The sequence below is a fragment of the Pseudomonas fluorescens genome (assembly GCF_902498195.1).
In the GTDB taxonomy this organism is placed as follows: domain Bacteria; phylum Pseudomonadota; class Gammaproteobacteria; order Pseudomonadales; family Pseudomonadaceae; genus Aquipseudomonas; species Aquipseudomonas fluorescens_BU.
In genome coordinates, this window is record NZ_CABVIY010000002.1 from 513023 (window position 1) to 570693 (window position 57671).

Here is a 57671-nt window from a genome sequence, read left to right on the forward strand (position 1 = left end):
CGGCCAACCCGGGTTTTGCGGCTGACCCGTTACGCAAGGTTTGCAGCTGGGCCATTTGCTGGTGAGCCAGCAGGTCGGTCATGCCCGACGACAAGGGCAGAGCACGGGGGGTGTACTGGAACACCATGCCACTGGCGGGCAGGCCGGCGGGAACGAGGGCTTGTTGCGCCAGCCACGTCTCCATGTCACTGCGCTGGGCGAAGGCTTTGAGTGCCACCGACCGGCTCGGCAAGTACAACAGCTGTTCAGCCGATGCGCTGTCGCCGACGCTGATGACCCAGGCTTCGGGAAGTTTCACTCGAACGTTGTTGCTGAGGACCAACTCCAGTTGTTCGCAGTTCACCGTTTGGTTATCCAGGCGTGCACCTGTCGTGGGCGCGTCCATCAGCAACCGCAGCGGTTGCACTTGTCTGGCGGTCAGCGTGCGTTGAGCGAAGGCCCGTTGAGCCGTCGCTTCCAGATGGTCGAGGTACAGCTGTTTGGCCCGCTCACGGCGAGACACCGGCGTGCCGGGAGCGCGAGCGTCCCAGTAGGCATTCCAGCGTTCGGTGATCGATTGCTCCACCCTCAGCGCCTTGAGTTGCGCGAGCAGTTGCAACGGTGTGAGGGTGAAAAGAGGATGGGTCGAGGCCAACCCTACGACCCGACAGCGCTGGTCCAACGTGCTCTCCAGCTCAGGGTGCTGGAAGACAAAGCCCAGGGCATTGGTCAGCAGGATGAACCGTTCACCCTGCTCATTCGTGGCGGAAAACTGCAGGCCCACTGCCGGACCCTCCAGATTCAGCCGTTGTTTCAACAAGCGCTCAAGCGTATCGCGGGTGGCCGGTACGCCGGCAAACAGTTCGCGCAAGCCCTCGCTGCTTTCGCGCCAACGGGCCGTGGCGCTGAGCATCAAGCTATCGTCGTGGTTTTTCGGCAGGGGCGGGGGAGTGAGGATGTCGGTGTCGGCGGGGAGGGGGAGGTCGAATAACAGCTTATCGGTCATGGCGTCATGGCTCGGTAAGGGGAGCGGAGAGTCCACTCCTTGAGCGCGCCATTTAAGGGAGGTTCAGCGGGGCATTGGCACTACATAGTTATCGCGACGACCGCTCGGCACTCTTCATCAAACTGTCATGGAACTGTGGCAGCGCGCTTGAACAAAGTTCATCAGACTCGCGCTCTACTGGGGTTCTGCGTTTTGGTGTTTTTCATGCGTGCTTTGTTTTTGTCGGCGGCCATTTTTCTCGCCGCGTTGTTCAGCCTGCCGTCAGTGGCGGCGTCTCGTTGTGATGTAAATGTCCCGACTGAACAGGTCGATCTGGCGCAGGTGAGCCTGGCGTACCAGAGCATTGGCCGTGCCTCGGACCCGGCGTTGCTGCTGGTGATGGGGTTGGGCGGGCAGTTGATTCACTGGCCGGACGAGGTGGTAGTCGCGCTGTGCCAGCAAGGGTTTCGGGTGATTCGCTATGACAATCGCGACGTCGGCCTGTCGACCTGGCGACAAGCGCCCGCCGAGGCCAACCTGACCTTCGAAGTGCTGCGCTACAAGCTGGGTTTACCGGTGTCGGCCCCGTATTCGCTGACCGACATGGCAGACGACGGCCTGGGGCTGATGGATGCCTTGCACATCGAACAATTCCACGTGTTGGGGGCGAGCATGGGCGGCATGATCGCGCAGCACATGGCGGCGATGGCACCGCAACGGGTCGAGAGCCTGACGCTGATCATGACCTCCTCCGGGGCCGAAGGCTTGCCGGCGCCGAGCGCGGCCCTGGTTCAATTGCTTGCCCGCCGTGGCGCGCCGAATCGTGAGGTGGCGCTGGAACAACAGGCCGATCTGCTCGCCGCTCTGGGCAGCCCGAGCGTGAGCGATGATCGTCAGGCGCTGCTGGATCAGGCGGCCCTGTCCTACGACCGGGCGTTCAATCCCGAGGGCGTCAAGCGCCAGATCATGGCCATCCTGGCCGAGCCGAGCCGTGTGGCGTTGCTCAATCAGCTGCGGGTACCGGCGCTGGTGGTGCATGGCACGGCCGATCCGCTGTTGCCGGTGATGCATGGCGTGCACCTGGCGGCGCATTTGCGCGGCAGCCAGTTGAAGCTGATTCCGGGGTTGGCCCATCGCTTCCAGGAGGCGTTCAAGGCACCGTTGCTGGCGGCGGTGTTGCCGTACTTGCGCGAACACCGGGAAGACACTTCGCACTGGGCGCAGATCGAGCCGGTGGCCGAGCACAATCTCCTCTAACCCCTGATTTCCCTGTGGGAGCGGGCTTGCTCGCGAAGGCGGCGTTTCAGTGAAAAAAACCTCGCCTGACACACCGCCTTCGCGAGCAAGCCCGCTCCCACACTGGATCTGCTGCATGCTTGAGCCTGTCGGGTGTATCGTTTGGTTTTTTCGCGCCAGCGAGGTGAAAGATGAGTGCCCCCTTGAAAATCGATTTCGTCAGCGACGTGTCCTGCCCCTGGTGCGTTGTCGGTCTGTACGGCCTGACACGGGCCCTGGAGATACTGCGCGACGAAGTCCGCACCGAGATCCGTTTCCAGCCATTCGAGCTGAACCCGAAGATGGGCCCTGAAGGGCAGAACATCACCGAGCACATCACCGAAAAATACGGCTCGACCCCGGAGCAGTCGCAAAAGAACCGCGAGATGATCCGCGCCCGCGGCGCCGAAGTCGGCTTTGCCTTTCGTACCGATGGCAACAGCCGCATCTACAACACCTTCGATGCCCACCGTTTGCTGCACTGGGCGGGTCTGGAAGGGCTGCAATTGCCATTGAAGGAAGCGTTGTTCAAGGCGTATTTCACGGACGGCGGCAACCCCTCCGACCGCGCTCAGTTGGCGCAGGTCGCCGAAAGCGTCGGGCTGGACCGGCAGCGGGCCGAGGCAATCCTGGCGTCGGATGAATTTGCCGAAGAGGTTCGACGCGAGGAACAGCTGTGGCTGACGCGTGGAGTCAGCTCGGTGCCGACCGTCGTGTTCAACGGCCAATACGCCGTGACGGGCGGGCAACCGGTAGAGAGCTTTGTCGGGGCGATTCGCCAGATCATCAGTGAAGCGAAGGGCGGCACGGTTAGCTGACCGTTTAGAGATCCTGTGGGAGCGGGCTTGCTCGCGAAGGCGGCGTTTCAGTGAAAAAAATCTCGCCTGACTCACCGCCTTCGCGAGCAAGCCCGCTCCCACAGGGAAGGCATGTTCAGGCGTGGATACGCACCCAGATCGAAACGAGCACCGTCGCCGCCATCAACCACGCCCCGGCTGCCACCGCCAGTGAAGCCTCCAGCCGCATTCGGTCGACCATCACATACAAGGTCGCCAGGTAGATGAAGTAAGGAATGATCGACCACATGCCGAACACGATGGTGGTCTTCAGGTCATCGACCGAACGCCCTTTGCCGACGATGTAATGGGCGATCAGCGCGAAGGTCGGAAACAGCGGCACCAGGCCGGCGATGTAGTAATTTTTGGTCTTGGCCAGGGCGGCGAGGATCACCACCACCGCCGCGCCCAGGGTTGCTTTGAGAATCAGGTCCACACACATCTCGCTTAATGGCTCAGGCCGTACTTTTTCACTTTGTCGAACAGCGTGGTCTTGGCCATGCCCAGCTCCTGGCTGGCCTGGGTCAGGTTGCCGCCGCTGCGCTGCAAGGCATCGCTCAACAGGTTGCGTTCGAAGGCTTCCACCGCTTCGGCGAAGGCCAGGCCTTGAGTGCTGCCGCCGGCGCCGGGCTTTTTGAACGCCGGCAGGCCGAGGGCGAAGCGTTCGGCGACGTTGCGCAGTTCGCGCACGTTGCCGGGCCAGTCGTGGCTCATCAGGTTCGACAGGGTCTGGTTATCCAGCTCCGGCGCGGTGCGGTCGAAGCGCAGGGACGACTGCTGCAGGAAGTATTCGAACAGTTGCAGGATGTCTTCGCGGCGTTCGCGCAGTGGCGGCAGTTCCAGGGTCACCACGTTGAGGCGGTAATACAGGTCGCTGCGGAACTCGCCGGCCTTGCTTGATTCGTCCAGGTCGGACTTGGTCGCGGCGATCACCCGGCAATCCACGGCCACGCTCTGGTTCGAACCGAGGCGTTCAAGGGTACGCTCCTGCAACACCCGCAGCAGTTTGATCTGCAAGGGCAGGGGCATGCTTTCCACTTCGTCGAGGAACAGCGTGCCACCGTCGGCGTGTTCGATCTTGCCGATCCGGCGCTTGCCGGCACCGGTGAAGGCGTTGGCTTCATGGCCGAAGATTTCGCTCTCGAACAGGTTCTCCGGCAGGCCGCCGCAGTTCAGTGCGACGAATTGCCGGGTGTGCCGGCGACTGAAGTCATGCAGGCAGCGCGCGACCAATTCCTTGCCGGTCCCGGTTTCACCTTCGATCAGCACATTGGCCGAGGTATCGGCGACGTTGGCGATCAATTCACGCAAATTCTGCATGGCCGGCGAACGACCGATGATCCGCCCTTCGAGGGAATCGCGTTCGGCCAGTTGCCGACGCAATGACGAGACTTCCCGCGCCAGGCCGCGTTGCTCAAGGGCGCGCCGGGCCACCTCCACCAGGCGTTCCGGGGAGAAGGGTTTTTCCATGAAGTCATAGGCGCCTTTCTGCATCGCGCCGACGGCCATGGAGATGTCGCCGTGCCCGGTGATCAGCACCACCGGCAGGCTGCGGTCGCGGGCCTTGAGGCGGTTCAGCAGCTCCAGGCCATCGATGCCCGGCAGGCGAATGTCACTGATGACGATGCCGGCAAAGTTGTCACCCACGCGCTCCAGGGCTTCTTCGGCACTGCCGACGCCGATGCAGGGAATGTCTTCCAGAGTCAGCGCCTGTTGGCAGCCGAGCAGCACGTGGGGATCGTCTTCGACGATCAATACACTAAGGTCGTTGTTCATATTGGCTCGGCTGGAATGGAGCTTACCAACGGTAAACTGAGGACGAAGGCGGTGCCACCGCTGGCCGGGTGCTCAACACCCAGGTGACCGCCGGTGGCGGCGGCCAGGCTGGCGGAAAGGGTCAGGCCAAGGCCCAGGCCCTGTTCGCCGGGCTTGGTGGTGAAGAAGGGTTCGAACAGGTGCTTGCGCGCTTCGGCGTCGATGCCATGACCGTTGTCCCGCACGCGCAGCCGATATTTGCCCTCGCCGCTTTCACCTTCGAGCCACAACTCCGGTCGCGGCTGCGCCTGCATGGCATCGAGGGCGTTGCCAATCAGGTTGACCAGAATCTGCTCCAGACGGGTCTGGTCGATCTGTACCTGTACGTCTTCGAAACGGCGGTGCAGTTGCAGATGGGCGTTTTCCACCCGGGCGCCGAGCAATTGCAAGGCCGCGTCCACGCCTTTGCCGAGGCAGGCCTGGCCCTTGTCGTCACCGCGCCGGGCGAAGGAGCGCAGGCTGGCGGTGATCCGGCCCATGCGGTCGATCAATTCGTTGATGGTCTTGAGGTTGGTGCTGGCCACGTCCAGTTGGCCGCGCTCAAGAAAGCGCACGGTATTGCCGGACAGGGTGCGCAGCGCCGCCAATGGCTGGTTCAATTCGTGGGCGATGCTGGTGGACATCTGCCCGATGGCCGCGAGTTTTCCGGCCTGCACCAGTTCATCCTGGGCGCGGCGCAAGGTCTCTTCGGCGTGGCGTCGCTCGCGGATCTGGCCCTTGAGCCGTTCGTTGCTGGCGCGCAGGTCGACGGTGCGTTCGGTAATCCGACGCTCCAGTTGATTGTTGGCTTCCTGCAAGGCTTCCCGGGCGGCGAGACGGGTGGCGATCACCTTGCGTCGCTCGTTCCAGGCAATCAGCAGGAACGCCACGAGGGCAAAGGCCACCGCCACCAGAATCCCCTGATTGATCGCTTCGCGGCGCAAGTCCTGCAACGGCGTCAGCAGGGTGAAATTCCACGGGGTATCGCTCAAGTTACGGGTTTGCGACAGGTAGCTGATGCTTTCATCGTCGGACTCCAGTTCGCTGTTGGCCGGGAAGGTCAGCTTTTCCACGCCTTCGGCCAGGGTTTCCCGGGCCAGCGGTTGCAGTTCGTTGAGCGGGAACCAGTAATACTGAAGGCTGCGGGCCAGCTTTTCCTTGGTGTCTTCGCTCAACGGCACCACGGACTTCAAGCGCCGGGCCGGATCGCTGGACAGGATGATGATGCCGTTCTCGTCGCTGACGAAGGCTTCCAGGCGTGCCCGCTGCCAGCGTTCCTCCATGGCTTCCAGGCGCACCTTGACCACCGCGACGCCAATGATCTTGCCGTGTTCTTCCAGGCCGTGGGCCAGGTAATAACCGGGTTCGCCGTTGGTGCTGCCAATGCCGTAGAACCGCCCCGGCTGGCCGCGCACGGCGTTCTGGAAATAAGCACGGAAGGACAGATCTTCGCCCAGGTAGCTGTCGACATCGCGCCAGTTGCTGGTGGCCATGACGCGGCCGGTGGTGTCCATCACGTAAATGGCCCGACTACGGCTGCGCCGGTTCAGGCCTTCGAGGTAATCGTTGACCGTTTGCCGGTGTTCCGGGGTCGGGTCGGCCAGCAGCGTCGAGACACTGGTTTCAAGTTCCAGCAGGCTGGGCAGGTAGGTGTATTTGCTGATTTCGCTCTCGACGGCGCGGGCGTGCAATTCCAGCTGGCGCTGGCCGTTTTCGCCCAGGCTGCGGATGCCGTAGTGTTCACTGAGCCAGAAGCCGATGTAACCCAGACCGATCATCAGGGCGATGATCAGTGGCGGCAGGAACAAGTGGCGAATCAGACGGGGTTTCACGGCAAGTGATGGCGACGTGTCGCTATAGGGATTGGGGTCGCATTTCATCACAGATGCCTTGGGTCAACCACAACACAAATCTTCAGGCCACCCCGGATCCAATGTGGAAGCGGGCTTGCTCGCGAAGAGGCCGGCGCATTCAACAATGATGTCGACTGAAATGACGCCTTCGCGAGCAAGTCCGCTCCCACAGTGGGGGAGCGGTGTCTTGCTTAGTGCTGCAGAATCTTGTTGAGGAAGTGCTGCGTACGCTCGGCGCGGTGGCTGATGTCGCCGAAGAACTCCTCTTTCTTGCAGTCTTCGATGATCTTGCCCTGGTCCATGAAGATCACGCGGTCGGCCACTTTACGGGCGAAGCCCATTTCGTGGGTCACGCACATCATGGTCATGCCTTCGTGGGCCAGTTGCACCATCACGTCCAGTACTTCGTTGACCATTTCCGGGTCCAGCGCCGAGGTCGGTTCGTCGAACAGCATGACGATCGGGTCCATCGCCAGCGCACGGGCGATCGCCACACGCTGCTGCTGGCCACCGGACAGTTGGCCCGGATGCTTGTGCGCATGGGCAGACAGCCCGACACGCTCCAGCAGTTGCAGGCCTTTCTTGGTGGCTTCTTCCTTGCTGCGGCCCAGCACCTTGATCTGCGCGATGGTCAGGTTCTCGGTGATGGTCAGGTGCGGGAACAGTTCGAAGTGCTGGAATACCATGCCTACCCGCGAGCGCAGCTTGGGCAGGTTGGTCTTCGGGTCGGCGATGGAAGTGCCGTCGACCACGATGTCGCCCTTCTGGAACGGTTCCAGGGCGTTGACGCACTTGATCAGGGTCGATTTGCCGGAGCCGGACGGCCCGCACACCACGATCACTTCGCCTTTCTTGACCTCGGTGCTGCAATCAGTCAGCACCTGGAAGTCCCCATACCACTTGTTGATGTTTTTGATAGAGATCATACGGCGAACCTTTTTTGCAGACGCTTGACCAGCTGCGAGGCGGCAAAGCTGATGATGAAGTACACGAGACCTGCGAAGATCAGGAACTCATTGGAGCGACCAATGATGTCGCCACTGGCGCGCGAAGCATTGAGGAAGTCCACCAGGCCGACGGCGTAGACCAGCGAGGTGTCCTGGAACAGGATGATGCTCTGTTGCAGCAGCAGCGGGGTCATCTTGCGGAACGCCTGCGGCAGGATGATCAGGCGCATCATCTGGCCATAGCTCATGCCCAGCGCTTGTGCGGCACCCATCTGGCCCTTGGGGATCGACTGCACGCCGGCGCGCACGATTTCGCAGAAGTACGCCGCTTCGAACATCATGAAAGCCACGATGCAGGAGGCGAACGCGCCGATCGGGGTGTCTTCGCCGGTGATCCAGCGCAGCACGAACGGCACCGCCAGGTAGAACCAGGTGATGACCAGCAGCAACGGAATCGAACGGAAATAGTTGACGTAGGCGCCGGCAATGTTCGACAACAGTTTGCTGTGGGACAGGCGCATCAGGGCCAGGATGGTGCCGAGGATGATCCCGCCGACCACGCCCAGCGCCATCAGTTGCAGGGTCATGACCATGCCGTTCCACAAACCCGGCAGGGACGGAATGATGCCCGAGAAGTCGAATTCCATCATTTACCCCCTACGGAAATCAGGCCCGGCACGGCGACTTTCTTCTCGACCACGCGCATCAGCAGCATCAGGCTCATGTTCAGGGTGAAGTAGATCAGTGTGGCCAGGGTGAACGCTTCGAACAGGTTGGCGGAGAACTCGGCGGTCTGCTTGGTCTGCGCGAGCAACTCCATCAGGCCGATCAACGAGGCCACGGACGAGTTCTTGAAGACGTTGAGGAATTCCGATGTGAGCGGCGGAATGATGATCCGGTAGGCCTGGGGCAGCAGCACGTTCCAGTAGATCTGCGGCAGCTTGAAGCCCATGGCGCGGGCCGCGGATTCCTGGCCCTTTGGCAGCGCCTGGATGCCGGTGCGCACTTGTTCGCACACGCGAGCGGCGGTGAACAGGCCCAGGCACACGACGACGCTGAGGTAGGCCGAGGTGGTCGGGTTCAGGTCCTGCTTGTACCACTCTTGCAGGTCGGCGGGCAGCAGGTCGGGCACCAGGAAGTACCAGATGAACAGCTGAACCAGCAGCGGCACGTTACGGAAGAGTTCGACGTAGCAGGTGGCGATGCCCGATACGATGCGGTTCGGTACGGTGCGCATGACGCCCAGAATCGAGCCCAGCATCAGGGCGATGATCCAGGCCACGATGGCGATGGCAATGGTCCAGCCCAAGCCGGAGATGAACCAGTCGAGATACGTCTCGCTGCCCACGCCGGTGGACTTGAAGAACACGCCCCAGTCCCAGTTGTAATTCATTAGGGTCTCCCCTCGGATTCGATCGATGTACAAGTACCCGCTTGGGGGAAGCTCCGTTCCCGCCTGACCTTGAAGATCAGGCACACACGATCGGCTCGACAGCCACCGGTTCGAGTGTTTCCAAAAATGCCAGCAGGGAGTGACAACCTCCTGAAAGGGCAGCGCCCTCTCAGGAGATAAGGTTAGTCAGAAATCAGGACTTCTTGTCGTCAGCCGCTTTATCGGTCGGATTGGCGATCAGGGCCTTGAGCTCGTCGCTCATCGGGAAGTTCAGGTTCAGGTTTTTCGGCGGGATTGGCTGCATGAACCATTTTTCGTAGATCTTGTTGATCTCGCCCGAAGCGTAGGTGGCCTTGATGGCGTCATCCACGGCTTTTTTGAACGGCTCGTCGCCCTTGCGCACCATGCAGCCGTAAATTTCGTAGGACTGTGGTGTGCCGGTCACGGCCCAGTCACTGGCTTTCTTGGCCTTGGCGGCTTCACCGGCCAGCAGGGCGTCGTCCATCATGAACGCAACAGCGCGGCCGGTTTCCAGCATCTGGAAGGACTCGCCGTGGTCTTTGGCGGAAATGACGTTCATGCCCATCTGCTTGTCGGCGTTCATCGCCTTGAGGATGCGCTCGGACGTGGTGCCGGCGGTGGTCACGACGTTCTTGCCGGCCAGGTCCGGGAAATCCTTGTACTTGGAGTCGGCCTTGGACAGCAGGCGAGTACCGATTTCGAAGATGCCGACGGAGAAGTCAACCTGTTGCTGACGCTCGACGTTGTTGGTGGTGGAGCCGCACTCCAGGTCCACGGTGCCGTTTTGCACCAGCGGGATACGGGTCTGGGAGGTCACCAGGTTGTACTTGACCTGGAGGTTCGGCATGTCCAGGTCTTTCTTCAGGGCTTCGACGACTTTCAGCTGGATGTCGTGGGAGTAGCCGACCGGTTTGCCGGAAGCGTCTGCGATGTAGGAAAACGGAATGGAAGCGTCACGGTGCCCGAGGGTGATGACACCGGACTCTTTGATCTTCTTCAGGGTGCCGGTGAGTTCGGCGGCGAAAACTGGCGTGCTAATCAGAGCGGCAGCAATGGCTGCGCCCAGGATATGGGGAACGATGCGCATCAAATTTTCCTCGACATTGTTTTTTTTATGGAGCCAGTTCATCGGCCCTTTTGTGCTGCGAATGCCTGACGGCTCCTGAAGTGTTGGCACGACAGGCATTCGTCGAAGAAGTGTAGAGCATGACTCGTGCCAGGCCAGGCTCAATGAGTCAGATCGTTGATTTATAAGGGAATTAAATATTTGTGGCGGGTTTTTTACCCCCTGATAATCCGGTAAACCGAACCGACCGCCAGGTCGCGTTCGGAAAACCGAATGATGATGAGGCGCAACCCGGTATCAGGTGTATTTGCGCTTGTCCGGTGCCGGTGGGAAGTACTGGTACAACCAGGTTTCACTGAGCGTGCGGTCATTGGTGCGAATGAACAGGCGCAGCTCGACGGGTTCTACGCTGTCGTTGGTCGGGTACCAGTCGAACAGGATGCGATAGCCCTTGATGTCATCGAGCACCAGCACGCTGAAATCCTTGACCTGGCCGTTCGAGCAGGTGACCACCGGTTCGATGCCGGCGCCTTCGGGCAAGCGGTCCAGGCCGCCGCCGGTGAAGTCCACGGCAAAGCGACGAGCCCAGACGTCCGGGTAATGCTCGCCCGGTGCCCAGCCTTCGGTGAACCCGCCCATCCCCGACCGCGTCGCGTGCACGCGCGCCAGCGGTGTGCCGACTGGCGGCAGTGCGCTCCAGTACAGCTTGTAGCCGTAGTTCAGCGAGTCGCCGGCGGCCACCGGTTTTTTCGGTGTCCAGAAGGCGACGATGTTGTCCATGGTTTCGCCGGTGGTGGGAATTTCAAGCAGATCGATGGAGCCTTCGCCCCACGGGGTTGTCGGTTCAACCCACAGGCTCGGGCGGCGGCTGTACCAATCGACGGTGTCTTGATAATTGGCAAACTCGTGATCGGTCTGTACCAGGCCGAAACCTTTCGGATCCGTGTCGACAAAAGCATTGAATTGCAGGGTGGCCGGGTTGTTCAACGGGCGGCAGATCCATTCGCCGTTGCCGCGCCACATGGCCAGGCGATCGGAGTCATGGATCTGCGGGTGAATGGTGTCGCACATCCGCCGTTCGTGGGTGCCGCAGCTGAACATGCTGGTCATCGGCGCGATACCCAGTTGATCGATGGCGGTGCGTGCGTTGACGTGGGCGTCGACTTCCATCACCACGCGCTCGGCCTGGCAATCAATGTCAAAACGGTACGCGCCGGTGGCGCTCGGCGAGTCGAGCAGGGCGTAGACGACGAAGCGGGTGCTGTCCTTGTCCGGCGTCTCGAACCAGAACTTGGTGAAGTCGGGAAATTCCTCGCGCTTCTTGGCGTAGGTGTCGATGGCCAGTCCGCGAGCGGACAGGCCGTACTGGCCAGTGGCGTCCACCGCGCGGAAATAGCTGGCGCCGAGGAAGGACACCACGTCGTGTTTATCCAGCTCCGGCGCCTTGAACAGCTTGAAGCCGGAAAACCCCAGGTCACCGGTCAGTTGCTTGGTCTCGACGGTGGTTTTTTCATAATTGAACAGCGACGGACGGAAATGCACCTCGCGGGCCATGCGGGTCTTGGGATCGACGCTGTACATGCGCACCGGCTGCTTGAACCCCATGCCGACGTGGAAGAACTGCACGTCCAGCTGGCCCTTGAGATCTTTCCACAGCGAATGGTTGCCGTCGTAGCGGATCGCGTTGAAATTCTGCGGCGTCATGGTCGCCAGGGTCGGCGGCAGCACCTGCTTGGTGTCCTGATAACGGCTACTGGCGAGCTGCTTGGCCTGGATCTTCAGGGCTTCGAAGTCAAACGCCTGGGCTTCACCGTCGGCGGTACCGGAGGCTGCCCAGGCGCGGGTGGCGAGCAGGCCGGTGGCGGACAATCCGGTGTAGGCCGCGATGGCCATGGAGGCTTTGAGCAAATTCCTGCGGTGCATAAATTCAACCTGTCGTGAACAATCCTGCGCCGTTCCTGGCGCGTACTGGATCTGAAAAAACGGTTCGGACATGCCTTCGGCCAAACGCAACGGACTTTAAACAGATGCCGAATAGCATAAACCGTTCGATTGCAGCGCAAAAATGATTGATGGCAAGACGCTGGCGTGGGAATGAAACAAGACGTGTCGGGAATCTTTCCGACAGGACCGTCTGATTTATAGGGCATATCTGCTTTTTTCGACTAATTACTCTAAAAACCCCTTTTCAGCGCCGGGATTATTTCTATTCTGTGCTCATAACCGGTTTATGCCCTTCGGGCCGGTACGGTTCAGTTGCCATCAGGCACTGCTGGAAAAGGATCAGGGCGATGCGGTTTCTGAAGTTTTCTTTGACGTAGAGAAGGACATCGTCCATGTCGAAAGTACAAGGCATCACCGAAATGTTGGGAATCTTTCCGTGCCTGGGCCTCGGGCGGCGAAGGCGCCGGCTCAACAGTGAGGAACTGAAGCTGGTGGAGCGGTATCGGGAGCTGTCGGAGAGTGACCGGATTGCGATGCGGTATCTGGTGGATGCGATGAGGAGTGTTTCGCGGTTTTGACGGAATGGCTCATCCAGTCGTGGCGCACCGTCACGGCTGGATGGGTTTTTTACCAATCCAGCGATCGTTCCGAACGCTGATGCAGCAGCCTCAACACTTGTATCTGTCCATGAGCAAATCGATAAGGAGCAATGAATGGATAGCGGCCCAGTACCAACTCTCGCACGTCGGGCATCACAGAAGGCCTGCCGGCGCCTGGAAACTGTTCCAGAAGCCGGAGTGTTTGCACAATGGTAGAAATGATCTCGAGGGCGGCGCTTGGTCCCACGACCTCTCGGTAATGATCATGAATGTTATCGAGGTCGCTTTCAGCTTTTTCAGTCAGTACTACGCTCGGCACGTTTTTCCCACTTAGCCTTCACGGCCTCCAGATCGGTGAGTTTCCCTGCGTCGGCATCGGCTATGCCGTCGCTTATTGCTTGTAGATGCCAGGATTCGGCTTCCACGTAGCGAACCAGAGCACGTTTGAGATGATATTGACGGTCGCGGTCGGTGGCTGCAGCCAACTGATCCAGTTGTTGGGCCAGAAGTTCTTCGACGCGAAAGGACAAAACGGGCGAGGCCATGGTGGCTCTCCTAAGATGTATACGTTGTAAACGACATATACACCCTAGGTTGTCCCGTGATTATCGTCAACCAATGCCTCATGCAGGGTTGCGAAAACTCTAGCTGGGACATGTGCCGACGGGAGGAAGGAACTGTTTCGAAATGCTTGCCCGCCGAGAGGGGGTAATCGCCCCGGCACGCGCTGGTACCGGGGCATTATATGTTACCGACTCACCTTCCAGGCATCGCCCGCAGGCGCCTTGCCGTGGTCATACGGCTTGGCGATCCACATGTAGAGCAAGCCCAGACCAATCACGATGGCGGTGCTCAGGACCATGGCGTAGTTGATGTACCACGCGGCATCCGGAGTGCGTGGCCAGGCCATGTTGATGATGGCGCCGACGCCGTAGACCAGTGCGCCGATGTTCACCAGCCAGCCCCAGGCGCCGAGGGTGAATTTGCCGCTCGGTTTCCAGCCTTTGAGGCGCGCGTACAGCGCTGCGAGCACGATCATCTGGAACGCCAGGTAGATGCCGATGGCGGCGAAGCTGACGATGGTGGCGACCGCATCCTGCAGGAAGAAGCCGAGGATGATGATCAGCGCCGGCAAGACGCCGGACACGAATAGCGCGGCAACCGGAACCTGGGTATGGGGAGAAATCTTCTTCAGCAGTCGGCTGCCGATCACCATCTCGTCCCGCGCGTAGGAATACAGCAGGCGACTCGCCGCCGCTTGCAGGCTGATGACGCAGGAGATGAAGGAAATCATCACCACGCCCATGACCATTTTCGAGCCGACCGGACCGAAGGCGTTGTTGAGGATGGTGCCGACCGGGTCCTTGTCGGTGCCGTTGATCACCGCTTGCATGTCCGGCACGGCGAGGATCAGTGCCAGGCAGGCGAACATCGCTGCGACGCCGCCGATGTAGATGGTCATGCGCATGGCCACCGGGATCTGCTTGCTCGGGTTCGGGGTTTCTTCGGCCACGTCACCGCAGGCCTCGAAACCGTAGTACAGGAACATCCCCGCCAGCGAGGCGGTGAGGAAGGCCGGCAGGTAGGAGCCGTTGACGCTGATGTCGAAGGTGTTGAACAGCACGCTGATCGGCTGATGGCGCTCGAAGATCAGCAGGTAGACGCCCACGATCACTGCGCCCACCAGTTCGCAGAGGAAGCCGAACATGGCAATGCGCGCCAGCACCTTGGTGCCGCTGAGGTTGACCAGGGTGGCGAACAGCGTCAGCACCAGGGCAATGACGATGTTGGTGTTGTTGCTCGGTTCAAAACCCAGCATGGCGGCCAGGTAAGGACCGGCGCCGACCGCAACGGCAGCGATGGTCACGCACAGGGCGATGGAGTAGATCCAGCCGACCATCCACGCCCAGCGCTTGCCCACCAGGCGACGCGCCCATGGGTACACGCCACCGGAAATCGGGAACTGCGAGACCACTTCACCGAAGATCAGGCACACCAGCAACTGGCCGCAACCGACCAGCAGATAGGCCCAGAACATCGGTGGCCCGCCGGCGGCGAGGCACAGGCCGAAGAGGGTATATACGCCTACGACCGGCGACAGATAAGTGAAGCCCAGGGCGAAGTTTTCCCACAGGCTCATGCTGCGATTGAAGTTGGAGGTGTAACCGAGTTTACGCAGTTGCTCGGCATCGCTGTCGGCAACGGCTGCAGAGAGATCGGGTGATGCACTCATGTGTGTTTGCTCCGGAAAATCGGCAGATTTCGGATGTCCGATGCCGTGGCGGGGCCATGAGGGCGCCGCCAGGATCGGTGGTTATTGTTTTTTGAATTGCGGTGAATCCCTGGTGTAACAAGCCGACATCATCCGTGCGTCTGCTGAAAAGATCGCAGCCTTCGGCAGCTCCTACAGGATGTACGCCGCTCCTTTGTAGGAGCTGCCGCAGGCTGCGATCTTTTCGCTCTTAATGCTTGAACATCACATGCCGCACGACGGTGTAATCCTCCAACCCATACATCGACATGTCCTTGCCGTACCCGGACAGTTTCTGACCGCCATGGGGCATTTCGCTGACGAGCATGAAGTGCGTGTTGACCCAGGTGCAGCCGTACTGCAAACGGGCCGACAGGCGATGGGCGCGGCCGACGTCAGCGGTCCACACCGACGACGCCAGGCCGTAGTCCGAATCGTTGGCCCAACCCAGCACCTGCGCCTCGTCAGTGAATTTCGTCACCGACACCACTGGCCCGAACACCTCGCGACGGACGATTTCGTCATCCTGCTGCGCATCCGCCAGCACCGTCGGTTCAAAGAAGAAACCGTTGCCTTCCACGGTCTTGCCGCCAGTGATCAGGCGGATGTGCGGCTGCGCCACGGCTCGTTCGACGAAACCGGCGACGCGGTCGCGGTGTTGCGCGGTGATCAGCGGGCCGAGTTCGGTGGTCGGGTCATCCTGCAAGCCGTACTTGATGCTGCTGACCGCGGCGCCGAGCTTCTCGACGAATTTTTCGTAGATGCCTGCCTGCGCATAAATGCGGCAGGCAGCGGTGCAGTCCTGCCCGGCGTTATAGAAGCCAAAGGTGCGAATGCCTTCGACGGCCGCATCGATATCCGCATCGTCGAAGATGATCACCGGGGCCTTGCCGCCCAGTTCCATGTGCATGCGTTTGACGCTGTCGGCGGTGCTGGAAATGATGTTCGAGCCGGTGGCAATCGAACCGGTCAGCGACACCATGCGCACTTTCGGGTGGGTCACCAGCGGGCTGCCCACGGTAGGACCACGGCCGAACACCAGGTTGAGTACGCCGGCCGGGAAGATGTCCGACGCCAGTTCGGCCAGGCGCAACGCTGTCAGCGGGGTTTGTTCCGACGGCTTGAGCACCACGGTATTACCGGCAGCGAGGGCCGGGGCGATTTTCCAGGCGACCATCATCAGCGGGTAGTTCCACGGCGCGATGGAGGCGATCACGCCTACCGGGTCGCGACGGATCATCGAGGTGTGCCCCGGCAGGTATTCGCCACCGGCCGAACCGCTCATGCAGCGGCTGGCGCCGGCGAAGAAGCGGAACACGTCGGCAATCGCCGGGATCTCGTCGTTCAGCGCGGCGCTGTAGGGCTTGCCGCAGTTGTCCGATTCGAGTTTGGCCAGCTCGCAGCCGTTAGCTTCGATGGCGTCGGCGAGTTTGAGCAGCAGCAGCGAACGTTCTTTCGGCGGGGTTTGCGACCAGCTGTCGAACGCTGCATCGGCGGCGCGCACGGCGGCGTCGACCTGGGCTTCGCTGGCTTCGTTGATTTCCACCAGCACGCGGCCCAGCGCCGGGTTGAACACCGGTTGGGCGGGGCCTTCGCCGTTGATCAGTTGGCCGTTGATCAGGAGTTGGGTTTGCATGACATCGTCCTCTTCAGAACTGTTGTTATTTCCCCCTGGAGAAACCGATTCAAACTGTGGGAGCGGGCTTGCTCGCGAAAGGGCCATTACATTCAACATTGATGTTGGCTGAAACACCGCTTTCGCGAGCAAGCCCGCTCCCACATTGGAGTCGGTTCCTTCAGTGGGAGCTGAGTTGTTCGTTATTTCCCGCCACTCCCCGCCACGCTTTCACCGCCACGGGTCAGGTAATAGGCGCCGAGAATCGGCAGCATGGTCACGATCATCACCAGCATCGCGACGACGTTGGTCACCGGTACGTCCCGTGGGCGGCTGAGCTGGTTGAGCAGCCACAGCGGCAGGGTGCGTTCATGGCCGGCGGTGAAGGTGGTGACGATGATTTCGTCGAACGACAGCGCAAACGCGAGCATGCCGCCGGCCAGCAACGCCGAGCCGAGGTTCGGCAGGATGATGTAGCGGAAGGTCTGCCAGCCGTCGGCGCCCAGGTCCATCGAGGCCTCGATCAAACTGTGGGAGGTGCGGCGCAAGCGGGCGATGACGTTGTTGTAGACGATCACCACGCAGAAGGTCGCGTGGCCGACGATGATGGTGAACATCCCCGGTTCGATGCCCAGCTTCTTGAAGGTCGCCAGCAGCGCGATCCCGGTGATGATCCCCGGCAAGGCAATTGGCAGGATCAGCATCAGCGAGATGCCTTGCTTGCCGAAGAAGTCCCGACGGTACAAGGCGGCGGACGCCAGTGTGCCAAGGACCATGGCAATCAGCGTGGCGATCGAAGCGATCTGCAGCGACAGCTTGATCGCTTCCAGCACGTCCGGCCGCGAGAACGCCACGCCGATCCACTTCAGGGTGAAGCCCTTGGGCGGAAAGCTGAACGCCGCATCTTCGGTGTTGAAGGCGTACATGAAGATGATCAGGATCGGGAAGTGCAGGAACACCAACCCGCCCCAGGCTGCTATGCGCAGACCCAATGAAGCCTTTTCAGAGTGCATCGAAGGCCCCCAGTCGTTTCACGATAGTCAGGTAGATGGCAATCAACACGATCGGCACCAGGGTGAACGCGGCGGCCATCGGCATGTTGCCGATCGCGCCTTGCTGGGCGTACACCATGCTCCCCACGAAGTAACCCGGTGGGCCGACCAATTGCGGCACGATGAAGTCACCGAGGGTCAGCGAAAAAGTGAAGATGGAACCGGCGGCAATGCCCGGCACCGACAGCGGCAGAATCACCTGCATGAAGGTCTGGCGCGGCTTGGCGCCGAGGTCGGCGGAGGCATGCAGCAGCGACGGCGGCAGGCGCTCCAGCGAAGCCTGGATTGGCAGGATCATGAACGGCAGCCAGATATAGACGAACACCATGAAACGGCCCAGGTGCGAGGTCGACAACGTACTGCCACCGACGCCCGGAATCCCCAGTACGAACTGCAACAGCGGCTCCAGCCCCAGGTGCTGGACGAACCACTGCGCCACGCCGCCCTTGGCCAGCAGCAAGGTCCAGGCATAGGCCTTGACGATGTAGCTGGCCCACATCGGCATCATCACCGCGATGTAGAAAAACGCCTTGGTCTTGCCGGTGGTGTAGCGCGCCATGTAGTAGGCGATCGGGAACGCGACGATGGCGCTGGCGATGGACACGACAATGGCCATGCTCAGGGTGCGCAGGATGATGTCGAAGTTAGCGGGCTGGAACAGCGCGGCGAAGTTCGCCAGGGTCAGGTCGGGGGTGACCGCCATGGTGAAGTCGTCGAAGGTGTAGAAGCCTTGCCACAACAGGGTCAGCAGCGAGCCGAGGTAGATCGCGCCGAACCACAGCAGCGGCGGCACCAGCAGCATCGACAGGTACAGGTTGGGCCGGCGATACAGCAGGTTGGAGAACCGGCGCAGCGGCGAGCCGCCGGCCGAAGTTTGCGAGAGGGCCACGGTGTTCATCTCACACCCCGCCCGCAAGGGTGTCGTGCAGCGGGATCATGGCCTCACGGGCCCAGCGCGCGCTGATGCGTTGCCCGGTCTGGTGCTGGGCGCTGGTGTCGAGCCATTGATTGTTGGCCTGGCTGATGTTCAGGGTCTGGCCGTTTTCCAGCTTCAGTTCGTAGCGGGTGGCGCTGCCCTGGTACTGGATGTCGTGCAGCAGGCCGCTGACTTCAATCTCGTGGCTGGCCAGCGGACCGTCGGCGAAGCGCACGTGTTCCGGGCGAATCGAAAACGGCTGCGGATGACCGCTCAACTGCTTTGCCAAATCACCGCGAATCACGTTGGACGTGCCGACGAATTCGGCGACGAAGGTGGTCGCCGGTTTCATGTACAGGTTGCGCGGCGAGTCGACCTGTTCGATGCGGCCCTTGTTGAACACGGCCACGCGGTCGGACATCGACAGCGCTTCGGTCTGGTCGTGGGTGACGAAAATGAAGGTGATGCCCAACTGGCGTTGCAGCTTCTTCAATTCGCCCTGCATTTGTTCGCGCAGCTTCAGGTCCAGTGCGCCCAGCGGTTCGTCGAGCAGCAACACCCGCGGACGGTTGACCAGGGCGCGGGCCAGGGCCACGCGCTGGCGCTGCCCCCCGGACAATTGCACCGGCTTGCGCTCGCCGTAGCCGCCCAGGGCCACCATGTCGAGGGCCTCTTCGGCGCGTTTCAAGCGTTCGGCCTTGCCGACGCCTTTGACTTTCAAACCGTAGGCGACGTTGTCGCGAACGTTCATGTGCGGGAACAGCGCGTAATCCTGGAACACGGTGTTCACGTCACGCTGATACGGCGGCAGCCCGGCGGCTTCTTCGCCATGAATTCGGATGGAGCCCGCGCTCGGTTGTTCGAAACCGGCGATCAGGCGCAGGCAGGTGGTTTTGCCCGAGCCCGAAGGCCCCAGCATGGAGAAAAACTCGCCGTCCTGGATGTCGATGGAAACCCGGTCAACGGCTTTCACTTCGCCGAACTGACGGGAAACGTTGGTGAACTGGACTGCAAGCGTCATGGTGCGGTGCTCCAAAAAGGCGAAGGCCGTCGCAGCGGCCCTGCCTGGACTTCTGAAAAAGCGAGAATCTGTCGTCTCTACGCCGAGCGCATTCGCAGCGACGGCGGTGATCAACTGTGGGAGCGAGCCTGCTCGCGAAGACGGTGTGTCAGCCACCATCAACGTTTAATGTGATGACCTCTTCGCGAGCAGGCTCGCTCCCACAAGGGGGCGGGTGCTTAGCGGCCGCCCATGATCGCGATGTAGTCCTGGGTCCAGCGGCTGTACGGCACGAATTTGCCGCCTTCGGCCTGTGGGGTTTTCCAGAAGGCGATCTTGTCGAAGTTGTCGAAACCGTTGGTCTTGCAGCCTTCTGCGCCGAGCAGTTCGCTCTCTTTGCACGCCGCCGGCACTGCTGGCAGCGAACCGAACCAGGCCGCTACGTCGCCCTGGACTTTGGGTTGCAGCGACCAGTCCATCCACTTGTAAGCGCAGTTCGGGTGCTTGGCGTCGGTATGCAACATGGTGGTGTCGGCCCATCCGGTGGCGCCTTCTTTCGGGATGGTCGAGGCGATCGGCTGTTTCTCGTTCACCAGGCCGTTGACTTGATAGGGCCAGGCGCCGGAGGCGACCACACCTTCGTTCTTGAAGTCGCTCATTTGCACTGTGGTGTCGTGCCAGTAGCGGTGGATCAACGGCTGCTGGGCGCGCAACAGATCGAGTACCGCCTTGTACTGGGCTTCGGTCAGTTCGTAGGGGTTCTGGATGCCCAGTTCCGGCTTGGCGGTTTTCAGGTACAGCGCCGCGTCGGCGATGTAGATCGGGCCGTCATAGGCCTGCACGCGGCCTTTGTTCGGCTTGCCGTCCGGCAGGTTTTCGGCATTGAACAACACGCCCCAGCTGTCGGGCGCGGTCTTGAATACGTTGGTGTTGTACATCAGCACGTTCGGGCCCCACTGATACGGGGTGCCGTAGGTCTGCTTGTTGACCACGTACCACGGTGCGTCTTTCAGGCGCGGGTCGAGGTTCTTCCAGTTCGGGATCAGCGCGGTGTTGATCGGCTGCACACGCTTGCCGACGATCAGGCGCAGCGAGGCATCGCCGGACGCCGTGACCAGGTCGTAACCACCCTTGGCCATCAGGCTGACCATCTCATCGGAGGTGGCGGCGGTTTTCACATTGACCTTGCAGCCGGTTTCCTTTTCAAAGCCGGTGACCCAGTCATAAGCCTTGTCGCTTTCGCCACGTTCGATGTAGCCGGGCCACGCCACAATATCCAGCTGGCCTTCGCCGGCACCGACAGCCTTCAGTGGCTCGGCGGCCTGGACACTGGCACTGGCCAACAGCGCTGTGGTGATTGCACTGAGCAGTGCGGTCTTGTGCACGAACATGGGAATTCCCTCTTCTTCAAATTATGGTCGGGGCAGTTTCGAACGTGGTGAAGCATGCCGTCAGCGGCTTGTTATTAGCGTAGTCAGAGATGCTGTCCGTGGCGCGCCATGATGTGGCGCACCACGCTGTAGTCCTGGAGTGAGTCGCTGGACAGGTCTTTGCCGTAGCCCGAGCGCTTGAGGCCGCCATGGGGCATTTCGCTGACCAGCATGAAGTGGCTGTTGATCCAGGTGCAGCCGTACTGCAAGCGCGCGGCGACCTGCATCGCCTTGTCCAGGTTCTGGGTCCAGACCGACGACGCCAGGCCGTATTCCGAATCGTTGGCCCAGTCCACCGCCTGTTCCAGTTCAGTGAAACGGGTCACGGTCACGACTGGCCCGAACACTTCGCGCTGGACGATTTCGTCGCTCTGTTTGCAGCCGGCCAGCAACGTCGGCTGGTAGAAGAAACCCGCGCCGGAATGCACGGCGGCACCGGTCACCCGTTCAATGTGCGGCTGGCCGAGGGCACGCTCGACGAAACTGGCCACGCGGTCGCGCTGGCGGGTGCTGATCAGCGGGCCGAGTTCGTTATCGGCGTCGCGTTTGCCGGCAAATCGCAGGCTGCTGACCGCCGCGCCGAGTTCGGCCACCAGCCGGTCGTGAATCCCGGCCTGTGCATAAACCCGGCACGCCGCCGTGCAATCCTGGCCAGCGTTGTAGTAACCGTAGGTGCGCACGCCTTCGACCACGGCCTGGATGTCGGCATCGTTGCAGACGATCACCGGGGCCTTGCCGCCCAGTTCGAGGTGAGTGCGCTTGAGGGTTTTCGCCGCGGCCTGGAGGATTTTCTGCCCGGTGACGATATCGCCGGTCAACGACACCATCCGCACTTTGGGATGGCTGACCAGGTGGCTGCCGACCCCCTCACCGCCACCGCAGACAATGTTGATCACACCCGGCGGCAAGATCTCGGCCAGTGCCGGGGCGAGGGCGAGGATCGACAGCGGCGTGTGCTCCGACGGCTTGAACACCAGGGTGTTGCCGGCCGCCAGGGCCGGGGCGATTTTCCACGCGGCCATCATGATCGGGTAGTTCCACGGCGCAATCGACGCGACCACGCCAATCGGATCGCGGCGCACCATGCTGGTGTAACCCGGCAGGTATTCGCCGCTGAGCTGGCCGGTCTGGCAACGCACGGCGCCGGCGAAGAAACGGAACACGTCGACCGTGGCACTCAGGTCATCCTGGCGGGCCAGGTGCAGCGGCTTGCCGCAATTGAGGGCTTCGAGGCGGGCGAGCAGGTCGGCGTTTTTTTCGATGGCGTTGGCGATCTCCAGCAACAGGTTCGAGCGCTGTTGCGGCGTCGTGCGCGACCAGCTGGTGAAAGCGCGGTGGGCGGCGTGGATGGCGGCTTCGACTTGTTCAGTGCTGGCTTCGGCGATCTGCGTCAGCACTTCGCCGGTGGCCGGATTGAGAATCGGCTCGACAAAACCCTGGCCCGCGACCAATTCGCCATCGATCAACAACGCGGTGAACAACGGGGTCTGCGCACCAGCCATTTTTCGGGTTCTCTTTTCTTGTGTGGCTGCTTGTATAGACATAGCGGAGCTCCCTGTGACTGGGGACCGGCCGTCTTTATTAGATGCAGCAAGACTAGTGCGCGGACCCGAGGTCGACAAATACTAAATACTGAAGGTGGCGTTCGATTAAATAGATGGCTTGCGCCCGCCGTGGGGTTGCTCGCGGGCGACCGTCAGGAACGGATCCACCAGCGCCGGGCGCGCGGTGCCGCGACGCCAGGCCAGGCCGACGTCGAGGGTCTGGCTCAGGTCGGCGATGGGCCGTGCTTCGATGATGTCGCCCTCCAGGGACCAGGGGCGGTAGGTCATGTCGGGTTGTATCGACACCCCCAGTCCGGCAGCGACCAGGCTTCGCACCGCTTCGGTCGAGGCGGTGCGCAAGGTGATGCGCGGTTGCAGGGATGCCGCCGTCCACATGCGCTGGGCGTTGCGGTCCATTTCATCGACGTTCAGCTGAATCAACGGTTCGCGGGCCACGTCAGCGAGATTGATGCTGTCGTGTTCCAGCAACGGGTGCTGGGCCGGTAGCCATAACCGGTGGGGCGAGTGGGTCAGCACTTCGGTCTGCAAGGCGTGGCGGTCTTCGAGGTTGGACAGGATCAGCACGCCGACATCGATCTCGCCGCTCACCAGCAAATGCTCGATGTAAGGGCGTTCGTCCTCCATCACGCGGATTTCCACGTTGGGGTAGGCGCGCTGGAAGCGGGTGAGCAAATCCGCCAGGTAGTAACCCGCCACCAGGCTGGTCACGCCGATGATCAACTGCCCGGCCACCTGGTCAGTGCTCTGTTGCAGGCTGCGTTTGGCGTTGTCGACGGTGGCGAGGATCAGGTGCGCCTGGCGCAGGAACTGGTGGCCCTGATGAGTCAGGGTCATGCCCTTGGCGTGGCGGTTGAACAGGCCGACACCGATTTCCTGCTCCAGTTGCTGGATCGCCAGCGTCAGGGTGGACTGGGAAATGAACGCGGTTTGCGCGGCGGCGGAGATCGAGCCGGTCTCGGCCACGGCAATGAAATGACGGATCTGACGCAGGGTCATCATGGTGTGCGTACCCGGTGGGCGGTTTTTATCGATGTGCTCGAGTGTATATCTATTTTTTAGAAATCAGCGGCAAGCCACAGGTTTCAATCGGCAAGCGAAAAGCCGCCGAGCAACATCTGGAAGCACTCTTGCGGGCTGGCGTCGGGCACTTTCGATCTAGGCTGGGGGCCTTATGGTCCGGTTATATCAGTCAGTGGAGGCGGAAAATGAACACCCGTGGATTGCTCGATCAGCTACTCAAGTCCGGCCAGGATATGTTGCAGAACAAGTCGGGCGGCGCGCAGAACAAGTCTTCCAGTGGTTTGGGCGGGTTGCTCGGTGGCAACAGCGGCTCGGGCGGCCTGGGCAGTCTGCTGTCGGGCGCGGGCGGCGGCGCACTCGCGGCCGGTGCGATGGGGTTGCTGCTGGGTAGCAAGAAGGCTCGCAAAGTCGGTGGCAAGGTCGTGGTCTATGGCGGTCTCGCGGCGTTGGGCGTCCTGGCCTACAAGGCCTACGGCAACTGGCAGTCCCAGCAGGGCGGCGCGCCAAGGACCGAGCCGCAGACCCTCGACCGCTTGCCGATGGCGCAGGTCGAACAGCACAGCCAGGCGATTCTCAAGGCCCTGGTGGCGGCGGCCAAGGCCGACGGTCACATCGACGCGCGTGAACGCGAGCTGATCGAGGGCGAGTTCAGCAAGCTCGACAACGATCAGGAACTGCAGCACTGGCTGCACGCGGAGCTGAACAAGCCACTGGACCCGAGCGATGTCGCCCGCGCCGCCCGCACCCCGGAAATGGCGGCGGAGATGTACATCGCCAGCGTGATGCTGGTGGATGAGGAGAGCTTCATGGAGAAGTCCTACCTCGATGAGCTGGCGCGTCAGCTGAAGCTGGAGCCGGGGTTGAAGGCCGAGCTGGAGAAACAGGTGCGGCTGGCTTCGATGTAACCCACTGTGGGAGCGGGCTTGCTCGCGAATACGGTGTGTCAGGCGACATCAGCATTGACTGGCACACCGTATTCGCGAGCAACCCCGCTTCCACTTGACCGCCCATCCCTCAATGACCATTCCACGGTCCCTTTCTGCCAAATCACCGCTGGCACGCCTCCATCGATATCGCCGAAAGTCCCCTCCCAGAGCCAACCCCGGGTTTTTATGGACGGGATGAGACGTGGTGCGCAACCGTCTTATAAATGAGACACCGCCCTCGGCTATACTCCCCCACATTTCGAAACAACCCCGAGGACAGCCCGTGAAGAACTGGACGTTGCGCCAACGCATTTTGGCGAGTTTTGCAGTCATCATCGCCATTATGTTGCTGATGGTGGTCGTCTCGTATTCACGGCTGTTGAAGATCGAAACCAGCGAAGCCAGCGTTCGTGAGGATGCGCTGCCGGGGTTGTTTTACAGCTCGATGATTCGCGGTGCCTGGTCCGACAGTTATCTGCGGATGCAAGCCATGCTGGGCCTTGAGGAAGGGCAGGGCTTCAGCACCCGGGATGCCTCGGATTTCAGTGCGTTTGCCGCGCGGCTGCAAGAGCAGATGGAGTTCTATCGCCAGACCATCACCGACGATGAAGACCGGACCGAGTACGCCGCGTTCCAGAAGTCCCACGAGGAGTACCACCGGGTTCTGAGTGCCGTGATCGAGCTGCATAAGCGCAATCAGGATGCCGATGCCATCAAGATGTTCCACGAACAGCTGACGCCGGTCTGGACGTCGGGCCGGATGAAGCTCAACGACATCCTGCTTCATAACAAGGCCGTGGCCGACAAGGACATCGCAGCCATCGATGATGCGGTCGTCACCGCCAAAGTCATCATGGGCATTTCCCTGCTGATCGCCGTCCTGGCCGCCGGTCTCTGCGGCCTGTTGCTGATGCGCGCGATCATGGCGCCCATGAACCGCATCGTGCAGATCCTTGAAGTGATGCGCACGGGCGACCTGAGCCGTCGCCTGAACCTGGAGCGCAAGGATGAGTTCGGCGCCGTGGAGACCGGCTTCAACGACATGATGACCGAGCTGACAGCCCTGGTGTCCCAGGCCCAACGCTCATCGGTGCAGGTCACCACCTCGGTCACCGAAATTGCCGCCACCTCCAAGCAACAGCAGGCCACCGCCACCGAAACCGCCGCCACCACCACCGAAATCGGCGCCACTTCCCGGGAAATCGCCGCCACTTCCCGCGACCTGGTGCGCACCATGACCGAGGTGTCCACCGCGGCCGACCAGGCGTCGGTGGCGGCCGGTTCCGGACAGCAAGGCCTGGCACGCATGGAAGAAACCATGCACTCGGTGATGGGCGCGGCCGATCTGGTCAACGCCAAGCTGGCGATCCTCAACGAGAAGGCCGGCAACATCAATCAGGTGGTGGTGACCATCGTCAAGGTGGCCGACCAGACCAACCTGTTGTCGCTCAACGCGGCCATCGAGGCGGAGAAAGCCGGTGAATACGGTCGCGGTTTTGCCGTGGTCGCCACCGAAGTACGGCGCCTGGCGGACCAGACCGCCGTCGCCACCTACGACATCGAGCAGATGGTGCGCGAGATTCAGTCGGCGGTGTCGGCCGGTGTGATGGGCATGGACAAATTTTCCGAAGAAGTACGTCGTGGCATGTCCGAGGTGCAGCAGGTTGGCGAGCAGTTGTCGCAGATCATCCATCAGGTACAGGCCCTGGCGCCGCGGGTGTTGATGGTCAACGAGGGCATGCAGGCCCAGGCCACCGGCGCCGAGCAGATCAACCACGCGCTGGTGCAACTGGGCGATGCCAGCAGCCAGACCGTCGAGTCCCTGCGCCAGGCCAGTTTCGCCATCGACGAACTGAGCCAGGTGGCCGTCGGGCTGCGCAGCGGCGTTTCGCGATTCAAAGTCTGATGAGCGAACTCACCGCCAAGCGCACGGCCGTCAAGCAGGCGTCGCATGCGTTGTTCCTGGTGTTTCGCATCGGCTGCGAGCGCTTTGCCTTGCGGGCGACAGAGGTGGCCGAAGTGCTGCCGCGCGTACCGTTGAAGCCGATTGCCCACGCGCCGCACTGGGTGGCCGGGGTGTTCGCCTGGCGCGGCGCGGTGGTGCCGGTGATCGACCTCAGCGCGTTGACCTTTGGCACCCCTGCCCAGGCGCGCACCAGCACCCGGCTGGTGCTGGTGCATTACCGGCCGGATGAAGGCGGGCAGGCGCAATTGCTTGGACTGATCCTGGAACAGGCCACGGACACCTTGCGCGCCGATCCGGCTGATTTTCAGCCCTACGGCCTGGACAATCGCCAGGCGCCTTACCTGGGGCCGGTGCGCAAGGACGAACAAGGCCTGCTGCAATGGGTGCGCGTCGCCGATCTGCTGGATGAGCGGGTTCGCGCGGTGTTGTTTCCGTACCCGCCCCTGGACCTCTCGCTGCTTGAGGAGCGGCCATGAACAGCGATCAGCGGTTTTTCGACTTCCTCAAGGAGCGCATCGGCCTCGACGTGACCTCGGTGGGCCCGGCAATCATCGAGCGCGCGGTGCGCCAGCGCAGTGCCGCGTCCCAGGCGCAAACGGCCGATGAATACTGGCGCACCTTGCAGGGATCGAGGGATGAGCAACAGGCATTGATCGAAGCGGTGATCGTCCCGGAGACCTGGTTTTTCCGTTACCCGGAATCCTTCGCCACCCTGGCGAAACTGGCGACCCGGCGGCTGGCCGAGATCAACAACCTGCGCGCCCTGCGGATCTTGAGCCTGCCATGCTCCACCGGCGAGGAACCTTATTCGATTGCCATGGCGTTGCTGGATGCCGGTTTCAAGCCGCACCAGTTCAAGGTCGAGGGCATGGACGTCAGCCCGTTGTCGGTGGAAAAGGCCCGGCGCGCGCTGTACGGCAAGAATTCATTTCGCGGGCAGGACATCGCGTTTCGCGACCGCTATTTCAGCGCTGAAAACGACGGTTATCGCCTGAGCGGTCGGGTGCAGGAGCAAGTGCGTCTGCAGGTCGGCAACCTGCTCGATCCGGCCTTGCTCGCCAATGAGCCGCCCTATGATTTCGTGTTCTGCCGCAACCTGCTGATCTACTTCGATCTGCCGACGCAAAAACAGGTATTCGAAGTGCTCAAGCGCCTGACCCATGTCGACGGCGTGCTGTTCATCGGCCCGGCCGAAGGCAGCCTGCTGGGGCGCCTGGGCATGCGCTCGATCGGCATCGCACAGTCCTTTGCCTTCAGCCGCCAGAGTGCGACGGAGCCAGAGCCCTTGCCAGCCTTTGTGCCCACACCGTTGCCCGTGCCGCCGTCGGTGCGCAACGTCGTGCCGCCGCCGGTCACCCGACGCCCATTCGCCAGCGTTACGCGAGCGCCGCAGACCGCCAAATCCCAGGACACCGATGCCGCCACGCTGCTGGCGAACATTGCCGCACTGGCCAACGAAGGCAAAAGTGCCGAGGCCCGTGCCGCGTGCGAAAGGTACCTGCGCAGCCATGAACCGGTGGCCCAGGTGTTTTACTGGCTGGGGCTGCTCAGCGATGTCGCCGGCAGTGTCCTTGAGGCCCAGGGGTATTATCGCAAGGCGTTGTACCTCGAACCGCAACATCCCGACGCGTTGATGCACCTGGCTGCCTTGTTGCAATCCCAGGGCGACACGGCGGGAGCCAGACGATTGCAGGACCGCGCCGCCCGCAGCGAGCGCGCCGCCGACAGTGAGCGTAAACGATGATGGCCGCCGACTCCTTTAGCGTCACCCGTGAAGATGCCCAGGCCATCGACGATTGCTGGAACCGCATCGGTATCCATGGCGACAAGTCCTGCCCGCTGCTGATCGAGCACATCCATTGCCGCAATTGCGCCGTGTATTCGGCTGCCGCGACGCGCTTGCTGGATCGTTACGCCCTGCAGCAGGAAGATCGCGCACCCCTTTCAAGCACCGCCGAGATCGAGGTGAAAACCCGCTCGCTGCTGATGTTCCGCCTCGGCGAAGAATGGCTGGGCCTGGCCACCCGCAGCCTGGTGGAAGTGGCGCCGCAACAGGCCATTCACTCGCTGCCGCACCAGCGCTCCCGGGCCTTGCTCGGGGTGGCGAACGTGCGTGGCGCGCTGGTGGCGTGCCTGTCGCTGGTCGAGTTGTTGGGGCTCGATGGCGTCAGCAGCGTGGCGTCCGGCGCGCGGGTTATGCCGCGCATGCTGATCATCGCGGCCCATGGCGGGCCGATCGTGGTGCCGGTGGATGAAGTCGATGGCATTCACGCCATCGACGAGCGCATCCTCGACGCGGCCTCGCGCTCCGGGACCCAGGCCAATGCCAGGTACACCCGCGGCGTGCTGCCATTCAAAGGTCGCAGCCTGCGTTGGCTGGATGAAGAACAGCTGTTGTCCGCCGTGACCCGGAGCCTTTCATGACCCCCGAGCAAATGCGCGACGCCTCTTTGCTGGAGCTGTTCAGCCTGGAAGCCGAAGCCCAGACCCAGGTGCTGAGCGCAGGCCTGTTGGCACTGGAGCGCGATCCGACCCAGGCCGATCACCTCGAATCGTGCATGCGCGCGGCGCACTCGCTCAAGGGCGCGGCGCGGATCGTCGGGGTCGATGCCGGGGTCAGCGTGGCCCACGTCATGGAGGATTGCCTGGTCAGTGCCCAGGAAGGGCGACTGTACCTGCGCCCCGAACACATCGATGCCTTGCTGCAAGGCACTGATCTGCTGATGCGCATCGCCACGCCGGGCAGTGCGCCGGGGCCTGCGGACATCGAGGCCTATGTCGTGTTGATGGCGCGCCTGCTCGATCCGGCCGCCGTGGCGATACCTGCCACACCGGTGATGGCGGAACTGCAACTCGAGGCGCCCGCACCCAAGGTCGAAGCGCTGCCGACGGAATCGGTGATGGCGCCGAAAAAGACCAGGCGCACCACCGAAAATGGCGAGCGCGTGTTGCGGGTCACCGCCGAGCGCCTGAACAGCCTGCTCGACCTGTCGAGCAAGTCCCTGGTGGAAACCCTGCGCCTCAAGCCGCACCTGGCCACCTTGCAGCGTCTCAAGCGCATTCAGAACAACAGCCTGCGGGCGCTGGAAAACCTCAACGTCCATCTCAAGGAACATGCCCTGAGCCTCGAAGCCCAGGAAGCCCTCGATGACGCGCGCCGGTTGCTGGCGGAATCCCAGCAAATGCTGGCCGAGAAAAACGCCGAACTGGACGAGTTCGCCTGGCAAGCCAGTCAGCGTGCCCAGGTGTTGTACGACACCGCCCTGGCCTGTCGCATGCGGCCGTTCGCCGATGTGTTGACCGGCCAGGTGCGGATGGTCCGTGACCTGGGCCGCAGCCTCGGTAAACAGGTGCGACTGGAAATCGAGGGCGAGAAAACCCAGGTCGACCGCGATGTCCTGGAAAAACTCGAAGCGCCCTTGACTCATTTGCTGCGCAATGCGGTCGATCACGGCATCGAGACCCCCGAGCAACGGCGGTTGGCCGGCAAGCCGGAGGAAGGGCTGATTCGCTTGCGCGCCTCCCATCAGGCCGGATTGCTGGTGCTGGAGCTTAGTGATGACGGCAATGGCGTCGATCTGGAGAAGGTCCGGCGCAGTATCGTCGAACGCCAATTGTCCCCGGCCGACACCGCTGCGCAGTTGAGCGAAGAAGAGTTGCTGACGTTCCTGTTCCTGCCGGGTTTCAGCCTGCGCGAGACCGTCACCGAAGTGTCGGGGCGCGGGGTCGGCCTGGACGCGGTGCAGCACATGGTCCGCCAGTTGCGTGGCGCGGTGGTGCTGGAGCAGACGGCGGGCGAGGGCAGTCGCTTCCACCTCGAAGTGCCGCTGACCCTGTCGGTGGTGCGCAGCCTGGTGGTGGAAGTCGGCGGCGAGGCCTATGCCTTTCCGCTGGCCCACATCGAGCGCATGTGCGACCTGGAACCGGCGGACATCGTCCAGGTCGAGGGGCGCCAGCATTTCTGGCATGAAGGCCGGCATGTCGGCCTGGTCGCCGCCACCCAGTTGCTACAACGCCCGGCGAGCCAGGGCAGCCAGCAAACCCTGAAAGTGGTGGTGATCCGCGAGCGCGATACGATTTATGGTGTGGCGGTCGAGCGCTTCATCGGTGAGCGAACCCTGGTGGTGCTGCCGCTGGATGAGCGCCTGGGCAAGGTGCAGGACATTTCCGCCGGGGCCTTGCTCGACGACGGCTCGGTGGTGTTGATCGTCGACGTCGAAGACATGCTGCGTTCGGTGGACAAGCTGCTCAACACCGGTCGCCTGGAGCGCATTGCGCGGCAAAACAGTCAGGCCGTCGAGGCGGCCCGCAAGCGAATCCTGGTGGTCGACGACTCCCTGACCGTGCGCGAACTGCAACGCAAGCTGTTGCTCAACCGCGGCTACGACGTGGCGGTGGCGGTCGACGGCATGGATGGCTGGAACGCCCTGCGCTCGGAGGATTTCGACTTGCTGATCACCGACATCGACATGCCGCGCATGGACGGCATCGAACTGGTGTCGTTGTTGCGCCGGGACAACCGCCTGCAATCGCTGCCGGTGATGGTGGTGTCCTACAAGGATCGCGAAGAGGACCGTCGTCGTGGACTGGACGCCGGAGCCGACTATTATCTAGCCAAGGCCAGTTTTCATGACGACGCCTTGCTTGATGCAGTGGTTGAGCTCATAGGAGGAGCGCGGGCATGAAAATCGCAATCGTCAACGACATGCCCATGGCGGTGGAGGCCTTGCGCCGGGCGCTGGCCTATGAGCCGGCGCACCAGGTGGTCTGGGTGGCCACCAACGGCAAGGAAGCGGTGCAAAAGTGTGCCGAACAGACGCCTGACCTGATCCTGATGGACCTGATCATGCCGGTCATGGACGGGGTCGAAGCCACCCGCCGGATCATGGCCGAAACCCCCTGCGCCATCGTCATCGTCACCGTGGATCGCCAGCAGAACGTGCACCGGGTGTTCGAAGCCATGGGCCACGGCGCCCTGGACGTGGTCGACACCCCGGCCCTCGGTGCCGGCAATGCCCAGGAAGCGGCCGCTCCGTTGCTGCGCAAAATCATGAACATCGGCTGGCTGATCGGCGACAAGGGCCATCGCGAGCGCCCGGTCCCCGGTCCGCTGCGCAGTTCGGGTTCGCGCCAGAGCCTGATCGCCATCGGTTCGTCCGCTGGCGGGCCGGCGGCGCTGGAAATCCTGCTCAAGGGATTGCCCCGGGATTTTTCACCGGCCATTGTGCTGGTGCAGCATGTCGACCAGGTGTTCGCCGCCGGCATGGCCGAATGGCTGGGCAGCGCCAGCGGCCTGAACGTGCGCCTGGCCCAGGAAGGCGAGCCGCCGCAAAGCGGCACGGTGTTGCTGGCCGGCACCAATCACCACATCCGCTTGTTGAAAAACGGCACGCTGGCGTACACCGCCGAGCCGGTCAACGAAATCTATCGACCGTCGATCGACGTGTTTTTCGAGAGCGTGGCCAGTCACTGGAACGGTGATGCGGTCGGCGTTTTGCTCACCGGCATGGGGCGTGATGGCGCGCAGGGGCTTAAACTCATGCGCCAGCAGGGCTACCTGACCATCGCCCAAGACCAAAACAGCAGTGCGGTGTACGGCATGCCGAAAGCGGCCGCGGCCATCGACGCCGCCGTGGAAATACGCCCGCTGGAAAAGATAGCGCCACGATTGCTGGAGGTTTTCCCAAAATGACCACCGTTAGCAGCCATCCTGGCCCAGGCAGTTCTCAGGTGAACGCACATGAATGAATTACAGCTCGACGACTTCAAGACTGACGAAAATGCCGCCATGGTGTTGTTGGTGGACGATCAGGCGATGATCGGCGAGGCCGTTCGACGCGGGTTGTCGAACGAAGAAAACATCGACTTCCATTTTTGCGCCGATCCGCACCAGGCCATTGCCCATGCGGTGCGCATCAAGCCGACGGTGATCCTGCAAGACCTGGTCATGCCGGGCCTCGACGGCCTGAGCCTGGTGCGCGAGTACCGCAACCACCCGGCGACCAAGGACATTCCGATCATCGTCCTGTCGACCAAGGAAGACCCGCTGATCAAGAGCGCGGCGTTCGCGGCCGGGGCCAACGATTACCTGGTGAAACTGCCGGACAACATCGAGCTGGTGGCGCGCATTCGCTATCACTCGCGCTCCTACATGACGCTGTTGCAGCGGGATGCGGCCTACCGCGCCTTGCGGGTCAGCCAGCAGCAACTGCTCGACACCAACCTGGTGCTGCAACGCCTGATGAACTCCGACGGCCTGACCGGGCTGTCCAACCGCCGGCATTTCGACGAGTACATGGAGCTGGAATGGCGACGCTCGCTGCGTGAGCAAAGCCAGTTGTCGTTGCTGATGATCGATGTGGATTACTTCAAGACCTACAACGACACCTTCGGCCACCTGGAAGGCGACGAAGCCCTGCGCAAGGTGGCGGCGGCGATCCGTGACGCCAGCGCCCGGCCTTCCGACCTGCCGGCGCGTTATGGCGGTGAAGAGTTCGCCCTGGTATTGCCCAACACCTCCCAGGGCGGTGCACGGCTGGTGGCGGAAAAACTGCGCATGACCGTGGAAGCCCTGAAGATCCCCCACATTTCGCCCACCGAAGGCTCGAGCCTGACCATCAGCATTGGCCTGGCGACCATCACCCCGACTGCCGGCAGCAATTGCCGGGAGTTGATCTCGGCGGCGGACAAGGGCTTGTACCTGGCCAAGCACAACGGGCGTAATCAGGTGGGGATCGGGTAAACGACGCGTCACCCTGTGGGAGCGGGCTTGCTCGCGAAAGCGGGGTGTCAGTCGACACACTTTTGAATGGCGCACCGCTTTCGCGAGCAAGCCCGCTCCCACAGTTGCTCTCCACCGATGCAAAGTCCGTGTGCGAACACCGCCTTTTCGGCCAGGCGGACTGCCGTTTCCGGCCGTTTGCCGTTATACTCGCCGGCTTTCAAAAGTTCGCCAACGAGTGCTGCCCGCCATGGAAATCAACCCGATCCTGAACACCATCAAGGACCTGTCCGAGCGCTCCGAAACTATTCGGGGGTATCTTTGACTACGATCAAAAGCATGAGCGTCTGACCGAAGTCAATCGCGAGCTTGAAGATCCGAGTGTCTGGAACAAGCCTGAATACGCCCAGGAACTGGGCCGCGAGCGCTCTGCGCTGGCACAGATCGTCGAGACCCTGGACGAATTGAACAGTGGTCTGGCCGACTGCCGCGACCTGCTGGACATGGCCGTGGAAGAGAACGACGAAGGCGCAGTGGGCGATGTCGTCGCCGAGCTGGCCCGTCTCGAGGCCAACCTGGCCAAGCTGGAATTCCGTCGCATGTTCAGCCATGAAATGGACCCGAACAACGCCTACCTGGACATCCAGGCCGGCTCCGGCGGCACCGAGGCCCAGGACTGGGCCAACATCCTGCTGCGCATGTACCTGCGCTGGGCTGACAAACGCGGTTTCGAAGCGACCATCATGGAGCTGTCGGCCGGTGAAGTCGCCGGGATCAAGGGCGCCACCGTGCACATCAAGGGCGAATACGCCTTTGGCTGGCTGCGGACCGAGATCGGCGTGCACCGCCTGGTGCGCAAGAGCCCGTTCGACTCCGGCAACCGCCGCCACACGTCATTCTCCGCTGTGTTCGTCTCGCCAGAGATTGATGACAAGGTGGAAATCGAGATCAACCCGGCGGACCTGCGGATCGACACGTATCGTTCCTCCGGTGCCGGTGGTCAGCACGTCAACACCACCGACTCGGCCGTACGTATCACCCACGTACCGACCAACACCGTGGTCAGCTGCCAGAACGAACGTTCCCAGCACGCCAACAAGGACACCGCCATGAAAATGCTGCGGGCCAAGTTGTACGAGCAGGAAATGCAGAAGCGCAACGCCGCTTCCCAGGCCCTGGAAGACACCAAGTCGGACATCGGCTGGGGTCACCAGATCCGTTCGTACGTGCTCGATGCGTCGCGGATCAAGGATCTGCGCACCAACATCGAACGCAGCGACTGCGACAAGGTGCTCGACGGCGACATCGACGAATACCTGGAAGCCAGCCTGAAGTCCGGGCTGTAAATGATGCAACACCGGATCGCCCGTAACTCCGCGATCCCTGTAGGAGCCAGCCCGCTGGCGATCCCCGGCCGCAGGCCGGGGGCAACGAACCCGTGATGGAATATTTAAAGACATGAGCGACCTAGAACTCGATCCGCAAGCCCTGCAACAGGAAGAAAACTCCCTGATCGCCCTGCGCAAGGAAAAGCTTGCTGCCGAGCGCGCCAAGGGCAACGCCTTCCCGAACGACTTCCGCCGCGAAAACTACTGCGATGCACTGCAGAAACAGTACGCGGACAAGACCAAGGAAGAGCTGGCAGAGGCTGCAATTCCGGTCAAGGTTGCCGGTCGCATCATGCTCAACCGTGGCTCGTTCATGGTGATCCAGGACATGACCGGTCGCATCCAGGTCTACGTCAACCGCAAGACCCTGTCCGAAGAAACCCTGGCCGCGGTGAAAACCTGGGACATGGGCGACATCATTGCCGCCGAAGGCACCCTGGCCCGTTCCGGCAAGGGCGACCTGTACGTTGAAATGACCAACGTGCGCCTGCTGACCAAATCCCTGCGCCCGCTGCCGGACAAGCACCACGGCCTGACCGACACCGAGCAGCGCTACCGCCAGCGCTACGTTGACCTGATCGTCAACGAAGACGTGCGCCAGACCTTCCGCGTGCGTTCGCAAGTCATCGCCCACATCCGCAGCTTCCTGATGAAGCGTGACTTCCTGGAAGTGGAAACGCCGATGCTGCAAACCATTCCGGGTGGCGCGGCCGCCAAGCCGTTCGAAACCCACCACAATGCGCTGGACATGGAAATGTTCCTGCGTATCGCGCCGGAGCTGTACCTCAAGCGCCTGGTGGTCGGTGGCTTCGAGAAAGTGTTCGAGATCAACCGCAACTTCCGTAACGAAGGCGTTTCGACCCGTCACAACCCTGAATTCACCATGTTGGAGTTCTACCAGGCCTACGCCGACTACGAAGACAACATGGACCTGACCGAAGAGCTGTTCCGTGAACTGGCGCAGCTGGTACTGGGCAGCACCGACGTGCCTTACGGCGACAAGGTGTTCCACTTCGGCGAGCCGTTCGTGCGCCTGTCGGTGTTCGACTCGATCCTCAAGTACAACCCCGAGCTGACCGCCGATGACCTGAACGACATCGACAAGGCCCGTGACATCGCCAAGAAGGCCGGCGCCAAGGTGCTGGGCTTCGAAGGCCTGGGCAAGCTGCAAGTGATGATTTTCGAAGAACTGGTCGAGCACAAGCTGGAGCAGCCGCACTTCATCACCCAGTACCCGTTCGAAGTGTCGCCGCTGGCCCGTCGCAACGACGACAACCCGAACGTCACCGACCGTTTCGAACTGTTCATCGGTGGTCGTGAAATCGCCAACGCCTACTCCGAGCTGAACGACGCGGAAGACCAGGCCGAGCGCTTCATGGCGCAGGTGGCCGACAAGGACGCCGGCGACGACGAAGCCATGCACTATGACGCCGACTTCGTCCGCGCGCTGGAGTACGGCATGCCGCCAACGGCGGGTGAAGGCATCGGCATCGACCGCCTGGTGATGTTGCTGACCAACTCACCGTCGATCCGCGACGTGATCCTGTTCCCGCACATGCGACCGCAAGCTTAAGTGTTCCAATAAAAAAACCGCCTGAATTGGCGGTTTTTTATTGCCTGTCTGGTACAAACGTATCAAATAGTTACTTTTGAAGTAGAGAGAGGAGTTCCTGTCGTGAACCGTGCAATGGCTCAAGAAGGTGCAGCGGGTATCGCCACTGCGGTCGCTGAAAGTGTTCAGTACCAGGGTCGCAAGGCCAGCCGGCAGGGCAGTGAGCAGCGTCGCCAGGACATTCTCGATGCCGCGATGCGCATTGTCGTGCGCGAGGGTGTGCGCGCGGTGCGCCACCGGGCAGTGGCCGCCGAGGCCAATGTGCCGCTATCGGCGACCACCTACTACTTCAAGGATATTGATGACCTGCTCACCGATACCTTCGCTCAATACGTGGAGCGCAGCGCGGCCTACATGGCCAAGCTGTGGGATAACAACCAGGGCCTGCTGCGGGACATGATCGCCAGCGGCGACGGCAGTCCCGAGGCGCGCTCGCACCTGGCGGACGAAATTGCGCGGCTGATGGCCGACTATGTCCACCGGCAACTGGTTACCCGTCGCGAGCACCTGATGGCCGAGCAGGCGTTCCGCCAGGAAGCGCTGCTGAACCCGCGCCTCGCCGAGTTGGTGCGCTCGCATCAGCAAATCCTTTTGCAGGGCTCCTGCCAGCTTTTCCAGGTATTGGGTTCGCGCGAGCCGCAACAGGATGCCAAAGTGTTGACGGCTATAATCGGACGGATGGAATATCAGGGCCTGCTCAACGACGCCGAGCCAATCGCCGAAGCGGAAATGCTCGGCATACTTACGCGTTATATGCATTTGGTGCTGGCTTCGGTATAACGCGATCCCTGTAGGAGCTGCCGCAGGCTGCGATCTTTTGATCTTGTTTTAAAGAATCAAAGTCAAAAGATCGCAGCCTGCGGCAGCTCCTACAAAGGCGGTGTCATCCTCAAGGGAGTGTTGAATGAAAGCCTGGCGTGTCGTAGTGATCGCCTTGTCGTGCCTGCTGCTCAGTGGCTGCCTGGTGACCTTCAAGGCGCCGCTGTCCACCAGCGAGCCCGCGCCCAAAGGGCTGCTCGGCAAATGGACCAGCACCAACGCCTGGGGTGAGCCGCTCAACCTGGAACTGACGCGGGTCGGCGACAATCGCTATCAGGCCGTCAGCTATTTCAGGGACAAGCCCAGGGAGCGCGAAGCCTATCCCTTCACGGTGTCGCGCCACGGCAACCGCTGGTACCTGTCGGCGAAAGTGCCGGCCCAGTTCGGCGGCCATTTCACCATTGCCGGCTTCGAACTCACCGACCAGCGTGAGCTGGTGGTGTACAACCTCGACCTCGAGCAAATCAAGCAGGCGCTGGGGCAGAAAGCCCTCAGTGGCGAAGGCTTCCAGACCGACGACGGCGAAGGCGTGTTGATCGACAGCAACATGGACCAGGTGTCCGCCTACCTCGACGATCCCGCCAACTCCGATGTCTTCGTCGAAGCGGTTCGCTACCAGCGCCAGGCCAAAGCCCAATAATCAACAGGTTTCAACAGGAGTTTCCGGTGGACGATTACCAGCAGTCGATACGCATTCTGTCCGATCGCATTGTGCTGGCGCAGACGCCGATCCGCGTCCTCGACGCGGTCAAATGGGATGACAACATCCGCAAGGGCTTCCTCAAGGCCAAGGGCAAGGAAATGCCGGCGGTGGACCGCGACTACTACCTCAACCGCCCGCTGTCCTTCGATTCCAGCAAGGTGAAGCTGGAATTCCAGAACATCGAGCGCGACATCACCCGCCAGCTCGGCCAGTTCAACCCGGTCGGCCAGATCATGCGCCGCATGTGCAAGGAATACCGGATGGTGGTGCGCATGCTCGAAGCGCGCGGCACCGAGGATTTCGGCCTGATCTCCCAGGAGCTGTACGGCGCCGCCTCCGACGCGTTCCACGCCGGCGACCCGACGCTGTCCGACCTGGGCCTGATGCTGTCCGACTACCTGAACAACATCGACGGCCGTGGCGACCTCAAGGACGAACCGAAAATCCTCACCGCCAAGGACGCCGTCAGCATGTTGCAACTGCGGCTGAGCAAGGTGTTCGGCGAGGCCGAGGAAACCATCCGGGTGTTCGAGTCCGACGGGATCGTTGCCGATGCGGCGGCCGGCGCCGACTACATCAAGATCCGCAGCGATGCGATGTTCAACGAGCGTGACGTGCGCGCCCTGGAAGTCCATGAAGGCCTGGTGCACGTCGGCACCACCCTCAACGGCCTGAACCAGCCCATCTGCACCTTCCTGTCCAAGGGCCCGCCCTCGTCGACGGTGACGCAGGAAGGCCTGGCGATCCTGATGGAAATCATCACCTTCGCCTCCTACCCCAGCCGCCTGCGCAAATTGACCAACCGCACGCGCGCCATCCACATGGTGGAGGAGGGCGCCGACTTCCTGCAGGTGTTCGAGTTCTTCCGCGAACAGGGTTTCGAAATGCCCGAGAGCTACAGCAACACCAGCCGCGTTTTCCGTGGCTCGACGCCGACCGGTCTGCCTTTTACCAAAGACTTGTCCTACCTCAAGGGCTTCATCATGATTTACAACTATATTCAGCTGGCCGTGCGCAAGGGCAAGCTGGAGCAGATACCGCTGCTGTTTTGCGGCAAGACCACCCTGGAAGACATGCGCACCTTGCGCCAGCTGGTGGACGAAGGGCTGGTGGTGCCGCCCAAGTACCTGCCGGAACAGTTCCGCGACATGAACGCCTTGTCGGCGTGGATGTGCTTCTCCAACTTCCTGAATCACCTGAGCCTGGACCGGATCGAGGCGGATTACTCCAACATCCTGTAGCGACATCGACCCAATGTGGGAGCGGGCTTGCTCGCGAATGCGGTCTAACATTCAACCTCTTCGTTGTCTGACACACCGCTTTCGCGACAAGCCCGCTCCCACAGGGATCTGTACTACCAGGCCCACCTTTGCGAGGTTTCAACGGATGAGAATCCTCGGCATCCTCTGCCTACTCCTGACCCTGAACGGCTGCAGTTCCCTGCTGTTCTACCCCGAACCCGGGCAGCTGTTCACCCCGGAAAAAGCCCATCTCGACTACCGTGAAGTCACCCTGGTCACCGCCGACGGCCTCAAGCTGAACGCCTGGTGGCTGCCGGTGAAAAAAGGCGTCGAGGTCAAGGGCACGGTACTGCACCTGCACGGCAACGGCGGCAACCTGCCGATGCATCTGGGCGGGAGCTACTGGTTGCCGGAACAGGGTTATCAAGTGCTGCTGGTGGACTATCGCGGCTACGGTTTGTCCGAGGGCGAGCCCAGCCTGCCGGCGATCTATCAGGACATCGACGCCGCGTTCAAATGGCTCGACGAGGCCCCTGAAGTCCAGGGCAAGCCAGTGGTCCTGCTGGGCCAGAGTCTCGGCGGTTCGATGGCCGTTCATTACCTGGTCCAGCACCCTGAACGGCAGAAACAACTCAAGGCCTTCGTCCTCGACGGCGTGCCCGCCAGTTACCGCAGTGTCGGTCGATATGCATTGAGTAATTCCTGGGTGTTCTGGGCATTCCAGGTGCCGCTGTCCTGGCTGGTGCCGGACGGCGACAGCGCGATCAACTCCATGGCGCAACTCAACGGCGTGCCGAAACTGATCTACCACAGCATCGACGATCCGATCGTGCCTCTTTCCAACGGCATCCTTCTGTATCAAGCTGCGCCGCCGCCGCGCGTGCTGCAACTGACCCGTGGCGGTCACGTGCAGACCTTCGCCGACCCGGTCTGGCGCAAAGTCATGCTGCGTTATCTCGATGACCCACAGCATTTCAACGGCCTGCGCCGTTTGGGTGAAATCCCCAACTACCCGGCCCCCCAGAATTCTGAAGACGAACCACCAGAGAGCCCGCAATGAGTGAAGAACGTAACGCCATCCCGCTGATCATCACCGGTATCTGCAGCATCCTCGGCACCGTCGCTGCCCTGTGGTGGTACGGCTACCTGCACTTCGCCAAGCCCGAGGATGCGTTGCTGCTCAACGAATTCACCATGCTCAAGACCGTGCCGGGCGAAGACTACAAAGTCTCCCTGGAACCGGCGGCGCAAGTGGCGCAGTGCATTGATGGGGTGTTGGTGTTGTTTGACACCGAGCAGAAGGGTTTGACGGGCGTGTTGATCAATGAGCGGAAGAAAGCGGTGCGGTGCATGGGGCAGGAAACGCCGCAGAAGCTCGAACAGTAAAAGCAATCTCAAGGCTTTCTCCCCTTTTTCAACCATGAAAAAGGGGAGTCACTCATTCAATTTCAGGGTGCGACGCCAAAGTTTCGGAAGTTGGCTAGCGATGCAGTATTTCCCATCGTTTGCCATACCTGGCCGTTGTAGTTGGCGGCGGGTAAATCCGGTAACGTTGCTTGCCATTGACCTGTGGCATCAGCGATAACCTTCACATCTTTCCAGTTATTGCCTCCAGCCAGTCTGTAAGAAACATTTATCAAAGCTCCTGGGCGACTTGTGCCTGAAAAAATGATCGGGTTTTGAGCGGGAGGGGCTCCTGCAGCGGGCAATTGAATGCCTGGGAGCAGGATCGGCGCTGTGCAATTGGGCACGGCTTCGCCATTTACCGCGACGGCGATGGTTGCTCCGGTATTGGATGTAGTGCATGTAACGACGGTAATACCCGTCTCGCTATCTTTGAACATTTTACCGGGTAGAAAAGTCGGATCAAGTGATGGTTTCGAAGGTGTTGTTGGTGTCTCCGGTGTTCCATCAATTTGAGTGGTAGAGAGCGCTCCTGTTTTAGTGGAATAGCGGAGCCATACCCCGTTCGCCCTATTGTCACTCGCCGAAAATAGATCGTAGGGACCCGGTTGGCGGTAATCCATGACTATCTCGGCAGGTGTCAGACCGGTACGAGCAATGCGGTAGCCCTGCGGCCCGTTTTTACCCAGTACGCCCAAGCGATACAGTCCGCTTTTCTGAATGTGCCCAAACTGAGTGCCGTCGAGCCAGCCTGAAAAATAGCGGGCTTTTGCCCCCGGGAGAAAATCTCCACCTCCTACTGGGTTGCCCGTATCACCGTAATCAACAATTTCACACCCTACGGGTGCGGTCACTGTATTGCCTGCTTTCGGGCAGTTCGAGTAGGTGTAACCATGATTGTTGTATAAGCTGTGACCGAATTCGTGCCAGAAGATATAGGTGCCCAGGGGCTGGCCATACACCGCCATATCTCTCCCCCAAGCTGATCCGAATCCGCCACAGGGAAGAATATTGATCTGATAATCAATGCTCTTTGGATCAATTCCATTTGCTAATACACCTTTATTTCCCTCTTGAACTGCCAATGAAAATGGGTAGGTAGTTCGATCGCAGAACTCAGGGCGGGGCTCTTTGGATACGTAAGTAATAACCTTCCCTGTCAAAATAAGTTTTCCACCCGAGGCTGCGAGAATGTACGAGCGCAATGAGTAATGATCTGTGGAAAAAATCTGTCGCTCCAGTAGTGCTGGATCTGTTTCATGCCTACCTTCCCAGTCGATTGCAACCACTACGACATTTTTTACGCCGACAGCCGGCATCTGTTCACTTATTTGTGGCGTTGCACTACCTATCGGTATGTCTCTGTCGTCATGCGCAGGCTCCCAGTTTGCTGGAATGGCAGATGAGGGGCCTGGAAGTTTTGTACAGCCTGCCATAAGCAATAAAGGTACTATGCAGCACATCAATATTTTGCGCATTCTCTTGACTCCTTGAGCTATCAGTTCGCTTGTTGAGCCAACTTAAAGGTAATCAAGTAGTGCTACTACTGTCATGAATGACAGTTTTTTAGGTTTTTTCGATATAAGAAATAGTTCTTGTCAAAGCTTAACTGCAGCAAAAAAGCCCCGGCTGATCCAATCAGCTGGGGCGTTGGTTTTTTCAACTTACTTGATTGTTACATATTAGAACTCACCGCCGAACGCGGAATCACCGGCTGGTTATCATTGGAAATCGTCACCTCCACCCGACGGTTCTGCGCCCGGCCTGAGGTACTGGTGTTATCCGCCACCGGGTACTCCTTGCCGTAACCCTGAGCCACGATGCGCGCCGGGTCGACGCCCATCTTCACCAACGCCATGCGCACGGAGCCGGCACGACGTTCCGACAGGGACTGGTTATGTGAAGACGTCCCAGTGCTGTCGGTATAACCCTCGACAATCACTTTACGGTCGGGGTTTTCCTGGAGGTACTGCGCCAGTTTGTTGATGTTCATCAGGCCGTTGGATTTCAGCTCGGCCTTGTCGGTGGCGAACAGCACGTCACCGAAGGTCACCAGGGTGCCGCGATCGGTCTGCTTGGCGTTGAGGCTGTCCTGTAGCTGTTTGATCTGCTGGTCACGCGCATCGAGACGCGCCTGGGCCCGTTGCGCGGAGGCGTTTTTCAGGTTGGCTTCGGCGGTACGCAGGGCGATGGTCTGCTTGGCCACTTCCACGCGCTGGTTAGTCAAATACGCCAGCTGATCGACCTTGGCCTGATCCTCTTTATCCAGATAAGCCTTGTCCGCCTTGTCCAGATAATCGCTGGCTTCCTTGGTTTCCAGCGCCGCGACTTTGCTCGCCTGCGGGTTGGCTTGCAGGCCGCTGTAGTTGGTGCGTGCCTGTTCAAGGTTGGCGTTCGGTGGCGTGGAGCAGGCGGCCAAGGCAACGCTGGCGGCCAGCAGGGCAGGGATCATCAAGTGTTTGGTATTCATGGTTTCGTCCTTTTAGTGAGTAAGAAATACGTCGCGCCGCGCCGTTACTGAACGGTGCGCTGGCTTTCCTGACGCAGTTCCTGAACCCCCTTCCGGGAGTCCTTCACAGCCTGTTCGGCTTTCATCGCCTGGGCTTTGCGCTCGGCGACCCGCGCGTCCCACTCAGCTTGTTGGGCGAGGGTTCTGGCCTGGTCGTACTGTTTGTCGTGCATGGCGATTTCGGCTTGTTTGAGTTTGTCCTGGGCCGCCTTCATTTCCACCGCGGCGAATTCGGTACCGCCAGCGCTGACGGCGCTGTTCACGGCGGACTCGGTCACGGCGAACTGTTCGGTGGGAGGATTTCCGGCACAACCGGCGAGCACGAAGCTGGCGCCGATGGCCAAAGCGGCCATTTTCAGGCCATGCAGCGGGGTGGACGAGGATTTGCCAGTGCGGGTTTTCATGGTTTTCAACTCCATTGGGCTAACTCCTGAACAACTAAAAAATCCATCCTGGGCAAGGAGCCGCAACCTTCGTTTTCGGGGGCATTTTGAAACGGCCGTCCCAGGCGTGGTTACTGGGTTGACCCGGGACGTTTTTTAAAAGTTCAGAGAAATTAATTCGCGAGGAGGGTTTGGCTTTTTGTAGGAGCGAGCACGCTCGCGATGGTCGTCAACGAAAACGCGTGGTGTCTGAATGCACGTGGCGTGTCGAATTCCATCGCGAGCGTGCTCGCTCCTACAGGGGATTGCAGGGGGAAAAATCAGTGTTTCTGCTTGTCCTCAACCGCCGACAAATCGTGCAGATGCCGACGGGACAACGCGAGAAAACGCGGGGTCGGGCCGATGTCTTCGTACAGTGGATCGCCTTCTTCGTCGGTGGCCACGACCGTGGAGCCTTTCACATAGGGGAAGCTTTTTTCCAGTTCTTCCAGGGCGGCGCCAATCAGTTCGCCGAGCAGTTCCTCGGGTTGGCGCTTGGGATACATGTCGATGATTGCTGCCAGCCGGGCGGCGGCTTCTACGTCCAGATGAATCGAGTAGCCGGTGTCGGTCAGGCGACCCTTGGCATTTTCTTCCCAGTGATGGGCAAGCTCGCGGATTTTCATAATGACCTCATGACACGCCTGCTCGTGGCAGGACGGGAAAGTGTCCGGCATTGGCCGGCGAAAGCCGTGGTACGGCTTATTGTTCAGACTAGCTTCTGCACCAGAGGTTTAAAGTCCCTTCGTCGTCCGGGTTGTAAGAAGTGGCCTGGAACGGCACTCTCTGACTCAAGAGCATGAGTTTCCTTGGCCGCCCGGATTTTTGCTGGAGAACCACTGATGACCGATATTGATGCACGCTTGCGCGAGGACGTTCACCTGCTGGGTGAGCTGTTGGGCAACACCATCCGTGAACAGTACGGGGACGGCTTCCTCGACAAGATCGAGCAGATCCGCAAGGGCGCCAAGGCAGACCGTCGCGGCTCCATGGACGCCGAACTGAGCGCCAGCCTCAACCAGTTGACCGAGGACGAATTGCTGCCGGTGGCGCGGGCGTTCAACCAGTTCCTCAACCTGGCCAACATCGCCGAGCAATATCAGCTGATTCACCGCCGCGAGGAGTCACAGCCGGCACCGTTCGAAGCGCGAGTGCTGCCGGAGTTGCTCGCTCGCCTGCGCGCTGAAGGGCATGGCGCCGAATCCCTGGCGCGGCAACTGGGGCGGCTGGAAATCGAGCTTGTGCTCACGGCGCACCCGACCGAAGTCGCGCGTCGCACCCTGATCCAGAAATACGACGCCATCGCCGCGCAGCTGGCGGCCCAGGATCACCGCGACCTGACCACGGCCGAACGCGAGCAAATCAAGTCGACGTTGCAGCGCCTGATCGCCGAAGCCTGGCACACCGAAGAAATCCGCCGCACGCGGCCCACACCGGTCGACGAAGCCAAGTGGGGGTTCGCGGTGATCGAGCATTCGCTGTGGCAAGCCATTCCGAATTACCTGCGCAAGGCCGACGAAGCGCTGCATGCCGCCACCGGCCTGCGCCTGCCGCTGGAAGCCGCGCCGATCCGTTTTGCCTCGTGGATGGGCGGCGACCGTGACGGCAACCCTAACGTGACCGCGCCAGTCACCCGCGAAGTGTTGTTGCTGGCGCGCTGGATGGCGGCTGATCTGTACCTGCGCGATGTCGACCACCTGGCGGCCGACTTGTCGATGCAGCAGGCCAGCGAAGCGCTTAAAGCCAAGGCGGGCGACAGCGCCGAGCCCTATCGTGCGGTGCTCAAGCAGCTGCGCGAACGCCTGCGTGCCACGCGGAACTGGGCTCACACCGCGTTGACGACGCCCACGCCGGCCCCCGCCGATGTGCTGCAAAACAACCGCGACCTGCTCGACCCGCTGGAGTTGTGCTACCAGTCCTTGCATGAGTGCGGCATGGGCGTGATTGCCGACGGTCCGTTGCTCGATTGCCTGCGCCGCGCGGTGACGTTCGGCCTGTTCCTGGTGCGTCTCGATGTGCGCCAGGACTCGTCGCGGCACAGCTCGGCGATGACCGAGATCACCGATTACCTTGGCCTGGGTCGCTACGAGGACTGGAGCGAAGAGGAGCGCATCGCGTTCCTGACGCGGGAGCTGAACAACCGTCGCCCGTTGCTGCCACCGCACTACAAACCCTCCGCCGACACCGCCGAAGTCTTGGCCACCTGCCGGGAAATCGCCGCCGCGCCCGCGGCTTCTCTTGGTTCCTATGTGATCTCCATGGCCGGTGCCGCCTCGGATGTGCTGGCGGTGCAACTGCTGCTCAAAGAGTCCGGCGTGTTGCGGCCGATGCGCGTGGTGCCGCTGTTCGAAACCCTCGCCGACCTCGACAACGCGGGCCCTGTGATCGAACAACTGTTGCTGCTGCCGGGTTACCGCGCGCGCCTGCAGGGGCCACAGGAAGTGATGATCGGCTACTCCGACTCGGCCAAGGACGCCGGCACCACGGCGGCGGCCTGGGCGCAGTATCGGGCGCAGGAACGGCTGGTGGACATCTGTCGCGAGCAACAAGTGGAGCTGCTGTTGTTCCACGGTCGCGGTGGCACCGTGGGCCGTGGCGGCGGCCCGGCCCACGCGGCGATTCTGTCGCAGCCACCGGGGTCGGTAGCGGGGCGTTTCCGCACCACCGAGCAGGGGGAGATGATCCGTTTCAAGTTCGGCCTGCCGGACATCGCCGAGCAAAACCTCAATTTGTACCTGGCTGCGGTACTCGAAGCGACCTTGTTGCCTCCGCCACCGCCGACGCCCGAATGGCGGCACCTGATGGACGAATTGGCCGCTGACGGTGTCAGCGCCTATCGCGCCGTGGTGCGGGAAAATCCGCAGTTCGTCGAGTATTTCCGCCAGTCGACCCCGGAACAGGAACTCGGGCGGCTGCCCCTGGGCAGCCGCCCGGCCAAGCGCCGCGCGGGTGGAATCGAAAGCCTGCGGGCCATCCCGTGGATCTTCGGCTGGACCCAGACGCGCCTGATGTTGCCGGCCTGGCTTGGCTGGGAAGCGGCCCTGAGCAAGGCGCTGGAGCGCGGCGAAGGTGAGCTGCTGGGGCAAATGCGCGAGCAGTGGCCATTCTTCCGCACCCGCATCGATATGCTGGAAATGGTGCTGGCCAAGGCCGACGCGGATATCGCCCGGTCCTACGATGAGCGCCTGGTCGAGCCAAACTTGCTGCCTTTGGGCGCGCACTTACGCGACCTATTGTCGCAGGCATGCTCGATCGTTCTGGGGATGACCGGTCAGTCGCAACTACTGGCACATAGCCCAGACACCCTGGAATTCATTCGCCTGCGCAACACCTACCTCGATCCGCTTCATCTATTACAAGCCGAGTTGCTGGCCCGTTCGCGGCAACAGGAGGTGGAGCAGGGCAGCCCGGTGGAGCAGGCGCTGCTGGTGTCTGTGGCGGGGATTGCCGCCGGTTTGCGTAATACCGGCTAAGGTTTCCGGCGTGGGGTCAGGCGTGCGGCGCGTGCGTCGGAGGCCGATGAAGGGCGGCTGCAAAAGTACGGCCAGGCGACAGTTAATGATGGGGTTGCGACTAGGGGAACCGCGCCAAAAGGTCGCAAGACCCTGCGGTTTCTCCGACTTTTGGCGGCTTGTGTGGTCGCAGCCTGCTGTGTATCTTGATCAGCCTTTGGCCGTTTGGGCGGTCACGACCCTATTTTTGAGATTGGCCCCACGAGGCGAATCTGACGTTATCCATATAAAAATTGAGGAGCACATCGATGCGCGTCATTCTGCTGGGAGCTCCCGGGGCCGGTAAAGGTACTCAGGCTAAGTTCATCACCGAAAAGTTCGGCATTCCGCAAATCTCCACCGGCGACATGCTGCGTGCCGCGGTCAAGGCCGGCACCGAGCTGGGCCTCAAGGCCAAGGGCATCATGGATGCCGGTGGCCTGGTGTCCGATGACCTGATCATCGCCCTGGTCAAGGACCGTATCGCCCAGTCCGACTGCGCCAAGGGTTTCCTGTTCGACGGTTTCCCGCGCACCATTCCCCAGGCTGAAGCCCTGGTGACGGCTGGCGTGGAGCTGGATGCGGTCGTCGAGATCGCCGTTGAAGACGAGGAAATCGTCCAGCGTATCGCCGGTCGCCGGGTTCACGAGGCCAGCGGCCGCGTGTACCACATCGTCTACAACCCGCCGAAAATTGCCGGCAAGGACGACATCACCGGTGAAGAACTGGTACAGCGCAAGGACGATACCGAAGAAACCGTACGTCATCGCCTGTCGGTCTACCATTCGCAGACCAAGCCGCTGGTGGATTTCTACCAGAAGCTGTCCGCTGCCAACGGCAAGCCGAAGTACAGCCACATCGAAGGCGTCGGTTCTGTCGAAGCCATCACCGCCAAGGTACTTGCAGCCCTGAGCTGAAAATCCTGATCGGCTTCATCATCCACGGCCCGCTTGCGGGCCGTAGTTGTTTATACTGACGCACTTTTTTCTGACCTCTCTGACGGACACATCGATGAGCACCTTGCTGGCCCTGGACACCGCGACTGAAGCTTGCTCCGTTGCCTTGCTGCATGACGGCAAAGTGACGAGCCATTACGAGGTGATCCCGCGCCTGCATGCGCAGAAGTTGCTGCCGATGATCCAGCAATTGCTGGCCGACGCCGGCACCACCCTGCAAGCGGTCGACGCCATCGCGTTCGGTCGCGGGCCGGGTGCGTTCACTGGCGTACGCATTGCCATCGGTGTGGTGCAGGGCCTGGCGTTTGCCCTGGACCGACCGGTGTTGCCGGTGTCTAACCTCGCCGTATTGGCCCAGCGTGCCTATCGCGAGCATGGCGCCAGCCAGGTCGCGGCCGCCATTGATGCGCGCATGGATGAGGTGTACTGGGGTTGCTACCGGGAGACGGCGGGGGAGATGCGGCTGGTCGGTGCCGAGGCGGTGTTGCCACCCGAGTCCGCTGCATTGCCGGCCGACGCCAGCGGCGAATGGTTCGGGGCGGGCACCGGTTGGGGCTATGCCGAGCGCATTGCCGTCAGCCTGGGCGGCCAGGATGCAGGCATGCTGCCGCACGCGGAAGATCTGCTGACCCTGGCGCGGTTTGCCTGGGCGCGCGGCGAGGCGATCGTGGCCGACGAGGCGCAGCCGGTTTATCTGCGCGATAAAGTAGCGACGCCTAAAGCGCGCTGACTCACTCGGTCCGTGTGGGAGCGGGCTTGCTCGCGAAGGCGGCATCACATCCGACGCATCAGGCGACTGGCCTGGCGCTTTCGCGAGCAAGCCCGCTCCCACAGGGTCTGCATCCTGCTCCAATTCTGCCAATCGTCTGTTTCTAACCTCGCGTTTTAAACCTTTTGCCTTTTATGTGTTCTAGTTATCACTCGGCGGTTTGCGAAGTGGGCTATGCGCCACTAAACTGCCATCACTGATACCGAGCATGCACTTATGCGTATAGACGGCATTTCCTCTCAGTCCTACCCCATCAAGCGCAAGCCCCGCAAAGGCCATGTGGTGGAAGACGAGTCCGTCGATATCGATGGCGAGCTGGAATTTCCGTCCGAAGAGCAACAGGCCGCCCGTGCCAAAGCCGCCGCGCAACGCCTGAGCAATCTCCCCGCCCGTCAGCAGGACATGCTTTACCACCGCGCCATGAGCAAAAGCGTGGCGATGGCCCTGGCCAGCTACCTGAGCACCGCCGGTTTCGTCGACTGGGATACGGAAGTGCTGGGCCTCGACCTGTACATCTGATGCTGCTGCCGTACTACCTCGGCTGTCCGTCCTGGAGTGAAAACGCCTGGCGCGACTACTTGTATCCGCCAGACGCCAAGCCCGCCGAATTTCTCAAGCTCTACTCCCAGGTCTTCAACGCCGTGGAAGGCAACACGACCTTCTACGCGAGCCCGGCTGCCAGCACCGTGCAGCGCTGGGCCGAAACCTTGCCCGAGCATTTTCGCTTCACCGCCAAATTCCCCGGCGACATCAGCCACGGCGGCGACCTGCGCGAACAACTGACCGCCGCCGAAACCTTCACCCAATTACTCAGCCCCCTTGGCGAGCGCGTGTCGCCGCTGTGGTTGCAGCTGTCGAAAAGTTTCACGCCGCAACGCTTGCCCGAGCTGGCCGGTTTTATCGATGCGCTGGAGCGACCCTTGGCGGTGGAAGTCCGGCATGACGACTTCTTCGCCAAGGGCGACAGCGAACGGATGCTCAATCGCCTGCTGCTGGATCGCGGCGTCGAGCGCATTTGTCTCGATCCGCGCGCGCTGTTCAGTTGCACCTCGACCGATCCTTCGGTGCTCCACGCCCAATCGAAAAAGCCCCGGGTGCCGCCGCGCCCGGCGGCCTTTACGCAATGCCCGCAAGTGCGCTTCATCGGCCATCCGACGCTTGAAGCCAACGACCCGTTCCTGTTGCCCTGGGTGGAGAAAATCGCCGAGTGGATCGAAGAGGGCCGTACGCCGTACATCTTCCTGCACACCGCCGACAACGTACTGGCGGCGAAACTGGCACAACGTTTCCATGGCCAGTTGATGCTGCGTTTGCCTGGCTTGCCGGCGCTGCCTGAGCTATACAGAGAGCCCGCCGCCGAGCAACTTGGCCTGCTCTGAAGGCGGATTCGTTCGCCTTTTTCAGGAGCCTGCCAATGGATGCGCAAACCCTTCGAGCCCAAGCGTTCAAAGCCCTGCACGAACGCGACGGCGTTTTTGTGATTCCCAACCCCTGGGATGCCGGTTCGGCAAAAATGCTCGCCAGCCTGGGCTTCGAGGCGCTGGCGACCACCAGCGCCGGTTACGCGTTTTCCCGGGGGCGTCCCGATGGCGGACTGACCCTGGACGACACCCTGGCCAACGTCCGGGCGATTGTCGCCGCCACCGACCTGCCGGTCGCGGTCGACCTGGAAAACGGTTTTGCCGATGATCCCGCCGAGTGCGCCAAAAGTGTTTTGCGGGCCGCCGAAGCGGGGGCCGTCGGCGGCTCCATCGAGGACTTCACCGGTCGTGAAGACAGCCCGATCTATTGCTTCGAACATGCCGTGGCGCGCATCGAGGCCGCCGTCGCTGCTGCCCGCAGTTTGCCGTTTCCGTTCACACTGACGGCCCGGGCCGAGCATTTTCTGCATGGCAACCCGGATCTCGATGACACGATTCGCCGCTTGCAGGCCTTCGCCGAAGCCGGTGCCGACGTGTTGTACGCACCGGGTCTGCGCACTGCCGAGGAGGTACTGGCCGTGGTCCGCGCCGTGGCACCGAAACCGGTCAACGTGTTGATGTCCGGCGGCCTGAAGCTGACGGTCGAGCAGCTCGGCGAAATGGGCGTCAAGCGCATCAGTGTCGGCTCGGCGCTGGCCCTGGCGGCATTGGGCGAGTTCTACCGTGCCGCTGAAGAGATCCAGGCGTCGGGCACCTTCGGCTTCACGTCGCGATCCATGCCGTACGCCAAGGCCAATCAGTTTTTCAAAGGCTGACGATGCGGCTTCGGTGGTGGCTGTGGCTGGTGCCGTTGATCATCGCGGCGGCGGTGGTGGGCATCTGGCGTGGCTGGGTGTCAGTGCCGGCACAGTGGAATCCCTGGGCGCCGCTGGACGTGAAAGCGCCGCCGAACCTGTTGACCCGCTACAAACTGATGCGCTTGCGCGATGATCCACAGCTGTGCGAACAGGCCTTGAGCAGTTCCGGGTTGCGCGTGACCCGCCAGGCCGACAGCCCCGGCGGCAAGTGCCCGCTGATCGATGCCTTGCGCGTACAGGGTGGCGACGTGGCGCTGAGCAGCAGCTTTCTCGCCAGTTGCCGGCTGGCGGTGTCGTTTGCCCTGTTTGAGCATCACGCCCTGCAACCCGCGGCGCAGGCGATCTACGGGCAAGCAGTCGCGCGGGTCGATCACCTGGGCAGCTTTGCCTGTCGCAATGTCTACAGCCGCGAGAATGGTCGGCTCAGCCAGCACGCCTCGGCCAATGCCCTGGATATCGCCGGTTTTCGCCTGGCCGACGGGCGATCCGTCAGCGTGCTCAAGGACTGGCCGAAGGATAACCAGGACACGCAGTTCCTGAGGCAGGTTCGCGATGGCGCCTGCGGCCTGTTCAGTGTGGTGTTGAGCCCGGACTACAACGCCGCCCATCGCAATCACTTTCATCTGGATGTCGGGCCGTGGTGGCTTTGTCGCTGAGGATCAGGCGGCCAGGCGCAGGTTCTGCAGGATGATCGGGCGTGCCCAGCCGTTATCGAAATCGAGTTGTTTCTGTTGTTCCACCAGTTCTTCCGGCGAGAACGGCGGGAAGGGCTTGTCCAGCAGATCGAGTTCGAACTCGGCGATGGGCAGGTGCAGCGGACGCGTTTGCGGTGCCGGGCCGGCTTCTGGTATGGGCTGGCCGGCGGTCAGCACGATCGGGCGCACCCAGCCGCTGTCGAAGTCCTGCTGTTGTTGCTGGGCGACGATTTCTTGCGCCGGGAACGGAGGGAACGGCTTGTCGGCCAGGTCCATTTCGAATTCGGCAATCGGCAGGAACAGCGGCTCGGGAGGACGAATCTCGTTGTCCTTCACGTCGCATTCGCGCTGGGAAATGATGTGGGCCAGCAGGTCGCTGCCGACGGTCGGTTCGACCGGGCTTTCGAGGTCCACCGGTGGGAAGTTCAGTGATTCAGGCAGCACTTCACCCGACTGTTCGGCCAGCGCCCGGGCAAAGAAATCCTGCCAGATGTGGCTGACGCCGCTCAGTGCCTGAGTGTTTCGCAGGTTGTAATCGCCGTAGGGCGAGATAAAACCTGTGATGGTGGGTTGAATGTCTGACATTTCTCTCGGTCGACGCTCAGCTCTGGCAAAATGCTCGATAGTTTGGTTATCGGCCGTTTTTGCCGATCATTAATTTTTTTGAGCGTCTTTTCCCATGATTGAACAACCCGCGGCGTGCCGCATCCATGTCGAAGCCCTGGGCGCGACGTTTCAGCCACAGGCCGAGCAATGGGCCGAGCGCCTGGACCTGCCGCTGCAGGTGGATGACGGTGAGTTTGCGTTGCAGGTGGGCGAGCAGGGCCTGCAGTTGCAACAGCTCGGCCCCGACGCACCGGGGCCGGTGCGGGTGGACTTCGTCGAGGGTGGCGCGGCCCATCGCCGGTTGTACGGCGGTGGCAGCGGGCAGATGATCGCCAAGGCCGTTGGCGTCGCCCAGGGTGTGCGCCCGCGCGTGCTGGACGCCACGGCGGGGTTGGGCAAGGACGCGTTTGTCCTGGCGAGCCTGGGGTGCGAGATGAGCCTGATCGAACGTCAGCCCTTGATCGGCGCCTTGCTTGAAGATGGCCTGGCACGCGGCGCGGAAGATTTCGAGGTGGCGCCGATCGTGGCGCGCATGCGTTTGCTCAAGGGCAACTCGATCGAGGTGATGCGTAACTGGGAAGGCGAGCCGCCGCAGGTGATCTACCTCGACCCGATGTTCCCGCACCGGGAGAAAACCGCCTTGGTGAAGAAAGAAATGCGCCTGTTCCGGCCGCTAGTGGGCGATGACCCGGATGCGCCGGCCTTGCTTGCAGCGGCATTGGCCTTGGCCAGCCATCGGGTTGTGGTCAAGCGCCCGCGCAAGGCACCGTGCATCGAAGGGCCCAAGCCGAGCCATGCGCTGGATGGCAAGTCCAGCCGGTATGACATTTATCCGAAGAAGGCGCTCAAGCCTTAAGACCGAGTCGCCATTTTCGCGAGCAAGCCCGCTCCCACATTTGACCGCATTCCCCTGTGGGAGCGGGCTTGCTCGCGAAGGCGCCCGATAGGGCAACCGGGATCTATCAGGCCGAATCCGGCCGATAAGCCCGCATGAACAACCCCACCACCTCCTGCACATGGCTCTCGGCCGCTTCCTCGGTCAACGGCTCGCCACACCCGAACAGCAACCGAAAGTTGGCTGCGCCCTTGAGCAGGCAAAAGAAGTGCTCCGCCGCGTTACGCGGTTTGTCGATGCTCAAAACACCACTCTGATCCACCTTGCCCAGCAACCGCTCCATACCCTGCAGCATGCGTTGCGGCCCGGCCTCGAAGAAGATCAGTGAAAGTTTCGGATCCTGGCTGCCCAGCGCCATGATCAAGCGATGAAGGTTCACCGATTCATCACTGTTGATCAGGTGATGAAAGCCGCGGGCGATGTTCAGCAGCACGGTTTCCACCGCCACGCCTTCGGGCAGTTCAAAGAACAGCGGCGGCAGCTGCTCCTCGCATTTGGCCACCACGGCCGCGGAGAACAGTGTCTCCTTGTCGTTGAAATGGCTGTAGACCGTCAGTTTCGAAACGCCTGCCTCCGCTGCGACAGCATCCATGCTGGTGTTGGCATATCCCTTGGTCAGAAACAGCGTTTTCGCTGCGTCGAGGATCGCCTGGCGCTTGGCCAGATCCTTGGGACGGCCTGGGCCGTTGGGTGCTGAAAGATTGTTCGGCATATGCGCTTTTATTACTGGACTGGTGAGTTTGCTATTAATAACATACTGGCCAGTATAATTATTCCAAGCACCATTAGCGAAAGGTCCTTCACCATGTTCCGCTATGCCTTGCCCCTCGCATTGCCAGTCAGCCTGGCGTTTTTATTGACAGCGTGCGGGCACGAAGAGGCGCCTCAAGTCAGTGTTCGCCCGGCCATGGTGGTTCAGCCAGAGCCATCGGCCCAAGCGACGGAAAGCTATCCCGGTGAAGTCCGCGCCCGCTATGAGCCGGAACTGGCGTTTCGCATCGGCGGCAAAGTCAGCCGACGACTGGTAGAAGAGGGGCAACGGGTCAAGGCCGATCAGCCGTTGGCAGAACTCGATCCGCAAGACGTGCGCCTGCAACTGGAGGCCACCCGCGCCCAGGTCGCCGCCGCCGAGGCCAATCTGAACATGGTCCGCGCCGAACGTGATCGCTACAAAACGCTGATGGAGCGGCAGTTGGTCAGCCGCTCGCAATATGACAATCACGAGAACCTTTACCGTTCCGGCGAAGCCCGCCTCAAGCAGATCAAAGCCGAATTCAACGTGTCCAGTAACCAGGCCAGCTATGCCGTGTTGCGTGCGCCCGAGGATGGTGTGGTAGCCAAGCGCGCGGTGGAAGTCGGGCAAGTGGTGGCGGCGGGGCAAACGGTGTTTACCCTGGCCACCGACGGTGAGCGCGAAGTGTTGATCGGCCTGCCGGAACAGAACTTCGGCCGCTTCAAGGTCGGCCAGCCCGTCTCGGTGGAACTCTGGACCCAGCCCGGCCAGCGCTTCGCCGGGAAAATTCGCGAGCTGTCGCCGTCTGCCGATCCCAAGTCGCGCACTTTCGCTGCGCGAATCGCGTTCACCGGCGGCAAGGTTCCCGCCGAGCTCGGCCAGAGCGCCCGGGTGTTCGTGCAGGCCGCCGAGGCGGTGCCGCTGTCGGTCCCGCTGTCGGCATTGACGGCGGAAAACGGCGTGACCTATGTCTGGGTCGTCAGCGCCAATAACACCCTGAAAAAGACCCCGGTACGGGTCGGCGCCTTCGGCGAGAAAACCGTGCCGGTGCTCGAAGGTCTCAACGCCAGCGACTGGGTGGTGGCCGCCGGCGTCCATGTGCTTCTGGACGGGCAGCCCGTGCGCCCGGTGGATCGCTCCAACCGCGTGGTCAATCTGGCGGACAAGGAGTAATCCCCGATGGGCTTCAATCTTTCCGAATGGGCGCTGCGTAATCGCCAGATCGTACTGTTCCTGATGTTGTTGCTGGCCATCGTTGGCGCGCTTTCCTATACCAAGCTCGGTCAGAGCGAAGACCCGCCGTTCACCTTCAAGGCCATGGTGATTCGTACCAACTGGCCGGGCGCGACGGCGCAGGAAGTTTCGCGCCAGGTCACCGAGCGCATTGAAAAGAAGCTGATGGAAACCGGTGAGTACGAGCGCATCGTGTCGTTCTCTCGCCCCGGTGAATCCCAGGTGACGTTCATTGCCCGCGATTCCATGCATTCGGTGGACATCCCCGAGCTCTGGTATCAGGTGCGCAAGAAGGTCAGCGACATCCGCCACACCCTGCCGCCGGGCATCCAGGGGCCGTTCTTCAACGATGAGTTCGGCACCACCTTCGGCAATATCTACGCCTTGACCGGCGACGGTTTCGATTACGCCGTGCTCAAGGATTACGCCGATCGCATCCAGATCCAGCTGCAACGGGTCAAGGACGTAGGCAAGGTCGACCTGCTCGGCTTGCAGGACGAAAAGATCTGGATCGAGCTGTCCAACGTCAAACTCGCCACCCTCGGCTTGCCATTGGCGGCGGTGCAGCAGGCCCTTGAAGAACAGAACGCGGTGTCCACCGCCGGCTTCTTCGAAACCAGCAGCGAACGATTGCAGCTACGGGTCTCGGGGAATTTTCAGACGGTCGATGAGATCAAAAACTTTCCGATCCGGGTCGGGGATCGCACTTTCCGCATCACGGATGTCGCCGACGTGCGCCGTGGCTTTAACGATCCACCGGCGCCGCGCATGCGCTTCATGGCCGAGGACGCGATTGGCCTGGCCGTGGCCATGAAGGACGGTGGCGACATTCTGGTACTGGGCAAGGCCCTGGAAATCGAGTTCGCCCGCATCCAGAAAAACCTTCCCGCCGGCATGCAGTTGCGTAAGGTCTCCGACCAGCCGGCGGCGGTGAAAACCGGGGTCGGCGAGTTCGTCCAGGTCCTGGTGGAAGCCCTGGCAATCGTGCTGTTGGTGAGCTTTTTCTCCCTCGGCGTGCGCACCGGCATGGTGGTCGCCTTGGCGATTCCACTGGTGTTGGCGATGACCTTTGCCACCATGTATTACCTCGGCATCGGCCTGCACAAGATTTCCCTTGGCGCGCTGGTGCTGGCGCTGGGCTTGCTGGTGGACGATGCGATCATCGCCGTGGAAATGATGGCGATCAAAATGGAGCAGGGCTTCGACCGGATCAAGGCGGCGAGCTATGCCTGGACCAGCACCGCGTTCCCGATGCTCACCGGTACGCTGATCACCGCGGCCGGGTTCCTGCCGATTGCCACCGCGCAATCGGGCACGGGCGAATACACCCGTTCGATCTTTCAGGTGGTGACCATCGCGCTGCTGGCCTCCTGGGTGGCGGCTGTGGTTTTTGTACCGTACCTCGGGGAAAAACTCCTGCCGGACCTGGCGAAAATTCATGCGGCCAAACATGGCGCCGGCCAGCCCGATCCTTATGGCACGCCGTTTTATCAGCGCGTCAGGCGTCTGGTGGAATGGTGTGTGCGTTGGCGCAAGACCGTGATTTTGTCGACCCTGGTGCTGTTCATCGCGTCCATCGTCCTGTTCCGCTTCGTGCCGCAGCAGTTCTTCCCGGCGTCGGGCCGACTGGAGTTGATGGTCGACCTGAAGCTGGCCGAAGGCGCCTCCCTGAGCAACACCGCCGAGGAGGTCAAGCGCCTCGAAACGCTGCTCAAAGACAAGGCGGGCATCGACAACTACGTGGCTTATGTGGGCACCGGTTCGCCGCGTTTTTACCTGCCGCTGGATCAGCAGCTTCCCGCAGCGAGCTTCGCCCAGTTTGTCGTGTTGGCGAAAACCATCGAGGAGCGCGAAACCCTGCGCACCTGGTTGATCGCGACCCTCAATGAACAGTTCCCGGCATTGCGCTCGCGGGTCACGCGCCTGGAAAACGGGCCGCCGGTTGGCTATCCGGTGCAATTCCGCGTTACCGGTGAACACATCGAGGAAGTCCGTGCGCTGGCCCGCAAAGTCGCGGCCAAGGTTCGCGAAAACCCTCATGTGGCTAACGTCCACCTGGACTGGGAAGAGCCGAGCAAAGTCGTCTATCTCAACATCGATCAGGACCGCGCGCGGGCGCTGGGCGTGAGCACGGCGAACCTGTCGAAGTTCCTGCAGAGCTCGCTGACCGGTTCCAGCGTCAGCCAGTATCGCGAAGACAACGAGTTGATCGAGATCCTCCTGCGCGGCACCTTGCATGAACGCACGGAACTGTCGCTGCTGCCGAGCCTGGCGGTACCGACCGACAATGGCCGCAGCGTGGCGCTGTCACAGATCGCGACCCTGGAATACGGCTTTGAAGAAGGCGTGATCTGGCACCGCAATCGCCTGCCGAACGTTACGGTTCGTGCCGACATCTACGGCAAGGAGCAACCGGCCACGCTGGTGAAGCAGATCATGCCGACCCTTGACCCGATCCGCGCCGAACTGCCGGACGGTTATCTGCTGGATGTTGGCGGCACGGTCGAGGATTCGGAGCGCGGTCAGAAGTCGGTCAATGCCGGCGTGCCTATGTTCATCGTGGTCGTGCTGACCTTGCTGATGCTGCAACTGCGCAGTTTCTCACGCACGGTGATGGTATTTCTGACGGCGCCGCTGGGATTGATCGGGGTGACGCTGTTTCTGATGGTGTTCCGTCAGCCGTTCGGTTTTGTCGCCATGCTCGGGACCATCGCCTTGTCGGGGATGATCATGCGCAACTCGGTGATTCTGGTGGATCAGATC

53 protein-coding genes (2 of these 53 running past the window's edge) are annotated in these 57671 nt (G+C 61.5%); 28 read left to right on the forward strand and 25 right to left on the reverse strand.

Annotation, left to right across the window (positions count from 1 at the left end; all coding sequences use genetic code 11):
- Positions 1-985, reverse strand: the beginning of a protein-coding gene (locus F8N66_RS07745; protein ID WP_150769626.1) for a dermonecrotic toxin domain-containing protein. 4598 nt of this gene lie to the left of the window's left edge; the window shows 985 of its 5583 coding nt (coding positions 1-985); the start codon lies at positions 983-985; the stop codon falls past the left edge of the window.
- Positions 986-1204: 219 nt separating this feature from the next.
- On the opposite strand from F8N66_RS07745, the gene F8N66_RS07750 reads away from it, so the two are divergent.
- Together F8N66_RS07750 and F8N66_RS07755 are read left to right on the forward strand one after the other, a co-directional pair.
- The gene (locus F8N66_RS07750; RefSeq protein WP_191622958.1) at positions 1205-2221 is read left to right on the forward strand and encodes an alpha/beta fold hydrolase; all 1017 of its coding nucleotides are present in this window, start codon (positions 1205-1207) and stop codon (positions 2219-2221) included.
- A 170-nt stretch (positions 2222-2391) separates the two neighbouring features.
- Positions 2392-3057: a DsbA family oxidoreductase gene (locus tag F8N66_RS07755; protein WP_150769628.1), complete on the forward strand. Its 666-nt coding sequence runs from the start codon at positions 2392-2394 to the stop codon at positions 3055-3057.
- A gap of 115 nt (positions 3058-3172) precedes the next feature.
- On the opposite strand, the gene F8N66_RS07760 is transcribed toward F8N66_RS07755, so the two are convergent.
- From F8N66_RS07760 to F8N66_RS07795, 8 genes are all read right to left on the reverse strand, one after another.
- Positions 3173-3502, reverse strand: coding sequence for a GlpM family protein (locus tag F8N66_RS07760; RefSeq protein ID WP_191622960.1), 330 nt, complete (start codon positions 3500-3502; stop codon positions 3173-3175).
- Between the two features lie 20 nt (positions 3503-3522).
- Positions 3523-4803, reverse strand: coding sequence for a sigma-54-dependent transcriptional regulator (locus F8N66_RS07765; RefSeq protein WP_263597733.1), 1281 nt, complete (start codon positions 4801-4803; stop codon positions 3523-3525).
- 44 nt (positions 4804-4847) lie between these two features.
- Entirely contained in the window at positions 4848-6749 is a 1902-nt protein-coding gene (locus tag F8N66_RS07770) for a sensor histidine kinase (RefSeq protein WP_150769631.1), read from the reverse strand.
- 164 nt (positions 6750-6913) lie between these two features.
- Positions 6914-7648 carry an amino acid ABC transporter ATP-binding protein gene (locus tag F8N66_RS07775; RefSeq protein WP_095197146.1) on the reverse strand — a complete coding sequence of 245 codons (735 nt, stop codon included), beginning with the start codon at positions 7646-7648 and terminating at the stop codon, positions 6914-6916.
- The gene (locus tag F8N66_RS07780; protein ID WP_095145156.1) at positions 7645-8316 is read right to left on the reverse strand and encodes an amino acid ABC transporter permease; all 672 of its coding nucleotides are present in this window, start codon (positions 8314-8316) and stop codon (positions 7645-7647) included. Before F8N66_RS07780 ends, F8N66_RS07775 begins: the two co-directional genes overlap by 4 nt.
- The gene (locus F8N66_RS07785; RefSeq protein ID WP_150769632.1) at positions 8316-9062 is read right to left on the reverse strand and encodes an amino acid ABC transporter permease; all 747 of its coding nucleotides are present in this window, start codon (positions 9060-9062) and stop codon (positions 8316-8318) included. Before F8N66_RS07785 ends, F8N66_RS07780 begins: the two co-directional genes overlap by 1 nt.
- Before the next feature lie 193 nt (positions 9063-9255).
- Positions 9256-10170 (reverse strand): glutamate/aspartate ABC transporter substrate-binding protein, encoded by a 915-nt coding sequence (locus F8N66_RS07790; protein ID WP_095197163.1) that lies wholly within the window; start codon positions 10168-10170, stop codon positions 9256-9258.
- 276 nt (positions 10171-10446) lie between these two features.
- Complete coding sequence (locus F8N66_RS07795) at positions 10447-12072, reverse strand: glucan biosynthesis protein D (RefSeq protein WP_150769633.1); 1626 nt, start codon at positions 12070-12072, stop codon at positions 10447-10449.
- A gap of 413 nt (positions 12073-12485) precedes the next feature.
- Between F8N66_RS07795 and F8N66_RS07800 the strand changes: the two genes are divergently transcribed.
- Positions 12486-12671: a hypothetical protein gene (locus F8N66_RS07800; protein WP_150710014.1), complete on the forward strand. Its 186-nt coding sequence runs from the start codon at positions 12486-12488 to the stop codon at positions 12669-12671.
- Positions 12672-12720: 49 nt separating this feature from the next.
- Here the strand turns inward: F8N66_RS07800 and F8N66_RS07805 are convergent, their stop codons facing one another.
- The 10 genes from F8N66_RS07805 to F8N66_RS07850 form a co-directional block, all read right to left on the reverse strand.
- Positions 12721-13011, reverse strand: coding sequence for a type II toxin-antitoxin system RelE/ParE family toxin (locus tag F8N66_RS07805; protein WP_150769634.1), 291 nt, complete (start codon positions 13009-13011; stop codon positions 12721-12723).
- Complete coding sequence (locus F8N66_RS07810) at positions 12989-13237, reverse strand: CopG family ribbon-helix-helix protein (RefSeq protein WP_150769635.1); 249 nt, start codon at positions 13235-13237, stop codon at positions 12989-12991. The genes F8N66_RS07805 and F8N66_RS07810 overlap by 23 nt, the downstream gene beginning before the upstream one ends.
- 203 nt (positions 13238-13440) lie before the next feature.
- Entirely contained in the window at positions 13441-14925 is a 1485-nt protein-coding gene (locus F8N66_RS07815) for an APC family permease (RefSeq protein WP_150769636.1), read from the reverse strand.
- A 229-nt stretch (positions 14926-15154) separates the two neighbouring features.
- On the reverse strand, positions 15155-16579 hold the full coding sequence (locus F8N66_RS07820; protein WP_150769637.1) for a gamma-aminobutyraldehyde dehydrogenase: 1425 nt from the start codon (positions 16577-16579) through the stop codon (positions 15155-15157).
- Positions 16580-16761: 182 nt separating this feature from the next.
- Positions 16762-17571, reverse strand: coding sequence for an ABC transporter permease (locus F8N66_RS07825; RefSeq protein WP_150769638.1), 810 nt, complete (start codon positions 17569-17571; stop codon positions 16762-16764).
- Positions 17561-18508: an ABC transporter permease gene (locus tag F8N66_RS07830; protein ID WP_150769639.1), complete on the reverse strand. Its 948-nt coding sequence runs from the start codon at positions 18506-18508 to the stop codon at positions 17561-17563. The genes F8N66_RS07825 and F8N66_RS07830 overlap by 11 nt, the downstream gene beginning before the upstream one ends.
- Before the next feature lies 1 nt (position 18509).
- On the reverse strand, positions 18510-19547 hold the full coding sequence (locus tag F8N66_RS07835) for an ABC transporter ATP-binding protein (RefSeq protein ID WP_150769640.1): 1038 nt from the start codon (positions 19545-19547) through the stop codon (positions 18510-18512).
- A 218-nt stretch (positions 19548-19765) separates the two neighbouring features.
- Positions 19766-20917, reverse strand: a complete 1152-nt coding sequence (gene ydcS, locus F8N66_RS07840; RefSeq protein ID WP_150769641.1) for a putative ABC transporter substrate-binding protein YdcS — start codon at positions 20915-20917, stop codon at positions 19766-19768.
- Positions 20918-21000: 83 nt separating this feature from the next.
- Positions 21001-22458, reverse strand: a complete 1458-nt coding sequence (locus F8N66_RS07845; RefSeq protein ID WP_224790451.1) for a gamma-aminobutyraldehyde dehydrogenase — start codon at positions 22456-22458, stop codon at positions 21001-21003.
- Between the two features lie 147 nt (positions 22459-22605).
- Complete coding sequence (locus F8N66_RS07850; RefSeq protein ID WP_008151654.1) at positions 22606-23520, reverse strand: LysR family transcriptional regulator; 915 nt, start codon at positions 23518-23520, stop codon at positions 22606-22608.
- 206 nt (positions 23521-23726) lie between these two features.
- Here F8N66_RS07850 and F8N66_RS07855 point away from each other — a divergent pair, with 206 nt between their 5' ends.
- The 15 genes from F8N66_RS07855 (at position 23727) to F8N66_RS07935 (ending at position 40303) form a co-directional block, all read left to right on the forward strand.
- Positions 23727-24446, forward strand: a complete 720-nt coding sequence (locus F8N66_RS07855; protein WP_150769643.1) for a tellurite resistance TerB family protein — start codon at positions 23727-23729, stop codon at positions 24444-24446.
- Between the two features lie 304 nt (positions 24447-24750).
- Positions 24751-26373 (forward strand): methyl-accepting chemotaxis protein, encoded by a 1623-nt coding sequence (locus F8N66_RS07860; protein WP_150769644.1) that lies wholly within the window; start codon positions 24751-24753, stop codon positions 26371-26373.
- Entirely contained in the window at positions 26373-26909 is a 537-nt protein-coding gene (locus tag F8N66_RS07865) for a chemotaxis protein CheW (RefSeq protein WP_150769645.1), read from the forward strand. The genes F8N66_RS07860 and F8N66_RS07865 overlap by 1 nt, the downstream gene beginning before the upstream one ends.
- Positions 26906-28177, forward strand: coding sequence for a CheR family methyltransferase (locus F8N66_RS07870; RefSeq protein WP_150769646.1), 1272 nt, complete (start codon positions 26906-26908; stop codon positions 28175-28177). Before F8N66_RS07865 ends, F8N66_RS07870 begins: the two co-directional genes overlap by 4 nt.
- Entirely contained in the window at positions 28174-28857 is a 684-nt protein-coding gene (locus F8N66_RS07875) for a chemotaxis protein CheW (protein ID WP_150769647.1), read from the forward strand. The genes F8N66_RS07870 and F8N66_RS07875 overlap by 4 nt, the downstream gene beginning before the upstream one ends.
- Positions 28854-31118, forward strand: coding sequence for a hybrid sensor histidine kinase/response regulator (locus F8N66_RS07880; RefSeq protein WP_150769648.1), 2265 nt, complete (start codon positions 28854-28856; stop codon positions 31116-31118). Before F8N66_RS07875 ends, F8N66_RS07880 begins: the two co-directional genes overlap by 4 nt.
- On the forward strand, positions 31115-32125 hold the full coding sequence (locus F8N66_RS07885; protein WP_150769649.1) for a chemotaxis response regulator protein-glutamate methylesterase: 1011 nt from the start codon (positions 31115-31117) through the stop codon (positions 32123-32125). The genes F8N66_RS07880 and F8N66_RS07885 overlap by 4 nt, the downstream gene beginning before the upstream one ends.
- A gap of 48 nt (positions 32126-32173) precedes the next feature.
- Complete coding sequence (locus tag F8N66_RS07890; RefSeq protein WP_150769650.1) at positions 32174-33175, forward strand: response regulator; 1002 nt, start codon at positions 32174-32176, stop codon at positions 33173-33175.
- 229 nt (positions 33176-33404) lie between these two features.
- A protein-coding gene (gene prfB / locus F8N66_RS07900) for a peptide chain release factor 2 (protein WP_150769652.1) occupies positions 33405-34500 on the forward strand; the annotation gives its coding sequence in 2 pieces (ribosomal slippage) (positions 33405-33476 and positions 33478-34500; 1095 coding nt in all).
- 112 nt (positions 34501-34612) lie between these two features.
- On the forward strand, positions 34613-36115 hold the full coding sequence (gene lysS / locus F8N66_RS07905; protein ID WP_150769653.1) for a lysine--tRNA ligase: 1503 nt from the start codon (positions 34613-34615) through the stop codon (positions 36113-36115).
- A gap of 102 nt (positions 36116-36217) precedes the next feature.
- Positions 36218-36934: a TetR/AcrR family transcriptional regulator gene (locus F8N66_RS07910; RefSeq protein WP_191622935.1), complete on the forward strand. Its 717-nt coding sequence runs from the start codon at positions 36218-36220 to the stop codon at positions 36932-36934.
- 124 nt (positions 36935-37058) lie between these two features.
- Positions 37059-37613 carry a hypothetical protein gene (locus F8N66_RS07915; RefSeq protein ID WP_150769654.1) on the forward strand — a complete coding sequence of 185 codons (555 nt, stop codon included), beginning with the start codon at positions 37059-37061 and terminating at the stop codon, positions 37611-37613.
- A 26-nt stretch (positions 37614-37639) separates the two neighbouring features.
- A complete protein-coding gene (locus F8N66_RS07920) occupies positions 37640-38917 on the forward strand; it encodes a flavohemoglobin expression-modulating QEGLA motif protein (protein ID WP_150769655.1) in 1278 nt (425 codons plus the stop codon).
- A gap of 145 nt (positions 38918-39062) precedes the next feature.
- Positions 39063-39977, forward strand: a complete 915-nt coding sequence (locus F8N66_RS07930) for an alpha/beta hydrolase (protein ID WP_150769656.1) — start codon at positions 39063-39065, stop codon at positions 39975-39977.
- A complete protein-coding gene (locus F8N66_RS07935) occupies positions 39974-40303 on the forward strand; it encodes a hypothetical protein (protein WP_150769657.1) in 330 nt (109 codons plus the stop codon). Before F8N66_RS07930 ends, F8N66_RS07935 begins: the two co-directional genes overlap by 4 nt.
- A gap of 62 nt (positions 40304-40365) precedes the next feature.
- On the opposite strand, the gene F8N66_RS07940 is transcribed toward F8N66_RS07935, so the two are convergent.
- From F8N66_RS07940 to F8N66_RS07955, 4 genes are all read right to left on the reverse strand, one after another.
- A complete protein-coding gene (locus F8N66_RS07940; protein WP_150769658.1) occupies positions 40366-41799 on the reverse strand; it encodes a transposase in 1434 nt (477 codons plus the stop codon).
- 197 nt (positions 41800-41996) lie between these two features.
- Positions 41997-42791: an OmpA family protein gene (locus F8N66_RS07945; RefSeq protein ID WP_150769659.1), complete on the reverse strand. Its 795-nt coding sequence runs from the start codon at positions 42789-42791 to the stop codon at positions 41997-41999.
- A 44-nt stretch (positions 42792-42835) separates the two neighbouring features.
- On the reverse strand, positions 42836-43249 hold the full coding sequence (locus tag F8N66_RS07950) for a DUF4398 domain-containing protein (RefSeq protein WP_150769660.1): 414 nt from the start codon (positions 43247-43249) through the stop codon (positions 42836-42838).
- A gap of 284 nt (positions 43250-43533) precedes the next feature.
- Complete coding sequence (locus F8N66_RS07955) at positions 43534-43878, reverse strand: pilin assembly protein (RefSeq protein WP_150769661.1); 345 nt, start codon at positions 43876-43878, stop codon at positions 43534-43536.
- A gap of 216 nt (positions 43879-44094) precedes the next feature.
- Here F8N66_RS07955 and ppc point away from each other — a divergent pair, with 216 nt between their 5' ends.
- The 7 genes from ppc (at position 44095) to F8N66_RS07990 (ending at position 51402) form a co-directional block, all read left to right on the forward strand.
- Positions 44095-46725, forward strand: coding sequence for a phosphoenolpyruvate carboxylase (ppc, locus tag F8N66_RS07960; RefSeq protein WP_150769662.1), 2631 nt, complete (start codon positions 44095-44097; stop codon positions 46723-46725).
- Between the two features lie 287 nt (positions 46726-47012).
- Positions 47013-47660 carry an adenylate kinase gene (adk, locus tag F8N66_RS07965; protein ID WP_150769663.1) on the forward strand — a complete coding sequence of 216 codons (648 nt, stop codon included), beginning with the start codon at positions 47013-47015 and terminating at the stop codon, positions 47658-47660.
- 94 nt (positions 47661-47754) lie between these two features.
- Positions 47755-48429, forward strand: coding sequence for a tRNA (adenosine(37)-N6)-threonylcarbamoyltransferase complex dimerization subunit type 1 TsaB (gene tsaB / locus F8N66_RS07970; RefSeq protein WP_150769664.1), 675 nt, complete (start codon positions 47755-47757; stop codon positions 48427-48429).
- Between the two features lie 255 nt (positions 48430-48684).
- Positions 48685-48987, forward strand: a complete 303-nt coding sequence (locus F8N66_RS07975) for a hypothetical protein (protein WP_150769665.1) — start codon at positions 48685-48687, stop codon at positions 48985-48987.
- Positions 48987-49847, forward strand: coding sequence for a DUF72 domain-containing protein (locus tag F8N66_RS07980; RefSeq protein WP_150769666.1), 861 nt, complete (start codon positions 48987-48989; stop codon positions 49845-49847). The genes F8N66_RS07975 and F8N66_RS07980 overlap by 1 nt, the downstream gene beginning before the upstream one ends.
- 35 nt (positions 49848-49882) lie before the next feature.
- The gene (locus tag F8N66_RS07985; RefSeq protein WP_150769667.1) at positions 49883-50704 is read left to right on the forward strand and encodes an isocitrate lyase/PEP mutase family protein; all 822 of its coding nucleotides are present in this window, start codon (positions 49883-49885) and stop codon (positions 50702-50704) included.
- 2 nt (positions 50705-50706) lie between these two features.
- The gene (locus tag F8N66_RS07990) at positions 50707-51402 is read left to right on the forward strand and encodes an extensin family protein (protein WP_150769668.1); all 696 of its coding nucleotides are present in this window, start codon (positions 50707-50709) and stop codon (positions 51400-51402) included.
- A gap of 3 nt (positions 51403-51405) precedes the next feature.
- Here F8N66_RS07990 and F8N66_RS07995 read toward each other — a convergent pair whose 3' ends face one another.
- Positions 51406-52026, reverse strand: coding sequence for an energy transducer TonB (locus tag F8N66_RS07995; protein WP_150769669.1), 621 nt, complete (start codon positions 52024-52026; stop codon positions 51406-51408).
- Positions 52027-52120: 94 nt separating this feature from the next.
- Here F8N66_RS07995 and F8N66_RS08000 point away from each other — a divergent pair, with 94 nt between their 5' ends.
- Positions 52121-52903, forward strand: a complete 783-nt coding sequence (locus tag F8N66_RS08000; protein ID WP_150769670.1) for a class I SAM-dependent methyltransferase — start codon at positions 52121-52123, stop codon at positions 52901-52903.
- Positions 52904-53009: 106 nt separating this feature from the next.
- On the opposite strand, the gene F8N66_RS08005 is transcribed toward F8N66_RS08000, so the two are convergent.
- Entirely contained in the window at positions 53010-53654 is a 645-nt protein-coding gene (locus F8N66_RS08005; RefSeq protein WP_150769671.1) for a TetR/AcrR family transcriptional regulator, read from the reverse strand.
- A gap of 93 nt (positions 53655-53747) precedes the next feature.
- Here F8N66_RS08005 and F8N66_RS08010 point away from each other — a divergent pair, with 93 nt between their 5' ends.
- Positions 53748-54848, forward strand: coding sequence for an efflux RND transporter periplasmic adaptor subunit (locus tag F8N66_RS08010; RefSeq protein ID WP_150769672.1), 1101 nt, complete (start codon positions 53748-53750; stop codon positions 54846-54848).
- A gap of 6 nt (positions 54849-54854) precedes the next feature.
- On the forward strand, positions 54855-57671 hold the 5' portion of the coding sequence (locus F8N66_RS08015; RefSeq protein WP_150769673.1) for an efflux RND transporter permease subunit. It continues 249 nt past the right edge of the window; 2817 of the gene's 3066 nt are visible here — the first part of the coding sequence; the start codon lies at positions 54855-54857; the stop codon falls past the right edge of the window.

Coding starts and splice junctions, on each gene's coding strand:
- F8N66_RS07755 (WP_150769628.1), top strand. CDS start 2,392: ATGAGTGCCCCCTTGAAAATCGATTTCGTCAGCGACGTGTCCTGCCCC.
- F8N66_RS07770 (WP_150769631.1), bottom strand. CDS start 6,749: ATGAAATGCGACCCCAATCCCTATAGCGACACGTCGCCATCACTTGCC.
- F8N66_RS07775 (WP_095197146.1), bottom strand. CDS start 7,648: ATGATCTCTATCAAAAACATCAACAAGTGGTATGGGGACTTCCAGGTG.
- F8N66_RS07780 (WP_095145156.1), bottom strand. CDS start 8,316: ATGGAATTCGACTTCTCGGGCATCATTCCGTCCCTGCCGGGTTTGTGG.
- F8N66_RS07785 (WP_150769632.1), bottom strand. CDS start 9,062: ATGAATTACAACTGGGACTGGGGCGTGTTCTTCAAGTCCACCGGCGTG.
- F8N66_RS07790 (WP_095197163.1), bottom strand. CDS start 10,170: ATGCGCATCGTTCCCCATATCCTGGGCGCAGCCATTGCTGCCGCTCTG.
- F8N66_RS07795 (WP_150769633.1), bottom strand. CDS start 12,072: ATGCACCGCAGGAATTTGCTCAAAGCCTCCATGGCCATCGCGGCCTAC.
- F8N66_RS07800 (WP_150710014.1), top strand. CDS start 12,486: ATGTCGAAAGTACAAGGCATCACCGAAATGTTGGGAATCTTTCCGTGC.
- F8N66_RS07810 (WP_150769635.1), bottom strand. CDS start 13,237: ATGGCCTCGCCCGTTTTGTCCTTTCGCGTCGAAGAACTTCTGGCCCAA.
- F8N66_RS07815 (WP_150769636.1), bottom strand. CDS start 14,925: ATGAGTGCATCACCCGATCTCTCTGCAGCCGTTGCCGACAGCGATGCC.
- F8N66_RS07820 (WP_150769637.1), bottom strand. CDS start 16,579: ATGCAAACCCAACTCCTGATCAACGGCCAACTGATCAACGGCGAAGGC.
- F8N66_RS07825 (WP_150769638.1), bottom strand. CDS start 17,571: ATGCACTCTGAAAAGGCTTCATTGGGTCTGCGCATAGCAGCCTGGGGC.
- F8N66_RS07830 (WP_150769639.1), bottom strand. CDS start 18,508: ATGAACACCGTGGCCCTCTCGCAAACTTCGGCCGGCGGCTCGCCGCTG.
- F8N66_RS07835 (WP_150769640.1), bottom strand. CDS start 19,547: ATGACGCTTGCAGTCCAGTTCACCAACGTTTCCCGTCAGTTCGGCGAA.
- ydcS (WP_150769641.1), bottom strand. CDS start 20,917: ATGTTCGTGCACAAGACCGCACTGCTCAGTGCAATCACCACAGCGCTG.
- F8N66_RS07845 (WP_224790451.1), bottom strand. CDS start 22,458: ATGGCTGGTGCGCAGACCCCGTTGTTCACCGCGTTGTTGATCGATGGC.
- F8N66_RS07850 (WP_008151654.1), bottom strand. CDS start 23,520: ATGATGACCCTGCGTCAGATCCGTCATTTCATTGCCGTGGCCGAGACC.
- F8N66_RS07855 (WP_150769643.1), top strand. CDS start 23,727: ATGAACACCCGTGGATTGCTCGATCAGCTACTCAAGTCCGGCCAGGAT.
- F8N66_RS07865 (WP_150769645.1), top strand. CDS start 26,373: ATGAGCGAACTCACCGCCAAGCGCACGGCCGTCAAGCAGGCGTCGCAT.
- F8N66_RS07870 (WP_150769646.1), top strand. CDS start 26,906: ATGAACAGCGATCAGCGGTTTTTCGACTTCCTCAAGGAGCGCATCGGC.
- F8N66_RS07875 (WP_150769647.1), top strand. CDS start 28,174: ATGATGGCCGCCGACTCCTTTAGCGTCACCCGTGAAGATGCCCAGGCC.
- F8N66_RS07880 (WP_150769648.1), top strand. CDS start 28,854: ATGACCCCCGAGCAAATGCGCGACGCCTCTTTGCTGGAGCTGTTCAGC.
- F8N66_RS07885 (WP_150769649.1), top strand. CDS start 31,115: ATGAAAATCGCAATCGTCAACGACATGCCCATGGCGGTGGAGGCCTTG.
- F8N66_RS07890 (WP_150769650.1), top strand. CDS start 32,174: ATGAATGAATTACAGCTCGACGACTTCAAGACTGACGAAAATGCCGCC.
- lysS (WP_150769653.1), top strand. CDS start 34,613: ATGAGCGACCTAGAACTCGATCCGCAAGCCCTGCAACAGGAAGAAAAC.
- F8N66_RS07915 (WP_150769654.1), top strand. CDS start 37,059: ATGAAAGCCTGGCGTGTCGTAGTGATCGCCTTGTCGTGCCTGCTGCTC.
- F8N66_RS07930 (WP_150769656.1), top strand. CDS start 39,063: ATGAGAATCCTCGGCATCCTCTGCCTACTCCTGACCCTGAACGGCTGC.
- F8N66_RS07935 (WP_150769657.1), top strand. CDS start 39,974: ATGAGTGAAGAACGTAACGCCATCCCGCTGATCATCACCGGTATCTGC.
- F8N66_RS07940 (WP_150769658.1), bottom strand. CDS start 41,799: ATGCGCAAAATATTGATGTGCTGCATAGTACCTTTATTGCTTATGGCA.
- F8N66_RS07945 (WP_150769659.1), bottom strand. CDS start 42,791: ATGAATACCAAACACTTGATGATCCCTGCCCTGCTGGCCGCCAGCGTT.
- F8N66_RS07950 (WP_150769660.1), bottom strand. CDS start 43,249: ATGGAGTTGAAAACCATGAAAACCCGCACTGGCAAATCCTCGTCCACC.
- F8N66_RS07955 (WP_150769661.1), bottom strand. CDS start 43,878: ATGAAAATCCGCGAGCTTGCCCATCACTGGGAAGAAAATGCCAAGGGT.
- ppc (WP_150769662.1), top strand. CDS start 44,095: ATGACCGATATTGATGCACGCTTGCGCGAGGACGTTCACCTGCTGGGT.
- adk (WP_150769663.1), top strand. CDS start 47,013: ATGCGCGTCATTCTGCTGGGAGCTCCCGGGGCCGGTAAAGGTACTCAG.
- tsaB (WP_150769664.1), top strand. CDS start 47,755: ATGAGCACCTTGCTGGCCCTGGACACCGCGACTGAAGCTTGCTCCGTT.
- F8N66_RS07975 (WP_150769665.1), top strand. CDS start 48,685: ATGCGTATAGACGGCATTTCCTCTCAGTCCTACCCCATCAAGCGCAAG.
- F8N66_RS07980 (WP_150769666.1), top strand. CDS start 48,987: ATGCTGCTGCCGTACTACCTCGGCTGTCCGTCCTGGAGTGAAAACGCC.
- F8N66_RS07985 (WP_150769667.1), top strand. CDS start 49,883: ATGGATGCGCAAACCCTTCGAGCCCAAGCGTTCAAAGCCCTGCACGAA.
- F8N66_RS07990 (WP_150769668.1), top strand. CDS start 50,707: ATGCGGCTTCGGTGGTGGCTGTGGCTGGTGCCGTTGATCATCGCGGCG.
- F8N66_RS07995 (WP_150769669.1), bottom strand. CDS start 52,026: ATGTCAGACATTCAACCCACCATCACAGGTTTTATCTCGCCCTACGGC.
- F8N66_RS08000 (WP_150769670.1), top strand. CDS start 52,121: ATGATTGAACAACCCGCGGCGTGCCGCATCCATGTCGAAGCCCTGGGC.
- F8N66_RS08005 (WP_150769671.1), bottom strand. CDS start 53,654: ATGCCGAACAATCTTTCAGCACCCAACGGCCCAGGCCGTCCCAAGGAT.
- F8N66_RS08010 (WP_150769672.1), top strand. CDS start 53,748: ATGTTCCGCTATGCCTTGCCCCTCGCATTGCCAGTCAGCCTGGCGTTT.